This is a genomic window from Actinomadura sp. NAK00032 (genome assembly GCF_013364275.1).
Taxonomy (GTDB): domain Bacteria; phylum Actinomycetota; class Actinomycetes; order Streptosporangiales; family Streptosporangiaceae; genus Spirillospora.
The window spans coordinates 222,026-276,634 of sequence record NZ_CP054932.1 but is presented as its reverse complement, the minus strand read 5'-3'; the positions used below and the strand labels follow the sequence as shown (position 1 = coordinate 276,634).

The 54,609-nt window shown below is 70.1% G+C and carries 61 protein-coding genes (2 of these 61 only partly in view); 33 read left to right on the top strand and 28 right to left on the bottom strand.

Annotated elements, in window-relative coordinates:
* The 4 genes from HUT06_RS01400 to HUT06_RS01385 all read left to right on the top strand — a co-directional run.
* Nucleotides 1-888, top strand: partial view of a hypothetical protein gene (locus HUT06_RS01400; RefSeq protein ID WP_176194021.1) — the 3' portion only. Its footprint begins 105 nt before the window's first position; only the last 888 of its 993 coding nucleotides appear in the window; its start codon lies beyond the left edge, outside the window; the stop codon is at nt 886-888.
* Nucleotides 889-1,033: 145 nt separating this feature from the next.
* Nucleotides 1,034-1,228, top strand: coding sequence for a DUF397 domain-containing protein (locus tag HUT06_RS01395; protein ID WP_176194020.1), 195 nt, complete (start codon nt 1,034-1,036; stop codon nt 1,226-1,228).
* A 467-nt stretch (nt 1,229-1,695) separates the two neighbouring features.
* Nucleotides 1,696-2,268, top strand: coding sequence for an RNA polymerase sigma factor (locus tag HUT06_RS01390; RefSeq protein ID WP_254714914.1), 573 nt, complete (start codon nt 1,696-1,698; stop codon nt 2,266-2,268).
* A gap of 2 nt (nt 2,269-2,270) precedes the next feature.
* Complete coding sequence (locus HUT06_RS01385) at nt 2,271-3,287, top strand: CU044_5270 family protein (RefSeq protein WP_176194018.1); 1,017 nt, start codon at nt 2,271-2,273, stop codon at nt 3,285-3,287.
* A 153-nt stretch (nt 3,288-3,440) separates the two neighbouring features.
* Here HUT06_RS01385 and HUT06_RS01380 read toward each other — a convergent pair whose 3' ends face one another.
* Entirely contained in the window at nt 3,441-3,869 is a 429-nt protein-coding gene (locus HUT06_RS01380; RefSeq protein WP_176194017.1) for a hypothetical protein, read from the bottom strand.
* Nucleotides 3,870-4,029: 160 nt separating this feature from the next.
* Here HUT06_RS01380 and HUT06_RS01375 point away from each other — a divergent pair, with 160 nt between their 5' ends.
* Nucleotides 4,030-4,569: a hypothetical protein gene (locus tag HUT06_RS01375; RefSeq protein ID WP_176194016.1), complete on the top strand. Its 540-nt coding sequence runs from the start codon at nt 4,030-4,032 to the stop codon at nt 4,567-4,569.
* Between the two features lie 63 nt (nt 4,570-4,632).
* On the opposite strand, the gene HUT06_RS01370 is transcribed toward HUT06_RS01375, so the two are convergent.
* Entirely contained in the window at nt 4,633-5,658 is a 1,026-nt protein-coding gene (locus tag HUT06_RS01370; RefSeq protein ID WP_176194015.1) for an aldo/keto reductase, read from the bottom strand.
* Nucleotides 5,659-5,792: 134 nt separating this feature from the next.
* A complete protein-coding gene (locus tag HUT06_RS01365) occupies nt 5,793-7,241 on the bottom strand; it encodes a non-reducing end alpha-L-arabinofuranosidase family hydrolase (protein WP_217711140.1) in 1,449 nt (482 codons plus the stop codon).
* 357 nt (nt 7,242-7,598) lie between these two features.
* On the opposite strand from HUT06_RS01365, the gene HUT06_RS01360 reads away from it, so the two are divergent.
* Both HUT06_RS01360 and HUT06_RS44275 read left to right on the top strand, forming a co-directional pair.
* Nucleotides 7,599-9,017: an endo-1,4-beta-xylanase gene (locus HUT06_RS01360; RefSeq protein WP_176194013.1), complete on the top strand. Its 1,419-nt coding sequence runs from the start codon at nt 7,599-7,601 to the stop codon at nt 9,015-9,017.
* Between the two features lie 125 nt (nt 9,018-9,142).
* A complete protein-coding gene (locus tag HUT06_RS44275) occupies nt 9,143-10,429 on the top strand; it encodes an RICIN domain-containing protein (protein WP_254714913.1) in 1,287 nt (428 codons plus the stop codon).
* Between the two features lie 97 nt (nt 10,430-10,526).
* Here the strand turns inward: HUT06_RS44275 and HUT06_RS01350 are convergent, their stop codons facing one another.
* The 3 genes from HUT06_RS01350 to HUT06_RS01340 form a co-directional block, all read right to left on the bottom strand.
* Nucleotides 10,527-11,450: an NADP-dependent oxidoreductase gene (locus HUT06_RS01350; protein WP_176194011.1), complete on the bottom strand. Its 924-nt coding sequence runs from the start codon at nt 11,448-11,450 to the stop codon at nt 10,527-10,529.
* Nucleotides 11,451-11,556: 106 nt separating this feature from the next.
* Nucleotides 11,557-11,952, bottom strand: a complete 396-nt coding sequence (locus HUT06_RS01345; protein ID WP_176194010.1) for a MerR family transcriptional regulator — start codon at nt 11,950-11,952, stop codon at nt 11,557-11,559.
* A 99-nt stretch (nt 11,953-12,051) separates the two neighbouring features.
* Nucleotides 12,052-12,690: a sulfotransferase family protein gene (locus HUT06_RS01340; RefSeq protein ID WP_176194009.1), complete on the bottom strand. Its 639-nt coding sequence runs from the start codon at nt 12,688-12,690 to the stop codon at nt 12,052-12,054.
* A 223-nt stretch (nt 12,691-12,913) separates the two neighbouring features.
* Here HUT06_RS01340 and HUT06_RS01335 point away from each other — a divergent pair, with 223 nt between their 5' ends.
* The 8 genes from HUT06_RS01335 to HUT06_RS01300 all read left to right on the top strand — a co-directional run bounded on the left by HUT06_RS01335 (nt 12,914) and on the right by HUT06_RS01300 (nt 21,254).
* Nucleotides 12,914-13,936: a hypothetical protein gene (locus tag HUT06_RS01335; protein ID WP_217711139.1), complete on the top strand. Its 1,023-nt coding sequence runs from the start codon at nt 12,914-12,916 to the stop codon at nt 13,934-13,936.
* A 2-nt stretch (nt 13,937-13,938) separates the two neighbouring features.
* Entirely contained in the window at nt 13,939-14,634 is a 696-nt protein-coding gene (locus HUT06_RS01330; protein WP_254714912.1) for a hypothetical protein, read from the top strand.
* A gap of 131 nt (nt 14,635-14,765) precedes the next feature.
* Complete coding sequence (locus tag HUT06_RS01325; protein WP_176194008.1) at nt 14,766-16,946, top strand: hypothetical protein; 2,181 nt, start codon at nt 14,766-14,768, stop codon at nt 16,944-16,946.
* Between the two features lie 9 nt (nt 16,947-16,955).
* On the top strand, nt 16,956-18,155 hold the full coding sequence (locus HUT06_RS01320; protein WP_176194007.1) for a hypothetical protein: 1,200 nt from the start codon (nt 16,956-16,958) through the stop codon (nt 18,153-18,155).
* Between the two features lie 20 nt (nt 18,156-18,175).
* Nucleotides 18,176-18,817: an SIMPL domain-containing protein gene (locus HUT06_RS01315; RefSeq protein ID WP_176194006.1), complete on the top strand. Its 642-nt coding sequence runs from the start codon at nt 18,176-18,178 to the stop codon at nt 18,815-18,817.
* Between the two features lie 57 nt (nt 18,818-18,874).
* Entirely contained in the window at nt 18,875-19,297 is a 423-nt protein-coding gene (locus tag HUT06_RS01310) for a VOC family protein (RefSeq protein WP_176201070.1), read from the top strand.
* A complete protein-coding gene (locus HUT06_RS01305) occupies nt 19,294-20,562 on the top strand; it encodes an SMI1/KNR4 family protein (RefSeq protein WP_176194005.1) in 1,269 nt (422 codons plus the stop codon). Before HUT06_RS01310 ends, HUT06_RS01305 begins: the two co-directional genes overlap by 4 nt.
* 101 nt (nt 20,563-20,663) lie before the next feature.
* The gene (locus HUT06_RS01300) at nt 20,664-21,254 is read left to right on the top strand and encodes a hypothetical protein (RefSeq protein ID WP_176194004.1); all 591 of its coding nucleotides are present in this window, start codon (nt 20,664-20,666) and stop codon (nt 21,252-21,254) included.
* Here the strand turns inward: HUT06_RS01300 and HUT06_RS01295 are convergent.
* Entirely contained in the window at nt 21,251-22,003 is a 753-nt protein-coding gene (locus tag HUT06_RS01295; protein WP_176194003.1) for a class I SAM-dependent methyltransferase, read from the bottom strand. The two genes, HUT06_RS01300 and HUT06_RS01295, sit on opposite strands and share 4 nt — an antisense overlap.
* A 118-nt stretch (nt 22,004-22,121) precedes the next feature.
* On the opposite strand from HUT06_RS01295, the gene HUT06_RS01290 reads away from it, so the two are divergent.
* Nucleotides 22,122-23,057: an AraC family transcriptional regulator gene (locus HUT06_RS01290; RefSeq protein ID WP_176194002.1), complete on the top strand. Its 936-nt coding sequence runs from the start codon at nt 22,122-22,124 to the stop codon at nt 23,055-23,057.
* A 1-nt stretch (nt 23,058) separates the two neighbouring features.
* Here the strand turns inward: HUT06_RS01290 and HUT06_RS01285 are convergent, their stop codons facing one another.
* A complete protein-coding gene (locus HUT06_RS01285) occupies nt 23,059-23,469 on the bottom strand; it encodes an SRPBCC family protein (protein WP_176194001.1) in 411 nt (136 codons plus the stop codon).
* Nucleotides 23,470-23,516: 47 nt separating this feature from the next.
* Nucleotides 23,517-23,879, bottom strand: coding sequence for a VOC family protein (locus HUT06_RS01280; protein WP_176194000.1), 363 nt, complete (start codon nt 23,877-23,879; stop codon nt 23,517-23,519).
* A gap of 106 nt (nt 23,880-23,985) precedes the next feature.
* Between HUT06_RS01280 and HUT06_RS01275 the strand changes: the two genes are divergently transcribed.
* The gene (locus HUT06_RS01275) at nt 23,986-24,792 is read left to right on the top strand and encodes a helix-turn-helix domain-containing protein (protein ID WP_176193999.1); all 807 of its coding nucleotides are present in this window, start codon (nt 23,986-23,988) and stop codon (nt 24,790-24,792) included.
* A gap of 136 nt (nt 24,793-24,928) precedes the next feature.
* Here HUT06_RS01275 and HUT06_RS01270 read toward each other — a convergent pair whose 3' ends face one another.
* Nucleotides 24,929-25,594, bottom strand: coding sequence for a hypothetical protein (locus HUT06_RS01270; protein ID WP_176193998.1), 666 nt, complete (start codon nt 25,592-25,594; stop codon nt 24,929-24,931).
* Between the two features lie 153 nt (nt 25,595-25,747).
* Here HUT06_RS01270 and HUT06_RS01265 point away from each other — a divergent pair, with 153 nt between their 5' ends.
* Together HUT06_RS01265 and HUT06_RS01260 are read left to right on the top strand one after the other, a co-directional pair.
* On the top strand, nt 25,748-27,922 hold the full coding sequence (locus tag HUT06_RS01265) for a DUF6461 domain-containing protein (RefSeq protein ID WP_176193997.1): 2,175 nt from the start codon (nt 25,748-25,750) through the stop codon (nt 27,920-27,922).
* Between the two features lie 61 nt (nt 27,923-27,983).
* The gene (locus tag HUT06_RS01260) at nt 27,984-28,406 is read left to right on the top strand and encodes a hypothetical protein (RefSeq protein ID WP_176193996.1); all 423 of its coding nucleotides are present in this window, start codon (nt 27,984-27,986) and stop codon (nt 28,404-28,406) included.
* 29 nt (nt 28,407-28,435) lie between these two features.
* Here HUT06_RS01260 and HUT06_RS01255 read toward each other — a convergent pair whose 3' ends face one another.
* Nucleotides 28,436-29,458 carry an LLM class flavin-dependent oxidoreductase gene (locus tag HUT06_RS01255; protein ID WP_176193995.1) on the bottom strand — a complete coding sequence of 341 codons (1,023 nt, stop codon included), beginning with the start codon at nt 29,456-29,458 and terminating at the stop codon, nt 28,436-28,438.
* Between HUT06_RS01255 and HUT06_RS01250 the strand changes: the two genes are divergently transcribed.
* Both HUT06_RS01250 and HUT06_RS01245 read left to right on the top strand, forming a co-directional pair.
* Entirely contained in the window at nt 29,426-30,835 is a 1,410-nt protein-coding gene (locus tag HUT06_RS01250; protein ID WP_217711138.1) for a barstar family protein, read from the top strand. The genes HUT06_RS01255 and HUT06_RS01250 overlap by 33 nt on opposite strands.
* 133 nt (nt 30,836-30,968) lie before the next feature.
* Nucleotides 30,969-31,595, top strand: coding sequence for a helix-turn-helix domain-containing protein (locus HUT06_RS01245; protein WP_217711137.1), 627 nt, complete (start codon nt 30,969-30,971; stop codon nt 31,593-31,595).
* On the opposite strand, the gene HUT06_RS01240 is transcribed toward HUT06_RS01245, so the two are convergent.
* The 3 genes from HUT06_RS01240 to HUT06_RS01230 form a co-directional block, all read right to left on the bottom strand.
* Nucleotides 31,577-32,155 (bottom strand): dihydrofolate reductase family protein, encoded by a 579-nt coding sequence (locus HUT06_RS01240; RefSeq protein WP_176193993.1) that lies wholly within the window; start codon nt 32,153-32,155, stop codon nt 31,577-31,579. The two genes, HUT06_RS01245 and HUT06_RS01240, sit on opposite strands and share 19 nt — an antisense overlap.
* Before the next feature lie 128 nt (nt 32,156-32,283).
* A complete protein-coding gene (locus tag HUT06_RS01235; protein WP_176193992.1) occupies nt 32,284-33,546 on the bottom strand; it encodes an ankyrin repeat domain-containing protein in 1,263 nt (420 codons plus the stop codon).
* A 166-nt stretch (nt 33,547-33,712) separates the two neighbouring features.
* Nucleotides 33,713-34,135 (bottom strand): nuclear transport factor 2 family protein, encoded by a 423-nt coding sequence (locus HUT06_RS01230; protein ID WP_217711136.1) that lies wholly within the window; start codon nt 34,133-34,135, stop codon nt 33,713-33,715.
* Nucleotides 34,136-34,392: 257 nt separating this feature from the next.
* Here HUT06_RS01230 and HUT06_RS01225 point away from each other — a divergent pair, with 257 nt between their 5' ends.
* Complete coding sequence (locus HUT06_RS01225) at nt 34,393-35,361, top strand: zinc-binding dehydrogenase (RefSeq protein WP_176193991.1); 969 nt, start codon at nt 34,393-34,395, stop codon at nt 35,359-35,361.
* Nucleotides 35,362-35,468: 107 nt separating this feature from the next.
* Here the strand turns inward: HUT06_RS01225 and HUT06_RS01220 are convergent, their stop codons facing one another.
* Entirely contained in the window at nt 35,469-35,864 is a 396-nt protein-coding gene (locus HUT06_RS01220) for an ATP-binding protein (RefSeq protein WP_176193990.1), read from the bottom strand.
* 134 nt (nt 35,865-35,998) lie between these two features.
* Between HUT06_RS01220 and HUT06_RS01215 the strand changes: the two genes are divergently transcribed.
* From HUT06_RS01215 to HUT06_RS01205, 3 genes are all read left to right on the top strand, one after another.
* The gene (locus HUT06_RS01215; RefSeq protein ID WP_302931769.1) at nt 35,999-36,808 is read left to right on the top strand and encodes a helix-turn-helix transcriptional regulator; all 810 of its coding nucleotides are present in this window, start codon (nt 35,999-36,001) and stop codon (nt 36,806-36,808) included.
* The gene (locus HUT06_RS01210) at nt 36,799-36,993 is read left to right on the top strand and encodes a DUF397 domain-containing protein (protein ID WP_176193988.1); all 195 of its coding nucleotides are present in this window, start codon (nt 36,799-36,801) and stop codon (nt 36,991-36,993) included. The genes HUT06_RS01215 and HUT06_RS01210 overlap by 10 nt, the downstream gene beginning before the upstream one ends.
* A gap of 207 nt (nt 36,994-37,200) precedes the next feature.
* Complete coding sequence (locus tag HUT06_RS01205; RefSeq protein ID WP_176193987.1) at nt 37,201-37,395, top strand: DUF397 domain-containing protein; 195 nt, start codon at nt 37,201-37,203, stop codon at nt 37,393-37,395.
* A gap of 113 nt (nt 37,396-37,508) precedes the next feature.
* On the opposite strand, the gene HUT06_RS01200 is transcribed toward HUT06_RS01205, so the two are convergent.
* The gene (locus HUT06_RS01200; RefSeq protein WP_176193986.1) at nt 37,509-38,288 is read right to left on the bottom strand and encodes a GNAT family N-acetyltransferase; all 780 of its coding nucleotides are present in this window, start codon (nt 38,286-38,288) and stop codon (nt 37,509-37,511) included.
* Between the two features lie 197 nt (nt 38,289-38,485).
* On the opposite strand from HUT06_RS01200, the gene HUT06_RS01195 reads away from it, so the two are divergent.
* Nucleotides 38,486-39,646, top strand: a complete 1,161-nt coding sequence (locus tag HUT06_RS01195; RefSeq protein ID WP_254715715.1) for a methyltransferase domain-containing protein — start codon at nt 38,486-38,488, stop codon at nt 39,644-39,646.
* Nucleotides 39,647-39,791: 145 nt separating this feature from the next.
* Here HUT06_RS01195 and HUT06_RS01190 read toward each other — a convergent pair whose 3' ends face one another.
* Entirely contained in the window at nt 39,792-40,016 is a 225-nt protein-coding gene (locus HUT06_RS01190; RefSeq protein WP_176193985.1) for a hypothetical protein, read from the bottom strand.
* A gap of 29 nt (nt 40,017-40,045) precedes the next feature.
* Between HUT06_RS01190 and HUT06_RS01185 the strand changes: the two genes are divergently transcribed.
* The 3 genes from HUT06_RS01185 (at nt 40,046) to HUT06_RS01175 (ending at nt 41,540) form a co-directional block, all read left to right on the top strand.
* Nucleotides 40,046-40,462 carry an ASCH domain-containing protein gene (locus tag HUT06_RS01185; RefSeq protein WP_254714911.1) on the top strand — a complete coding sequence of 139 codons (417 nt, stop codon included), beginning with the start codon at nt 40,046-40,048 and terminating at the stop codon, nt 40,460-40,462.
* A 27-nt stretch (nt 40,463-40,489) separates the two neighbouring features.
* On the top strand, nt 40,490-40,708 hold the full coding sequence (locus tag HUT06_RS01180) for a hypothetical protein (protein ID WP_176193984.1): 219 nt from the start codon (nt 40,490-40,492) through the stop codon (nt 40,706-40,708).
* 280 nt (nt 40,709-40,988) lie between these two features.
* Nucleotides 40,989-41,540, top strand: a complete 552-nt coding sequence (locus HUT06_RS01175; RefSeq protein WP_176193983.1) for a Uma2 family endonuclease — start codon at nt 40,989-40,991, stop codon at nt 41,538-41,540.
* Nucleotides 41,541-41,581: 41 nt separating this feature from the next.
* Here HUT06_RS01175 and HUT06_RS01170 read toward each other — a convergent pair whose 3' ends face one another.
* The 3 genes from HUT06_RS01170 to HUT06_RS01160 form a co-directional block, all read right to left on the bottom strand.
* A complete protein-coding gene (locus HUT06_RS01170) occupies nt 41,582-42,634 on the bottom strand; it encodes a hypothetical protein (protein WP_176193982.1) in 1,053 nt (350 codons plus the stop codon).
* Nucleotides 42,635-42,707: 73 nt separating this feature from the next.
* A complete protein-coding gene (locus HUT06_RS01165) occupies nt 42,708-43,178 on the bottom strand; it encodes a hypothetical protein (RefSeq protein ID WP_176193981.1) in 471 nt (156 codons plus the stop codon).
* 149 nt (nt 43,179-43,327) lie between these two features.
* A complete protein-coding gene (locus HUT06_RS01160) occupies nt 43,328-43,957 on the bottom strand; it encodes an LUD domain-containing protein (RefSeq protein WP_176193980.1) in 630 nt (209 codons plus the stop codon).
* Nucleotides 43,958-44,107: 150 nt separating this feature from the next.
* Here HUT06_RS01160 and sigJ point away from each other — a divergent pair, with 150 nt between their 5' ends.
* Nucleotides 44,108-45,028, top strand: coding sequence for an RNA polymerase sigma factor SigJ (gene sigJ, locus HUT06_RS01155; protein WP_176193979.1), 921 nt, complete (start codon nt 44,108-44,110; stop codon nt 45,026-45,028).
* Here sigJ and HUT06_RS01150 read toward each other — a convergent pair.
* A complete protein-coding gene (locus HUT06_RS01150) occupies nt 45,025-45,471 on the bottom strand; it encodes a helix-turn-helix domain-containing protein (RefSeq protein ID WP_176193978.1) in 447 nt (148 codons plus the stop codon). The two genes, sigJ and HUT06_RS01150, sit on opposite strands and share 4 nt — an antisense overlap.
* 83 nt (nt 45,472-45,554) lie before the next feature.
* Between HUT06_RS01150 and HUT06_RS01145 the strand changes: the two genes are divergently transcribed.
* The gene (locus tag HUT06_RS01145) at nt 45,555-46,742 is read left to right on the top strand and encodes an MFS transporter (RefSeq protein WP_176193977.1); all 1,188 of its coding nucleotides are present in this window, start codon (nt 45,555-45,557) and stop codon (nt 46,740-46,742) included.
* A 56-nt stretch (nt 46,743-46,798) separates the two neighbouring features.
* On the opposite strand, the gene HUT06_RS01140 is transcribed toward HUT06_RS01145, so the two are convergent.
* The 4 genes from HUT06_RS01140 to HUT06_RS01125 are packed head-to-tail and all read right to left on the bottom strand — an operon-like array spanning nt 46,799 to nt 50,660.
* Nucleotides 46,799-48,211: a cell wall metabolism sensor histidine kinase WalK gene (locus HUT06_RS01140; RefSeq protein WP_176193976.1), complete on the bottom strand. Its 1,413-nt coding sequence runs from the start codon at nt 48,209-48,211 to the stop codon at nt 46,799-46,801.
* The gene (locus HUT06_RS01135; RefSeq protein ID WP_176193975.1) at nt 48,208-48,906 is read right to left on the bottom strand and encodes a response regulator transcription factor; all 699 of its coding nucleotides are present in this window, start codon (nt 48,904-48,906) and stop codon (nt 48,208-48,210) included. Before HUT06_RS01135 ends, HUT06_RS01140 begins: the two co-directional genes overlap by 4 nt.
* 54 nt (nt 48,907-48,960) lie before the next feature.
* Entirely contained in the window at nt 48,961-49,746 is a 786-nt protein-coding gene (locus tag HUT06_RS01130) for an ABC transporter permease (protein ID WP_176193974.1), read from the bottom strand.
* The gene (locus HUT06_RS01125; RefSeq protein WP_176193973.1) at nt 49,746-50,660 is read right to left on the bottom strand and encodes an ABC transporter ATP-binding protein; all 915 of its coding nucleotides are present in this window, start codon (nt 50,658-50,660) and stop codon (nt 49,746-49,748) included. Before HUT06_RS01125 ends, HUT06_RS01130 begins: the two co-directional genes overlap by 1 nt.
* Nucleotides 50,661-50,929: 269 nt before the next feature.
* Between HUT06_RS01125 and HUT06_RS01120 the strand changes: the two genes are divergently transcribed.
* Nucleotides 50,930-51,625 (top strand): TetR/AcrR family transcriptional regulator C-terminal domain-containing protein, encoded by a 696-nt coding sequence (locus HUT06_RS01120; RefSeq protein WP_176193972.1) that lies wholly within the window; start codon nt 50,930-50,932, stop codon nt 51,623-51,625.
* A 125-nt stretch (nt 51,626-51,750) separates the two neighbouring features.
* Nucleotides 51,751-52,752 carry an NAD(P)-dependent alcohol dehydrogenase gene (locus tag HUT06_RS01115; protein ID WP_176193971.1) on the top strand — a complete coding sequence of 334 codons (1,002 nt, stop codon included), beginning with the start codon at nt 51,751-51,753 and terminating at the stop codon, nt 52,750-52,752.
* On the opposite strand, the gene HUT06_RS01110 is transcribed toward HUT06_RS01115, so the two are convergent.
* The 3 genes from HUT06_RS01110 to HUT06_RS01100 form a co-directional block, all read right to left on the bottom strand.
* Entirely contained in the window at nt 52,726-53,076 is a 351-nt protein-coding gene (locus HUT06_RS01110) for a DoxX family protein (RefSeq protein ID WP_176193970.1), read from the bottom strand. The two genes, HUT06_RS01115 and HUT06_RS01110, sit on opposite strands and share 27 nt — an antisense overlap.
* A gap of 2 nt (nt 53,077-53,078) precedes the next feature.
* A complete protein-coding gene (locus HUT06_RS01105; protein ID WP_176193969.1) occupies nt 53,079-53,945 on the bottom strand; it encodes a sigma-70 family RNA polymerase sigma factor in 867 nt (288 codons plus the stop codon).
* Between the two features lie 73 nt (nt 53,946-54,018).
* Nucleotides 54,019-54,609 carry the end of a SpoIIE family protein phosphatase gene (locus tag HUT06_RS01100; protein WP_176193968.1) on the bottom strand. 1,440 nt of this gene lie beyond the right edge of the window, so 591 of the gene's 2,031 nt are visible here — the last part of the coding sequence; its start codon lies off the right edge, out of view; it ends in the stop codon at nt 54,019-54,021.

Below are 54,609 nucleotides of genomic sequence, written 5' to 3'. Positions count from 1 at the left end.
GACGACCCGGGAGCATGGATCGAGAGCGAGCTGGGCGGCGATGTCTACGGCCTCGACTCGATCTTCGATGAGGCCCGGGAACGGAACCTGCCACCGCCGCAGAGCGTGGACGAGTTGCGCGAGTTGCTGCACGAGCATCTGTGGGTTGAGGGGGATGCCGATTTCATCCGGCTCGGCGAGCTTGCCCTGAGAGTGCGCACCGATGACGACGAGGTGGACCTCGCCTACTACTTCATCGCTGATGAGGCCGCAGCCGCTTCACCTGATCGGCTCGCGTTCCTGCTGCACGACACCTGGCCTCTCCCTACAGACTCCGACACGTCCGGTGCGGTCTTCAGCGCCGACGTGCCGGTTCGTACCGTCCGGCTTGCCCCACCGGGGGCCGAGTCGGTCTTCTCAGTCCGCCTGTGCTGGGAATCGCCCGATGCCCATCGAAACCTGGATCTGGCCGGCGCCCTGGCCTTCCCCGGTCTGAGCCTGCCGGATCTCGCCGTCCGATTGCGGGATATTGACGGCCCCGGCACTCACGGATGGCCCCACGACGCGCAGCTGCTGCGGGCGCTGGTCGGTCCCGGGGAGGACGGCATCGGCCCGGCGATGGAGCGTTACGCCCGGCTTCGCGGATACGCACCGTCGCCCCCCAGCATCGGCCAGGCGCTCGCGCATGAGGCGATTCACCGCGAGATGCTCGACATGCTCGGCTCGGCGCGGCCCGCCGAGTCCCTGGTTCGGCTGGACGCGCACATTGCGCAGGTCGCCCGGTACATTGACGGCTTCTTCGGGTTCGATCAGTGGTTCATCTTCGATACCCGGTGGGCGGCGGCCCACCAGGATCTGGCTCACTCACTGCTGCGCTACGCCGCCCACTGGGACCCTTACGCGGTTTAAGCCACCGGCAAAAGCTCACCGGTCAGACCGATCGCCGCCGCGTCACAATCAGATCGTCCGCAACAATGGGCGTCCAGCGGGCACAGGTGGCGAGGGCCCTCCCCAAAGACATGTCCCGGGACATGATGAGAGAGGCATTGGAGAAATGGACCTGAGCAACGCCACCTGGCGCAAGGCAAGCCGCAGTGGCGAAAACGGCGGCAACTGCGTAGAGCTGGCGGACGTGGCCGGTGCGTCGGTGGTGGCGGTGCGGGACAGCAAGAACCCGGACGGGCCCGTCCTCCTGCTGACCCGCGCGGCCCTGCGCACGGCCGTCCAGTCCGCCGCCGACATCCACTGACCACCGGGGCGGCACCACCCGAGCGGACATGCCCGCTGAAAAGCCCAGCCGCGCGTCCGACACCGACCTGATGCCTCTCGAAAACCTCGCCGACGCAAGGCAAGCCGACCCCACAGCAACGGCGGCGAGGGTTACGTCCACGGCCACAGTCGTTTCTGGCCGGCGTCCTACTTCGCGGCCTCATGCGGCGAGTTCCCCCGCCGGGACGCAGTACCGCTGGTTCGTCTCCTCGGACGGCCTGTGGACGGCCGCAGCATGCCCACGGCGTCTAGGGGGGTGGGGGTGCTGATGGTGGGCCCGGGGCGGTGGGGGCGGCGGTCGGGGACGTGGCCTTGTCGATGTCGCGGCCCCTTGGCCGTCTGCGTGAGCGGGGCCGCGTGAAAGTGATTCGGGAAGCGAGCGAAGTACGAAGTGACGACCATCCACCCGGAGGTGCCCATGCCGGATCCAACCGAAAGGGCGGCAGTGTGACCGCCCCGCCCGACACGGCTCCGACGGACGCGGAACTGCTCGCCGCGTCCGTCCGCGACGGCGATCGCTTCGCCGCCGTCTACGACCGGCACTACGCCGACGTCCACCGCTACATCGCCGGACGCCTCGGCCCGCAGGCGGCCGACGACGTCGTGGCCGAGACCTTTCTCGCCGCGTTCCGCAGCCGGGCCGCCTTCGACCCGTCCCGCGGGTCCGTCCGGCCCTGGCTGTTCGGCATCGCGACCAACCTCGTCGCCCGGCACCGCCGCACCGAGACCCGCCGCTACCAGGCGCTCGCGCAGGTCGGTGCGGACCGCGACCCCGGCGGCCACGACGACCGGGTCGCGGCCTCGGTGTCCGCGGCGCGGCTCCAGCCGGCGCTGGCCCGCGCGCTCGCCGCGCTGTCCCGCAAGGACCGCGACGTCGTGCTGCTCAAGGCTCTCGCCCAGCTCACCCACGAGGAGATCGCCGACGTCCTCGGCATCCCGTACGGCACCGTCGGCTCCCGCCTGAACCGGGCGCGCAAGAAGTTGCGCGCCGTACTGCCCGCCCACTCGGAAGGACTGTGACCATGGACGAGTTCCAGATGATCGCCACGATGCTGGACGAACCGCCCACGCCGGAGACCGAGAGCACCGTCCGCCACCGCGTCCTCAACGGGATGCGCGAGCCGGGGCGGCCCGCGCGCCGCGCCTGGCGCCGGCCCGTCCTGTGGAGCGGCTTCGGCCTGGCCGCCACCGCCGCCGCCGTCACGGGGGCGGTCGTCCTGTCGTCCGGGACGGCCCCGCGTGCGCCCGATCCCGGCCATGAGCCGGCCGCCGTGCAGCCGATGTCGGCGAAGACCGTGCTTCTCACCGCCGCCGAGCACGCCGAGGCAGCACCGGCCCGCGGCAAGTACTGGCATGTCCTGAGGATCCAGTCGAACGCCTTCTACGACGAGCAGGGGGACTACTGGGTGCTCGGTCGCCAGCTGATCGGGCAGTGGACCCGCCCGGACGGCCGGTCCTGGACGGGATTCCGGGGACTCGACCCCGTGCCCATGTCCCCCAAGGACGCGGCCCCCTTCCGGCGGGCCGGCTCGCCCGACCCGAACCCGATCTCCCCCATGCTCGACAAGGACACCGGGAGGAAGACCTTCTCGGTCTGCGACAGGGGCATGACGTTCAGGCAGGTCCAGGCGCTGCCGACCGACCCCGGCGAGCTGAGGAGCGCGCTGAAGCGGGCGATCCCGCGCGACCACCCCACCGCGGGGAGGACCCCGGACGAGGTCGTGAAGAACTGCGCGACCGACCTGCTCAGCTTCGTCCCCGCACCCCCGAAGGTTCGCGCCGCCACCTACCGGATGCTCGCCGCCATGCCCGGGGTCACGACCATGGGCGCGGTCACTGACGAGCGCGGACGCAAGGGGGTCGGGCTGCACGTGCGGGTCCTGCGCGAAGTGGCCGACACCCTGGTCATCGATCCGGAGTCCTCCTTCGTGCTGAGCACGTCGCGCACCTCTCCCAATGTCCCCGGCAAGGTCGACAAGGCGCTGTACCTCCAGGCCGGCTGGACCGACAGCGCCCCGAGGATCCCCACCCTTCCCTGACCGTCCACGCGTGTGGCCTAGGAGGACGGGCGTAGGAGCTGGTGAACCGGGTCTGGACGGCCGCGTGATCGCGGCCGTCCAGACAGGACGCGAACTGATCGATCCTCCGGCCCCGTTCAACGGGCGTGCGCAGGCCAGCGGGAGCCGGGTTGGTCAGGCCACCTTGGTGATGCGGCAGTCGATGCCCTTCGGCCCCACGGGGGCCTGCGCCGCTGTCGTGCCGCTGAACGTCGTGGTGTCGCGGACGTCGAACGTCGTCTCGCCGATGCTCTGCCTGCTCGCGGCATCGAGCACCTCGACGGTCACCTTGTAACGGGAGGCGTCACCCGTGATGGTGCCGTTGATGGTGACGGTCCCGACACCGTCGACCGTGTTCACCTGGCATTCGACTTGGGCGTTGTAGGACTTCGGGCCGACCTGGGCTGTTCCCTCCCCGGACAGGCCCGGGAGCAGGAAGGCGAGCACAGCGACCAGGCCGGCGACGCCCATGATGGCCACGGCGATGATGAGCGCCTTCTTGTTCGTGTCCCGCCCGCCCCGACCGTAGGGGTCTGGGGCGAGGGTCCATTCGTGCGTGGGCATCCGACCTCGCTCATTTCGTCCCGGAGGATCATATCCGCCCTGACCGGGAAGAACGGACAGCAGTTCAGGTGCCGGATGGGGAGGGGACACGGCCTGGCGGCCTTCAGCGGTTCACTCTCGCCGGGGCTTCTTTGTCGGTGTCCATCCCTAGGCTCACTCCATGCCGGACGCCTTCACCCTCATGTGGACTCACGACACGTGCCGCGCCCTTCGCAAGCATGGTCGCGAGGGCGAGCAGCCGCCGGTCGCGTTCAGCGGCGGTCACCAGTCGCTGCCGGCGTGGACGGGTGCCCAGCCCGGTGACGACGTGTACGCGCTCCACGTCAACCGCTACGTCGTCCACGTGGTCAGCCGCATGCGCATCATGGATCTCAGTCGCGGTGAGTGCTGCGGACCCACCCCAACACACTGGCAGGACTCGTCCTGCCCGGGTCATGAGGAGTGGGCCATGCTCGGCGCCTACGGCTGCGGAGCCGCGCCGATCCATGTCGACGCCACGCCCATCCGGTTCGACCTTCCGGTGCCCGGCGATCTTCTCTCCCGCCTCACCTGGCGGAACGCGCGAGGCAAGACGCGCACGCTCAAGTACGTCACCGAGGACGGACGTCTCGAACGCTCGGTCAGCTTGCAGGGCTTCTACCGGCTGACCCCAGAATCGGCCGCCGAACTCCACGAACTGGTTTCCGAAGCCTCGGGGTGAGGGGCCTCGACGAGCAGTGCGGATGCGGGCCGTAGTCCGTCCCGTAGCGAGGTCTCGGTTTCTTCATGCCGCCGCCCGTGCGGTCGGTGGGCGGCGGCGCAGGGGTGCGTCCGTCAGGGCCGGGGGCTGGTAGGCCTGGTCGAGGGTGCCGACGTCGGTGCCGGGCGGGACGATCTCGTCGATGCGGTCGAGGATGTCGTCGGTGAGGGTGACGTCCAGGCCGCTGAGCAGGCCGTCGAGGTGCTCCATGGTGCGTACGCCGATCAGTGCGCTGGTGACGCCGGGGTGGGCGATGGTGAACGCCATCGCCAGGTGGGTCATGGGCAGGCCCGCCTCGGCAGCCAGGGGGATGAGCTTTTCGACCGCGTCCAGCCGGGACTCGTCGTTGAGGTGGTGGAACAGGCCGGCACGCCGCAGGGTGTTGTCCTGGCCCTGGCGGACGCGGCCGGTGAGCAGCCCTTGGCCGAGCGGGCCCCAGACCAGGGTGCCCATGCCGAAGTGCTGGGTGACGGGCAGGAGTTCGCGTTCGATGCCCCGGTTGAGGATGGAGTAGGCCGGTTGCTCGGTGTGGAAGCGGGCGAGGCCGCGCCGCTCGGCGGCCCACTGGGCCTCGACGATGCCGGACGCGGGCGTGTGCGACGCGCCGATCGCGCGGACCTTGCCGCTGGCGATCAGGTCCGTGAGCGCGGACAGGGTCTCCTCGATGTCGGTGGACGGGTCGGGGTGGTGGAGTTGGTAAAGGTCGATGTGGTCGGTCCGAAGGCGCCGCAGTGAGTTCTCCACCGCGGTGACGATCCAGCGCCGGGATGCGCCCCGGCGGTTGGGGTCCTGGTCCTTCCCGGTCGGACGGCTGAACTTGGTGGCGAGGACGACGTCGTCCCGGCGCCCCTCCAGGGCCTTGCCGACGACCTCCTCGGAGTCGCCGTAGGCGTCGGCGGTGTCGACGACGTTGATGCCGGCGTCCAGCGCCTTGTGGATGATCCGGGCCGAGTCCTCGGGGGCGTTGCCCATGGCGGTGGCGAACATCAGCGTGCCGAGGGCGTAGGGGCTGACCTGGATGCCGGTCCGGCCGAGGGTGCGGTAGCGCATGTTCTCTCCCTGTGCTGGCGCTCGGGCCGGCCGGCACCGCACGGATGCCGGCCGGCCGCCACGCTAAGCGGAAAAGCTTTCCGGTAACACCGGAGACTATACGGAAAGCCTTTCCGGTTGAGCAAGCCGCGGCGTCAGCGCTGCAGGGTCAGCAGGCCCGGCCGGTAGGGCCAGAGGCCGTAGTCGCCGCCGGAGTTGGGGCTGCGCCCCTGGTAGAGCAGCTGGAGATTGCAGGGATCGACGGTGAAGGTCTGGTCGGCGCCGGCGCGGATCAGTTCGCCGTGGCTGATGTCGTTGGTCCAGGTGGCTCCGCTGTTGGCCTTGCCGGCGAAGGGGTTGCCCTCGGTCGCGGCCTGCGGCGTCCATGAACCGTTCAGGCTGGTGGACGTGAACGAGCGGAAGTAGCGGCCCTGCGAGCCGATCGCCTCGACGAGCATGAGGTAGCGGTTCTGGTCCTTGAGCTTGTAGACCTGCACGGCCTCGAACAGGTTGTTGGTCGAGTCGCTCATGACCACTGTCGAGCTCGCGCCGAAACTGCCCGGGAAGTTCCCGATCGGCATGCTGGCCCGGTAGATCTTGCCGTTGTCACCGGCGAAGAAGAGGTACATGTTCGTGCCGTCGCCGATGAGCGTCTGGTCGATGGGGCCGGTTCCCGAGCCCGAGATACTTCCGGAGAAGAGCGTCTGCTCGGACGACCAGCCGTTCGGGTTGGTGGGGTCGCTGGACGTCCGGTAGGAGAACGCCGTCCCGCCCCACTGGTAGGCGAGCACCCAGATATTCTTCGGCGCGAAGTAGAAGAGGGTGGGCGCGACGGTGCTGTTCGACATCGCGTTCTGACTGGCCGAGGCCATCTGCGACCAGTCGCCGAACAGGCCGAAGTTCATCGAACCCCAGCGCGTGCCCGTGTCGTGGGTCGTCGCGTAGACGAGATGCCGGCCGTTGTAGGGGGCGACGGTGAAGTCCTTGAGCGAGACCCATCCCGACCTGGGTTGCGCCAGCGGGCCCGTTGACGTCCAGCGGTAGGACGACGGCAGATCGCACGCCGGAGCAGGGCCGTCGTCGCCGACCTCGACGAGCTGCCATTGCTGGTTACTGCCGCCCCAGTCGTCGTACTGGACGATGTTCGCGCCGTCGGCGGTGGAGCCGCCCTGCACTTCGAGGGCCTTGTTGCTGTGGCGCGAGATGAACCTGACGTAGCCTCCCGAGCTGTCGGCCAGCCGCCACTGCTGGTTGGTGCCGTTCAGGTCGGTCCACTGGACGATCGAGCCGCCGTTGGCGGTGGAGTAGTTGTAGACGTCCAGCACCTTGCCGGAGTGGCGGGACTTGAGGCGGTAGTAGCCGCCGCCGGAGTCGACGAACTGCCACTGCTGCTGGTTCTGGTCGTTCCTGGTCCACTGGGTGATGCGGGCGCCGTCGTTGGTCGCCAGGTTGTAGACGTCCAGGGCCTTGCCGCTGTTGCGGTTGACCAGGACGTACCACTTGTTCACGTCCACTGTCGCGGCTTGCGCGGCCTGTGTGCCGGTCACGCACAGGAGCACCGACAGCAGGAGCGATGCCAGCACTGCTGCACCGGTCCTCAGCATGGACTTCTTCCCTTTCTGCATTGATGTTAGCGCTAACATTCCTGGTCGGACGAGACCTCTTCTCCATCGGCGATTGGGGGAGGTGGTGGTGCGCCGGAGTAAATAACGAGCCGCGCAACTCGTCAAGCCCCCTCATCCTTCGAAATGTTTCGCGCGTCGCCTTCCTGGCAGATCGCGCACACAGGCCGACGACTGAAAACCCGCCATGAAAGATTTTGAAACCATTGACGAAAGTTGAGCCGGCTCACACACTGAACGCGACGCCCCGGTGGTGTGTGCGTTCCCGTGATGGAACGCGGCGTCTGTCGCACGGCTGTGTCCGTGCTCCCCCTTCCTTTCATTCATGGAGGAACAGACGTGCATACGAACGCCATGTCCAGGCCCGGGATCCGCAAGCGGGCCCTCTTCGCGGGCGCCCTCGGGGTGCTCACCGCTGCCGCCGTTCTGACGGCACCGTCTCCGGCCTCCGCCGCCGAGAGCACGCTGGGCGCCGCGGCGGCGCAGAGCGGCCGCTACTTCGGCACCGCCATCGCCTCGGGCCGGCTCAACGACTCGGCGTACACCACGATCGCGAGCCGCGAGTTCAACATGGTGACCGCCGAGAACGAGATGAAGATCGACGCCACCGAACCCCAGCGCGGCCAGTTCAACTTCTCCGCCGGCGACCGCGTCTACAACTGGGCCGTCCAGAACGGCAAGCAGGTACGCGGCCACACCCTGGCCTGGCACTCCCAGCAGCCCGGCTGGATGCAGAGCCTCAGCGGCAGCAGTCTGCGGCAGGCGATGATCGACCACATCAACGGCGTCATGGCCCACTACAAGGGCAAGATCGTCCAGTGGGACGTCGTGAACGAGGCCTTCGCCGACGGCAACTCGGGAGGCCGCCGCGACTCCAACCTGCAGCGCACCGGCAACGACTGGATCGAGGTCGCGTTCCGCACCGCCCGCGCCGCCGACCCGTCCGCCAAGCTCTGCTACAACGACTACAACATCGAGAACTGGACCTGGGCCAAGACCCAGGGCGTGTACTCCATGGTCCGCGACTTCAAGCAGCGCGGCGTGCCCATCGACTGCGTCGGCTTCCAATCCCACTTCAACAGCGGCAGCCCCTACAACAGCAACTTCCGCACCACGCTGCAGAGCTTCGCCGCGCTCGGCGTCGATGTGGCCATCACGGAACTCGACATCCAGGGCGCCTCGCCCACGACCTACGCCAACGTGACCAACGACTGCCTCGCCGTCTCGCGCTGCCTCGGCATCACCGTTTGGGGCGTGCGCGACACCGACTCCTGGCGCTCGGAGCAAACGCCGCTGCTCTTCGACGGCAACGGCAGCAAGAAGGCCGCCTACTCCTCCGTCCTCAACGCGCTCAACGGCGGCACCTCCGAGCCTCCGACCGACGGTTCCGGGACGATCAAGGGTGTCGGTTCTGGCCGCTGCCTGGACGTGCCCAATGCCGGCACAACTGACGGCACCCAGCTCCAACTGTGGGACTGCCACGGCGGCACCAACCAGCAGTGGACCTACACCGACGCGGGTGAGCTCAGGGTCTACGGCAACAAGTGCCTGGACGCCGCCGGAACCGGCAACGGCACCAAAGTCCAGATCTACAGCTGCTGGGGCGGCGACAACCAGAAATGGCGCCTCAACTCCGACGGATCCATCGTCGGCGTCCAATCCGGCCTCTGCCTCGACGCCGCCGGCTCCGGCAACGGCACCCCGATCCAGCTCTACTCCTGCTGGAACGGCGACAACCAGCGCTGGACGCGCACCTGAACCGGGGTGAATCGATGAAGAGCTACGGCGCGGCTCCGCCCGCTCCTCCTCCGCCAACCCGCACTCCTCCGCCGAGGCGTCGCCTGCGGTCCCGGGTCGCCGCCGCACTGGCCACGGTGCTCACGATGGGCATGCTCGTCGCGGTGAACACGACGCCTGCGGACGCGGCGACGGTGGACACCAACGCCTGGTACGTCCTGGTCAATCGCAACAGCGGCAAGGCGCTGGACGTGTACGGCGCGTCCACCGGTGACGGCGCGCGTGTCACCCAATGGACGCGCCATGACGGAGCCAATCAGCAATGGCAGTTCGTGGACTCCGGCGGCGGCTTCTACCGGCTGAAGGCCAGGCATTCGGGCAAGGTGCTCGACGTGGCCGGCGCCTCGACGGCCGACGGCGCCGCGATCCAGCAGTGGGCCGACCACAACGGGACCAACCAGCAGTTCCGCTTGGCCGACTCCGACGCGGGCCACGTCCGGCTGATCAGCCGGAGCAGTGGCAAGGCCGTGGAGGTGCAGGGCGGCTCGACCGCCGATGGCGGCAACGTCGTCCAGTACACCGACTGGGGTGGCGCCAATCAGCAGTGGGAAATGGTCAAACTGTCGTCCGATGGCGGCGGCGATGGCGGATGCGGGAGCGCTCCGACGCTCACAAGCGGCACGTACACGATCCAGAGCAGCGGCAAGAGCCGCAGCTTCATCCTCCGGGTTCCGTCCAATTACGACAGCGACCACCCCTACCGGCTGATCTTCGCATTCCACTGGCGGGGCGGCACCGCCAACGACGTCGCCTCGGGTGGGACGAGCGGGAGCGCCTGGTCCTATTACGGCCAGCAGGAGCAGTCGAACGACAGCGCGATCCTCGTCGCCCCTCAGGGCCTCGGGAACGGCTGGGCCAATTCGGGCGGTGAGGACGTCACCTTCGTCGACGACATGATCCGGCGAATCGAGGGCGGCCTCTGCGTCAACCCGGCGCAGCGCTTCGCCACGGGCTTCAGCTGGGGCGGCGGCATGAGCTACGCCCTCGCCTGCGCCCGGGCGAACGTCTTCCGGGCCGTCGCGGTCCTCTCGGGCGCGCAGATCAGCGGGTGCAGTGGCGGCACTCAACCCATCGCCTATTTCGGAATCCACGGCATCAGCGACTCCGTCCTCAACATCGCGCAAGGACGGTCGCTGCGCGACAAGTTCGTCGCCAACAACGGCTGCACTCCCCAGAGCCCGCGCGAGCCGGCCCCGGGCAGCCGGACGCACATCACCACCGCCTACGCGGGCTGCCGCGCCGGATACCCCGTCCAATGGGCCGCATTCGACGGAGACCACATACCGGGCCCGGTCGACGGCTCCCCCAACGAGAGCGGCGTCGCCACCTGGACCAAGGGAGAGATCTGGAGGTTCTTCGCACAGTTCCAGTGAGCAAGTTCCAGTGAGCACAGTTCCAGTGACACGAGTGCGCGGCGGAGTGGAGCCGGGACGTCCCGGCTCCACTCCGCCGGTCGGGGATGACGGCTTTTCAGGACACCTTGATGACGACCTTGCCTGCGGCGTGGCCGTTCTCGACGGTGGCGAGGGCGGCCGGGGCCTCGGCGAGCGGATGGATCGCGCTGATCACGGGTGCGAGGGTTCCGGCGAGGGCCAGCCGGGCGGACCGCTCCAGGTTCTCGCGGTCGAGGCGGCGCTCGACGAACCGGCCGCCGAGATCGTGCACGGACGCGTCGCCCACGGCGATGACGTCGCGGGGGCGCCGGGCCAGGGGCGCGACCGCCCGCAGCGAGGCGCCTCCGACCAGGTCGACGATCCCGTCGAAGCCGTCCGGGACCCGCTCGCGGGCCCCGGCGGCGACGTCCTCGGCGGCGTAGTCGATGAACCGCACCCCGATGGCCTCGGCGTGGTCGCGCTTCGCGGCGCTCCCGGTGCCGGTCACGTGCAGGCCGCGTTCGGCGGCCAGGCGGGCGACGGCGAGGCCGACCCCGCCCCCGACCCCGTTGACCAGGATCGCTGCACCGGACGGGAGATCGAGCTGGTCGAGCACGTCCACCGCGGTCGTCCCCGCCACGGGCAGTGTCGCCGCCACGGTCGCGGACAGCCCCGCCGGGATGCGCGCGGTGTTCGACGCGGACAGAACCGTCGTCTCGGCGTAGGTGCCGCCGCCGGTGAGCGCGAAGCCGAAGACCGCGTCACCGACATCGAGGCCGTCGACGTCCGCGCCCAGGGCGAGGACGGTTCCCGCCGCCTCCATGCCCAGCACGCGGGGAAACGGACGTCCTCCGTCGAGTCCGGGGACCAGGCCCGAGCGCAGGAGGTGATCGAGGGGGTTCACGCCGGCGACGCCGACCCGGATCAGCACCTCACCGCGCTCGGGGACGGGGTTGGGACGCTCGAAGAGCTCCTGCACCTCGGGCCCGCCATGCCCGCCGAATCCCCATGCCTGCCCCATGCTCCGTCGCCTCCCGTGTGACCGGCCCGGTGGTTCCGGGCTCCGCGGCCATCGTCACCCCTCACATCGATGTCAGGGGCAACCGGTTGAGACGCAGGTCACGGGATCAGGCCGGCCGTGCCACCGGTTCCCGGGCGCTGGACAGCTCCGCCTGATGCCTGCTGTTCGCCGTGATCAGCTCGTCGAGCGCGTCCCGGGTCTCGATCAGGCGCGCGATGTCGGCGTCGATCCGGTCGCGCTCGCGCGTCATCACGGCGAAGGCCCGTTCGACGACGTCCTGGTCGCCGGGGGTCTCCACGCACGGGAGCACGGTCGTGATCACCCGGCTGGACATGCCCGCGTCGAACAGTCGCCGGATGAGGGCCACGCGCTCGACTTCGGCATCGGAGTAGTGGCGCTGCCCGGCTTCGGAGCGCGAGCTGGCCAGGAGGCCCTGCTCTTCGTAGTACCGCAGTGAGCGCGGACTTACGCCGGTACGTCTGGACAGTTCACCGATCCGCATTTCTGCGAGCCTACGCGCGCGGCAAGGCGAATCGTCTGGGGAGCGGCCTCCGGCGTCCAGGATGCGCCGCCGCCGGTACAGGTCACCGTCGTTGCCCGGCTAGGTGAGGTCTTGGGCACGTCGGTGGAGTTGGGCGGGGAAATCGGCGCGGTCGTTGAGACGCGGGAAGGGCTCGGCGGGAACGGGGACCTGGAGAAAGGCGCAGAGCGGCTCCCAGCCTTGGCCGACGTCGAACTCCAGCAGCCGGTCGGACGGCAGGCGGCGGCGGACCTCGTCGTTGTGCTCGGTGAAGGCCGCGATCGCGTGATCCTTGTCGGCGAAGCGGCCGCCGAGCACCCCCTTCCAGACGATCTGGTCGGCGGCCCGCCGCATCCGGGCGGCCGCCGGCGGCAAGCTGTCCAGAGGGCTCAGGTGGGATTGGTAGATGCTGTCGTGGGCGCTGCGGTACCAGCGTTCGGGGTCGCGGACGGTGAGGACCACCTTGGCGTGCGGGTAGCGGTCGGTCAGCTGTCGCCAGAACGCGGCGCCCGGCCAGTCGACGGTGGAACGGTAGCCCCGGTACACGGCGTCCCAGTCCGCGCTGCCGTTCTCGGCGGCCTGTTCCCACAGCGGGACCTGCTCGGGACGTTCCAGCAGGGCGAACATGTGGTGGCAGGGCCCGAACCCGAGGCGCTCCAGTGCGGCGCGCAGCGACAGCGTCCCGGTGCGGCCGAACCCGGCGCCGATGACCTCAAGCAACAGTGCCCTCCAGGGCTGACCTGTTCACTGACTGAAGTTAGGTACTCCGTAGCGTAACCGTAAGACCGCGGGCATTCCCCTGTGCACGCGCACCTGTGGCGCGACCGCCGCCTGATGGGACGCGACGCGGCTACCAAAGCGTGTCCAAGTAGCGACCTTTGAGCGGCCGATGGTCGCCTTTGGACGACTGTCGGCGCGGAGGCGGGCCTCTAGCTTCGAGATCATGAACGTGGAAGTCCCCGGCCCGCCGCCTCCGCTCCCGCGCCGGATCGCCCTGGTGGTGGCGCTGCTCCTGCTGTCGCCGATCTGCGCCGAATACCTCATCGGCTACGACCAGATCATCGGGCGTCCGCTGGAGCTGCTCGGCGGGCTGCTCATCCTCGCCCCGCTGTACGGGACCGTCGCGGTACTGATCCGCGAGGCCGCCCGCCGCACCGGGCGGGGGTGGCCGACGATCGTGCTGCTGAGCGCGGCGTTCGGGCTCGTCCAGGCGGGGCTGATCGACCAGAGCCTGTTCAATCCGGACTTCGTGGACGAGCCGTCCTGGGACCGCGACCGGCTGCCGACCCACATCCCGGACCTGGGCCTCAGCGCCAAATACCTGCTGAGCTTCGTCGCCGGCCACGTGATCTGGAGTTTCGGCGCGCCCATCGCGGTCATCGAGGCGTGCACGCCGCGCTACGCGAAACGCCCATGGCTGGGACGGGCCGGCATCACGACGATGGTCGTCCTGTACGCGCTGGGCGCGGCGATCATCTTCAACGAGCACACCAAGGACTTCATGGCGAGCCCGGCGCAACTGGGCACCACCGCGGCGATCGCCGTACTGCTGGTAATCGCCGCCTTCGTCCTTCCCCGCCGGCGCGCGCGCGTACCGGGACGGGTTCCGCCGCCGTGGTCGGTGGGGTGCGGCGCCGTGGTGCTGTGGGGCACCCACCAGTTGGCACCCGCGTCCTGGACGGGAGTGGCGATGGCGGCGCTCGCCCTCACTCTCGCGGCAGGATGCCTGCTGCGGTTCTCCGGTCGCCGCGACTGGAACCACCGGCACGTCCTGGCGGCCAGTGGAGCAGCGCTCGTGGTCAACTCGGCGCTGGCCTTCGTCGTCGAGCCGCTCGGCGAGACGTCGTATCCGGTCAAGTACACCGTGAACGCCGTCCTGCTGCTGAGTGTGCTGCTCCTCCTGGCCTTCATCGACCATCGGCTACGCCGTTCCGACCAGACCCTCGTGCAGGTAGGGAGTTCCTGAGCATGCGATCGCACCCGGATGTCTCCACCACGCTGGCCCGGTCCGCTTGGGCCCAGGGGGCGCTGTACGCGGCGGCGGCCGTGCTGCTGGCCGGGGTCGGCTGGCTGCTCGATCCGCTCGCGAACTGGCTGGTGGGCCTGAAGTGGGCACCGATGCAGGGCCCCGCCGAGCTGCTCACCTCCGTCCCCGAGCCGTGGCTCACCATCGGGCTGATCGCCCTGGGGGCGCTCGCGGGGGCCGCCCTGATCTTCTTCGACTCACTGGAGCAGGTCTCGGTCACCCTTTCCGGCGAGCGGGTGATCCTCAAGCGGGCGGGCCGCGTCCAGGAGATCGCCCGCGAACAGATCGGCCACGTCTTCCGGGAGAAGGACCGGCTGGTGCTGCTCGGGCCCCAGGGCGAGGAGATCGCCCGGGAGAAGTGCGATCTCAACGCCCGGCGGCTGGCCGCGGCCTTCGGCCGGCACGGCTACGCCTGGGTGGACGGCGACCCGTACGAGGACGAGTTCCGGATCTGGGCTCCCCAGACCCCGGAACTGCCCGACCTGGCGAACGCGCTGCTCGCGGCCCGCGCGGCGGCCATGAAGTCCTCGGATTCCGACGACTCCGTCAAGGAACTGCGCCGCGAGCTGGCCCGGATCGGCATCGTCGTCCGCGACAAGGGCAAGCAGCAGTACTGGCGCGGCCCCGGCCGGCGATGACCGGCGATGACCGGCGATGACGCGCAGCGGCGTCGTCCGCGCATTCGATCTACCTGTCCCGCCATGTGATCCTTGGTTCCGCGAAGGTGCCGTCCGGCTCGGGCCCCGGCGGCGGTCTGGACGGGACGGTGATGAGCGGAGAACGCGAGGTCGAGCGGGCCTCGAAGAGGTACGGCCCCACCAACCTCGGGCGCTTTGCCTTCACCCGGCTCCTGCTGGGCGTCGGGCTGCTGATGATCTGGCCCTTCGTCTTCGGTGCCATCGTGGAAGAGACCACGGCCACCAGGCACGCCGCGAGAGGCGAGGGGATTCCGGGCACGTTCACGGCGGAATCGCAGTCGTGCGGACGAGGCGGATGCACCTGGTACGGCACGTTCACGACCGGCGACTTCTTCGAGTTCTCCCTCGGGAGAGTCGCGCTGAGAGGGGACGGCGGCCGTTCCATTCACGTCGGGGAAGCGATTCCCGCCCTCGACGTCGGCTCAGGGGAGTTCGTCCATATGAAGGGCGGGTCGCCGGAGTGGGGAGAGGCGATCGCCGCCGGATTCATCGGCGCCATTACCGGCGGCCTCGGGATATGGCTGAACGGCATGGTGCTGTGGGGCGTCTACTGGACACGAGCCTCCCCCGCGTCGCGCAAACGGGCGGCGAGGGAACACGGGGAATCCTCCGCACTGCGCCGCCTCGCCGACCGCGACCGGTGGGTCTGGTCGGCGCGGCCAGGCTCGTCCGCGATGAGGATGAAGATCGCCAGGTCTGGGGAGCGGACTCTGGCCGGGGTGACCGGCCTGCTCACGCTGGTGGCGTTGCTGCTGCTGTTCGGCCTGTTCTGGGCCGAGTTCAACAAGCAGACCACCGTGGCCGAGTTGGTCGCGGCCTCGTGGGCGCCGCTCTTCGCGATCGCCGTTGCGGGCGTCGTGGTCCAGACGTTCAGGCTGGTGCTGGCCCGGCCGCGGATGTGGGTGACCGACGACGAACTCGTCATCTGGGACGCATTGCTGCTGTGGAAGGTGCTGCGGATCCCGCGCACCGAGATTGCGGCGATTCACTACGGTGACGAGCCGCGGCGGGGCCGGGACGAGGAGCACGTGACCCGGTTGACGCCCTTTAGGGAAGAACTCAATCTCGTCCTGCGGATGCGGGACGAGATCTCCCTCCCCTCGCGACGGCTGCGGTGGGGGAACTGGTTTTGGGTCATGTTGACCATGCGGAATATGAATCCGCAGACGAGCATGCCTCAGCGGGGATATCTGGTCCGCTGGTTGTGCCTTCGCGTGAAGGATCCGCGGCGGGTGGCCGCCGACCTCGACCGCTGGCTGGCAGAGGGCCGGACGGCCCAGCCGCCTGAGGCGGCGCCGATCGGTCACGCCCACGACGGGACGGTACGGACACACCGTGGCGTCGGCGGTGCGCGCATCAAGATCAAGGGACGGCTGCCCCGGCCGGTGCTGGCCGAGTTCGGGAACGAGGGTTCCGGAACGCTGCGGGCCTGGCTTCGACGCACCGAGTTCGGCCGGGGGACGCCGGTCGTGGAGTGCGGCCCCGGAGCCCCATCCGCCACGACCGCCCCGCCCGCTATGACCGTCCCGCCCGCCACGACCGTCCTGGACGACCGGCTGGTATCCGGCAAAGCGCTCACGAAGAGGTTCCTGCACGTCGAGTCCGAGGGCCGGTGGACGGTCACGATCAGCGGACCGGAACGCGCACGCGGCTTCACCCGCTCGACCACGGGCAGCGGCCCCGAAGTGCTCAACTACCAGGGCCCGGCCGGAATCGCCGTCGTGACGTGCCCGGACGGGCAAGCCATTCAGGTTTACCTGCGCGGGCCGGATCTCGCCGTACTGCATGGCTGCGATCCAGTCGTATCCACCGCCGCCATGCCCAGCCCGTCACCGGGGGACGAACCAGTGCCGAGCCGAAGCACATTCGCCGTCCCGGCACAGGCAATACTCCAGGTGAAAACCGCCGGGGCGGCGGAATGGCGAATCGACGTGACGCCCTTGGAACAGGCCGACGACAGCACTGCGCCGCCCACCGGCCACGTCCGTCCGTTCGAGCACTCTCTAACAGGGAACCAGCCCGCAGTAGTGCGCTACCTGGGCCCGCCGGGGCCAGTGCTTTTCCGCAGCGGGGACGCCTTCGGCCTCCTGCACCTCAATGCCGATCTGACGCCTGTTCGCACACTCGCCCTCCCAGACGGCGACACAAAAATCCACCTCCACTCCCACACCCTCCTCCAAGTCACCGGCGGCCACGGCACCTGGTCATTGGAAGAGATGCACCCCGCCGCCGGCCTTACGCGTAGACGGTAGGTTGGCCAGGTGAATCGAGACGTGTTCGCCGCACGGTTCGCCGCGTCAGCCCGGGCCGCGCGGCAGCTCGCCCAGTCGCTGGTCTCCGAGAGATTGCCTGAGCCGTTGGTTTTCCGGGTGCGGCTCAACCAGTCCTATGACGGGCACGCTCCACAACCCGGCGAGTTGAGATTCCCCGAGGACAGCGCCTACGGCACGGCTGTCGCACTGAGCAGATGCGACGCGGAGACCGTCGTGGCCGCGTTGTGGCGCGACGGCCACGTCCCCGAATGGATAAACATCGCGGCGATCAGCGAGACAGGGACAGAAACGGTCATCGAACTGATCTGCTGCGGGCGCTTCACGAGCGACGATTCTCATCTCTACCATCCCGAAGAGGGGTGGCCGCCATTTCACGTCCTCAGCCCGGCCCAACCGCCTCAATATGACGGCACCCCGTTCAGCATTCACACGCGGGCCGAATGCTGGAATCGTTCCGATCTCGAACAGCTGGCGACCGCCTGTGGGAAGGTGTGGTCGTTCACCCTCATGACCGACGAGTTCGATGACGACCTGCTCTCCGCGCTGCCGGATCTGCCGGGCGTCGAGATTCTCGAACATCGGGTGTGCACACTCGGAGCCGAAGCCATGTCGGCCTTCTCCCGGTTCCCCGAACTACGGGTTTTGCGCCTGCATCTCAGCGCACCGAGCGAGCCGAGCGCCTTCCACACCGGCGCAGGCGGCGGGCGGCTCAACGCCCTGACGGATCTCACGATCACCGGTCTTCCGCCCTGTCCGTGGGGCCAGGAAATGCTGGACGAAGTCGCCCCCCGCCTTACGAACGTGGACCTCGGCGCGACGGAAACCCTCTGGCTGGACGCCGCCTTCCCGTCGTCCGTGAGCAGCGTGAGCCTTACGGCGGCCGACGTCGCCGGCCCGGCGAGGCTGCCGGAAGAGCTCGATCGTCTGTCGATCCACCTCACCGCCGCGACCGATGAGGACGTGGCAACTCTGCTCGACGGCGTCACGCGGATCAGATCGCTGAGCCTTCGCGGCACGCCGGTCAGCGATGCGATCCTCCCAGTGATCGAGCCGTACGACCTCGACTACCTCGACCTCGTCGGTACCGAGGTGACGGACACGGCACTTTCCAGGATCCGTGCCGACCGCCCCGGGATCAGGATGTTTCCGCGCCTCGCCTTCCAGAACAATGGGAACCCGGCCTCCTGATAACTGCTTAGATCATCGGCATGCAGATGATGGAACGGCCGTGGGGCGTGGCCACCTACGGCGCGGCAAGTGTGAAGGCGATGCCCGACCTTGTGCGGGCCCGGTTCAAGGTGATCCGCGTGGAGCAGACGCCGTCTCAGGCGTTCGCCGCCGCCAGTGACGCCGTACAAGAGGTACGGCAGACGCTACGACGGCACGGGATATCGGACGCGGCCGTCGAACGCTCACGGCTCGGCCTGAAGAGTTCGTGGAGCTACGGCGGGTCGGAACGCAAGTTCGTCGGCTACGAGTGCCAGGCCTCGTTCTCCGTTGAGTCCGGTGCGCTCGACGATGTCCAGCCCCTGCTCGTCGATCTTGTCGCGGCGGGCGCCAATGAGATAGAAGGCGTCGACTTCGATGTCACCGGCAAGGGGGAGATGCGCGCCGAAGCCCGCCGGCAGGCGGTCGGTGCGGCTCGACGCAAGGCGGAACTGTACACCGAGGCCGCAGGGGTGCGGCTGGGGGCCGTCGTGCACATCGACGACGTCGATCCCGAGCAGGCCGGAATCGAGCGGTATCGCGGGCACGGCTCGGGTGGCGCCGCGAGCGCGGAGGATCTGGCGCCCGGACATGTCGTCGTGTCCGCCGCGGTCATCTTGGGCTTTTCCATCAACCACGACTGACGGCAGGAGATCACCATGAACGACACCGACCATCCTGCGCGCGGGACGGTCCAGCGGATGGACAATGTCGCCATCGTCGTCGACGACCTAGCCGCCGCCGTGGCGTTCTTCGTCGAACTCGGACTGGAACTGGAAGGCGAGGCGACGGTCGAGGGCAGCGCGGTGGATCGCCTCATCGGCCTGGAGGGCGTCCGATCCGACATCGCGATGATGCGCACCCCGGACGGCCACGGACGGCTCGAACTGACCAAGTACCAAACGCCACCGACCCGAGAGGGCGACCCGCGCGCTCCGGCGAACACGCTGGGCGCACATCGCATCATGTTCGCCGTCGACGACATGGACGACATCATCGATCGCCTGCGGCCGCACGGAGCCGAACTCCTCGGCGAGTTGGTGCAGTACGAGAACAGCTACCGGCTCTGCTACCTTCGCGGCCCCGCGGGCATCCTCATCGCGCTCGCCGAGCAGACCAAATGACCGATGACCCGAGCTCGGCACGGATAGCGGAAAAGCTCGCCGAGGTGGCGAGCGCACCCGACCGGTTCCCCTCGTTCGGCGCCGAAAAGCATGGTTACCGGCTGAAGCCACCGCTGCCAGAATCGACCGTGGCCGCCTTTGAAGCCGAACACGACATCGTCCTGCCGGACACCTACCGCAGGTTCATCACGGAACTCGGCGATGGAGGCGCAGGCCCGAGCTACGGACTGCTGACACTGGCCGATGCCTACGCAGAGGTGTCCGACTCCTTTCCCGGTCACCTGGTCGAACCGAGCCCGTTCGTCCCCGGCATGCACTACGCCCAAGACTGGTGGGACCGGTTCTGGGGCCCGGACGACCGCCCGGATCCGCTTCAAGGCACACTGGCGATCGTCCACCACGGCTGCACGAGCTACACCCAACTCGTCGTCTCCGGCCCCGGCCGCGGACGCCTCGTCAACGTCGATCTCAACGGCGTTCCAGCACCGTACGTACTGGAAGACAACGACTTTCTGTCGTGGTACGAGCGCTGGCTCGACGAATTGCTCGCCGGCTACGACGTGACCTGGTTCGGCGAGAAGATCCCAGGCGACGCCCCGAAACTGCTCGACGTCCTCGCAGACGACCCATCTCCGCAAAGACGCGCGCGGGCGGCTCGTTCACTCAGCGCCCTGCCCGCCATTTCCCCAACCGCAGCGGACGCCCTCGCCAGAGCGGCCACAGACCTCGATCCGCTGGTGCGAGAAGCGGTCATGAACGTCGCGCGGCATTCCAAGGTCGCGGCGGTCGAACCCGCCGCGCGGGCAGCTCTGTCCGACCCGGAAGCACCCGTGCGGGCCGGCGCGATCAGCGTGCTGCGCGCGCTCGGCGCCACGGACGTCCCCGACAAGGCCCGGCAACTACTCACCGACCCGGACCGGGAGGTGCGCTGGCAGGCCATGCAGGCACTGGCCGACAGCAACCGAATGGTCGTGGCCGATCTGGCGCCCCTCATCACCGGCCAGGACGCCAAGACACGGGAATCGGCGACGTACTTCCTCATCGGAGCGCAGGGCAAGGCGGACGACCTACTCGCCCAAGCCCTCGCCGACAATGATCCTGCGGTACGCCGTCAGGCCGTACAGACAGCGGAACAGCGCGACGAGCGAACACTCCTGCCCGACATGGAGCGCATGCTGGAAACCGAAACCGACGGCTACGTCCGCACCAATCTCGACCGCGTCGTCACCGCATGGTCTGCCGACCGGCCGCACCACCCCGGGTGACACAGACAAACGCCCGGACGAGGCAGCCGTCCGAGCTGCCGTTCCCGCGACTCGCCTAGCATGACCAATTGGGTGGCCTTCGAATCACCCGGGAGGAAACGATGCTGTTCAGGCGGGAGGTCCTTGAGGGGATCGCGGGCGGGCGGATCGACCGGGTGTTCCGCGTGTGGGGCAAGCCCCCGGTCCGCGCGGGCAGCACTCAGCGCACCTGGGCCGGGATCATCGTCATCGACTCGGTCACGGCCGTCACCCCTGAGGAGATCACCGAGGAGGACGCCCTCCAGTCGGGCTTCAATGACCGCGCGGCCCTGCTCACCGCCCTGTCCAAGAGCACCAAGCAGGGCGGCTACCACCGCGTCATGCTCCACCTGGGCGGCCCCGACCCCCGAGCCGAACTGGCCGCGAACGACGACCTGACCGACAACGAACTGGCCGACCTCAAAGCCGCCCTCGACGCCATCGACGCCCGCAGCCGCCGCACGCCCTGGACCCGCGAGGTCCTCCGCCTCATCGAGGAGCATCCCGGCCTGCGCGCCCTGGACCTCGCCGAACAACTGGGCCGCGACAGGCTCCCCTTCAAAGCCGATGTCCGCCGCCTCAAAGCCCTGGGCCTCACCCAAAGCCTCGAAACCGGCTACCAACTCTCCCCACGCGGCAAGGCCCTCATGACCTACCTACGCTCCCAGCGCTAATCAAGACGAGGGCGGGTGGCCTGCACGAAGGCAACTCGTCCGAACCGGTGGTCGGTGTGCGCGACCTCGCGGGCGTCAGCGAATCCGGCGTCGGCGAGCAGCGCGATGATGCCGTCGTCATGGGCGCCGTCCCCGACCGGGCCGTGCGCCGCCCCGGAGCGCCGAAGCCAGGGCAGGTGCCGGAGGGCGTGGACCCGACCATGGCCGTGCGTGGAGTGGCCACCGTCCTCGTCCTCGGACGAGTGGGCGCCGAAGTCGGCGATCGTGACCGTCCCGCCCGGCCGGAGGACGCGCAGCGCCTCGCGCGCGAACGCGCTCCGGCCGTCGTCATCGAGGTGGTGCACGGCCAGCGACGAGACCACATGGTCGAACGACGCGTCCGGGGCGGGGATCCGGTCGGCGTATCCCTGCATGAGCCTGAGAGCGACGCCGCGCCTGCGCGCCTTGCGCGCGGCCCTGCGCAGGGCGTCGCCGTCGGGGTCGAGGCCGGTCACCCGCGCGCTCGGCTGGGCGGCGAGGACGGTGAACGACAGGTTGCCCGTCCCGCAGCCGACGTCGGCCACCGCCTGGCCGGGCTGGACGCTGGCGAGCCCGGCCGCACGCTCATGCAGTGCGCGGACGCCGCCCATCCGGGTGAAGACGTCGTAGAACGGCAGCAGCCAGTTCTTGCCCGCTCCGGGCAGGAACGGACGGTCCCGCTCCTCCGGAGTCCGCTGGTCGAGGATGCGTACCTGCGTGGAAGCCGCCATGGATACCCCTTGTGCGATCGGTGGCGGGGGTCTGCCCGCAGTTGCCCATGGCAGACCTTGTCGTCCTCTCCAGTCTTGGACATTCCACGGTTGGTGAGCAGGACATACCTTGGACGTCATGGGACATTCTTCGGTCGGTGCCCCGCCGGGGTCCGGGTCGGCCCTGCGCACGGTGCGGCTCGACGGGACGCCCGTGTACCGCTACCGGGAACGCCCCGGCGTACCCGCCGTCTCGGTGACCCGCTTCGACACCGAGAACGCCCACTCCGGACTTCCGCCGAACCACCGGCACGCCCACGACTTCCTCGTCCTGGTCTACGTCGAGGAAGGCACGGGCTCGGTCACCATCGACGGAGTTGAACGGGCGGTCCGCACGGGCGAGGTCCTCGCCCTGTCACCCGGGCAGGTCATCGGCGTCACCACCGTCACCGAACTGGCGCGCGGCGAGGCGTGGTCGGTCGCGTTCACGCCGGACGCCGTCCCCGCCCTGGCCTCGGTCCCCCCGCTGGCCTGGGCGCACCACCCCCTCCTCGCCCTGTTCGCCCCCGCCGCGGGCCACGGCCGGGTCGCCGAGGCCGACCGGGCGACCTGGTCCGCGTGGCTGGGGGACCTGGCCGGGGAACTCGCCGACCCGGGCCGTCTCGGGGCTCGCGAGGCCGTCGCCGCCGCGCTCACCCGGCTCCTGGTCGCGGCGGCGCGACTGGCGCCCGCCGCTCCGGGCACGCCGGACGCTCTCGTCGAGCAGGTCTTCGCCGAGATCGAGGCGACGTTCCGCGAACCCGTCTCCGCCGCGGACATCGCCCGCACGCTCGGCTACACCCCCGGGCACCTCACGACCGTGCTCCGCAGGCGCACCGGTCGCCCGCTGCTCGAATGGATCACCGAACGGCGCATGATCGAAGTCCGGCGGATGCTCCGCGAGACCGACCTGCCGCTCGATGCCGTGGCCGCCCGAACCGGCCTGCGCGACGCCGCCTACCTCGTCCGCCGCTTCCGCAACCGCTACGGCATCACCCCGCAGCGCTGGCGCCGCGCCGAACGCGCATGGCCGTGAATCAAGAACCGTGGGTGGGGCCGAGAGTCTTCTGGATGACCGCCAGCCCGTGTGTCATGGCCGTGCCGATGGGCGTGGCGAGGTCATCGGGGAGCACGTCGTGGACCCATACCAGCCGGCATTGCGCCTCGCCGTCGGCGACGACCTGCATCGAAGCGTTGTCGTGGTCGGGCTGCATGCTCTCCCCGACGACCGCGTAGACGATCCGGCGCGTCTCATGGTCGATCGAGACGAACCGCTCCCGGGCCACCGTCCCGTCGGCAAAGGTGACGACCCGGCTGTCGCCGTCGACGCGGGTGTCCACGACGAAGCCGGGAGCCATGCGCGACGGTCCCGCGCCGAAGTCGCCGATCACCTCCCATACCTCCTCGGCGCTGGACCTGATCGAGATTTCCTTGCGGATGGACGCCATTTCCCCTACCTGTGATCGACATATCGCGGGACGAGACGGATGAGTGGTCAGTCGGCGGCGGCCAGGCACAGCAAATGCCCCTCGGGGTCGGCCAGCACCACCCACTCCTCACCGCCGGGCTGGAACTCGGGCTTGGTGGCGCCCAACGCGAGCAGTTCGGTGACGGCCTGCTCGACATCGGCGACCGCGAAGTCCAGATGTGCCTGCTTGAGCGGGCTCGGCCAACTCGGCGGCTGGTAGCCCGCCACACGCTGGAAATTGAGTTGGAACGTGCCGCCATCGCTCAGGCACACACAATCCGCGTCACTGGAGGTCACTTCCCAGCCAGTGAGCGTGCGGTAGAACTCGGCGAGCGGGCCAGGGGCGGTGCAGTCGACGACGATCGCGGACGACCGGGCCAATGCGGACATGGTGCTGACTCCTTCGGATTCGGGTGTCCCACAGCCTGCCCGCGGCATCCGCGATCGTCTTGAAGATCCTTGCGGCACCGTCACACCCGCCGCGTAGCCTGCGCGGGTGCTCTCCTTCGTCGACCTCGCCACCCGTCCCGAGTTCACCGTCACGTCGGTGACCTGCCGGGACGACCATCGGAACTGGTCGGCGGAGGACCCTCGCGACGACGTCCGCATCGTGCTCGCGCGCCGAGGCGGATTCCGCAGACGCACGCGCGGCGTCTGCACGGACATCGACCACACCGTCGGCTACCTCGGGATGCCCGCCGAGGAAGAGCACTTCGCCCACCCCGCCGGCGGCGACGTGTGCACCTCCATCAGCCTGGCACCCGCGCTGTGGCGCGCCCTGGCCGGCGACTCCCCGCGGCTGAACGACTCGGTCCTGTACGTCGACGGGCGCCTCGACCTCGCCCACCGGCGGCTCCTCGCCGCCGTCCGCACCGCCGACATCGACCACGCCGGCGCGGAGCGGCTGGTCGACCTGCTCACCAGGGTCATCCGGCAGGCCGTGGCCACCACCGTCCCGGACCACGCCTCGACCACCAGCGGCGACCGGGCCCTGGCGGCCGCCGCCCGCGCCGTCCTCCGCGACGGACACCCCGCCGGGGCCGGCCTGCTCCCCCTCGCCGATCTCCTCGGCGTCTCCCCCTACCGGCTGAGCCGGGCGTTCAGCCGCGCACTGGGCGTCTCCCTCACCCGCTACCGCAACCGGATCCGGGTGACCCGCGCGCTGGACCGCCTCGAAGCCGGCGAACCCAGCCTGGCGATCCTCGCCGCCGACCTCGGCTTCGCCGACCAAGCCCACCTCTGCCGAACCATGCGCGACCACCTGGGCCACACCCCCACCGCACTACGCCGCCTACTGACCTGACGCCCGGCCGGGCCCGACCGCCGGACGCGACAGGAATCGGCAGGCGGACGGCCCCGCCGACGTCACGGAGCGGCTTGTGCAAGCACTTTCGGCACCAATGATGGCCGCGCGACGAAAAGCGCCTTTTGTTCGTAGGTCAGCGTCGCCGGTGGCGTGGGCTTGGTAGTTCAGCGGCGATCTCGGCTAATCCATCGAGCACCTTGGGGTCGAAGCCGCCCTTGACGGCCTCGGCCTCGGCGACGGTGAGCCGTGCACGTTTGGGGATCGAATGGTAATAGCGGCCGGTGAACCGAACGTGTGCCAGGCCGAGCCGGCCCGCGCCCAGCGGTCTGATGTCGCCGGTGCCGTATACATCGATCACGTCCTGAAACCGCCTCCGGGCGTCGCTGGTGCGAAACCTCACCCAGGCAACCGAGACAAGGGCGATGTTCCCCCGCCGGTCGGCGATGGCGAACAGCCTCCGGTCGAGCGACGTGCACGGATCGCGAAGGAGGGATCGCCGCACCTCACCCCACGTGACGCGCACACATCCCCGGTTCCGCTTGCTGACCGACCGTTTCAACCGCCGCATTCCCATACGCCGCCAGGCATCGTCGGCCTTGCCTTTGCGCGCGGAACGTTTCGCGTCCGCCTTCCGGACGCTGACGGTCTCCACGCCCACCGAGGAGCCTCCCGCAGCACCGGTTACTCCACCACCTCCGAAGATCATGACCGCGGCCACTCCCGCCGCGACGGCCTTCCCACCGCCACCGTCAACGATCGGAATCCGTCGACCATTCTTCGTGATCCAGCGCTCCGCCATATCGGCCCAGGCTAGAAGAGACCTCCGACAGTTCCCGGTCATTCCTCACTGGGACGTCCGGCTCCGGACATGGCGCGCCGGATTCGGCACCTGTTGCGGTAGCCGGCGGTTATGGTTTTTGTCGATCTTGTGCATGCTGTGACTGGAGGTGCTGTGGTCGACGTTCCCGACGCGCTACTGGAGGAGATCGCCGGGCCGGTAGCGGCGGCGATCCCGCGGGTCGTCGCCCGCATCCCGAAAGAACCGGCGGCCGCACTCGGCCGGCTGCGGGCCACCGCCGACGGCACGTGGCCGATCCGTGAATCGATCCCCGGGCACCAGACCGGGGGGTGGTCAAGTTCCGGGCCAGGGAATTCCCCGGTGCGGAACGCGCTCGGCTCGCTGCCACCGTTGCTGGTCGAACGCCTGCTCGGTGCGCTGGAACTGACCGAGCCGGAACTGGACCTGGCCGGCGTCCCGGACCTGAGCGGCCTCCTCGGGGAGCCCTTCAGCGGCCAATTCGGTATGGGCATTACGGATGGGACGAGCGAGGCGGTCCACGGGGCGGCGATGCTGGACCAGATCCGGCCGGGTGCGGTGCCGCTGGTCGCCACGCTGGCCCGTCGGCTGGCCGCCCACCAGCGCGTGGCCGTCCTCCTGGCGGTAGAGCCTGAGGTCACGGACGAACTGGAGGTGGCCGCGTCGCATGGCGCGGCGCACCTTGCGCTGGCCGTGTCCACTGCCGCCGCCGTCCTGCACCGGGTGGGCGTTCATCCCCAGGTGACCCGGCCACCGGCGGTACTCGGCGTCGCGATCGGCACCGCAGGTCTACTGCTGCGAGAGACCTCGATGCCCTCCGGATACGCCGCCGCAGTACTCGCCAGGTTTCGCGCGGAGTACCGGCTGCCCCTCGGGTCCAGTGGCCGGGCACCGGTGTCGGGGCACCGGTTCGCGATGCTGGAGGAAGGCACTGCCCCGGAAGTCGATTTCAGCGGCAACGGGCTGGTCGCGGTCGTTCCGGGCGGGGCGGTGATCCGCACCGGCATCGAGAACGGACATGTCGGGTTCGTGTTGCACGTCCTGGACGGGCCGCCGCCGGACGTCGCGACCGGCTGGGAGGAGATCGTCGAGGTCAGCTGGCGGGCGGCCGTCGGCGGCGCCTCGGTGGCCGGGCTCCAGGCGAACGGGCCGCGCGTGCGCGGGGTCACCCCGCCCTGGCCGGGCGACTACCGGCTGCGCGTGCACGCCCGTGGCCGGGACTGCGCCGACGAGACCGAGTACTACGAACTGGTGGTGTGGCAGGCACCCGCCGCGCCCGACATCGTCCACGCCTGGAGCGATCGGCTCGGCCACCGGCTGCGCGGTGAGCCGGAACCGGTGCGTCCCGAGTCGCCCGAGGCCGCCTACCGGTGGCTGCGCCGCAGCTCCTTGTCCGACGCGGCGACGGTCACGGTGGTGACCGGAGCGGACGTCGCGGACGTGCTGCGCGCCTTCAACGCGGACCCGGCCCAACCGGAGTCACTGCGAACCATCGTTGCGGAACTGCTGGAGCGGCAGTCGATCGATCCATGGGTCGCGGTGCTGGACGTCGGCGGCGCCGTGCTCGCCGTCGAGTACAACGGCTGGCAGGGCTCGACCGAGCCCGTGCTGGCCCGGGCGTCCGCCGACGGGCGGGCCGCAAGCATGTACTGGAACATCGACGCGGTGACACGGCTGTCGTTCGCCGAGCACGGCGAAGTGCTGCTGTCGGAGGAACCTTTCGGTGCTCTGGACGCGCCACCACCGGTCGCCGGGGCGCTCGCCGATCTCGACTTCGCCGACTACCGCCGCAGCACGGACATGATGGGCCTGGTCGCGGTGCAGCGGTTCACCGGCCATGGCATCACCGCCGACGACCTGGCCCGCATCGAAGCCGCCGACATCGCCTTCCGGATCGTGCCCGACCTGCCCACGCTGCACCCCCACCGCCCGCACCGCCCGCAACCCGGCACCCCGCTCGCACCCGCTGCCGAGGCGCTGACCGGGCAACCCGAACCGACCCTGCGAGCCCTGGCCTGGTGGGCCGCCGCACAGGCGGCCAACTACGCGGGGCTCGGCAAAGACGCCGACATCGCCGCCAGCATCACCGCCCGCGCCCTGACGCCCGACGCGCACATGCGCGCCCGCCGCTCCCAGCTCAGCGACGGCGAACACCGGTGGGTCTGGCTCGCCCTGCACCACGCGACCAACCCCGACCCGCTCGCCGCGGCCCTTGAGACCCTCGACGCTGCCCGCTACGCCGCCGGCCCGCACGCAGCGGACCTGCTCACCAACTTCCAGAGCAGGATCAGCACACCAGAGCCGCCGTAACGGCCCAACCGTCACCGACGGCCGCGAGGGGGTGGTTCGGTGGTGGGGTTCCGTGGTAGCGGTGGCGGACCTGAGCGAGACGCCTATTCCTTATGCCGGCGGCCACAGCGGTCCCATGCGGGTTCTGCTGCTCCACACGCGGCGCGGGGTAATTGCCAAGGCCGGTGTCACCATCGGTATCGACGGGGCCCATTACCACCAGCGTTGGGGGAGGGCGGCCTTCGAGATTCCGGCGGACAAGCCCGTGCACGTTGCCGTGTCGCAGGGAAGCGGCCAGATCGGTGTCGCCTCCACGGTTCTCAGCCCTGAGCAGCCAGCTGAGCTGGAGTACCGGGGCCCCGCGGCCCTTTATCTCGCAGGCAGCATCGGGGCTCCCGGCACTGTGAAACAGCGCGGCTGCCTACTCCAACTCGCGATCTTCGCTCTCGCACCCCTCATGGCGCTGGCGCTCGTCATCGTGCTCGGCGTCCTTCTGTCCCGATGACCACCCCGGCGCGGCCCTGACGCCAGACCTCAGCGCCAGCCGAGTTCGGGTGCGACGTGGGTCAGGATGCTCTCCAGGACGTGGGCGTTGTAGTCCACGCCGAGCTGGTTGGGGACCGTGAGCAGCAGCGTGTCGGCGGCCTGGATGGCCTCGTCGCCGGCGAGTTGCTTGACCAGCACGTCCGGCTCGGCGGCGTAGGAGCGTCCGAAGACGGCCCTGGTCTTCTCGTCGATCATTCCGATGTGGTCGCCCGAGTCGGCGCTCCGGCCGAAATACGCGCGGTCCAGATCGCTGGTCAGCGCGAAGATGCTGCGGCTGACCGACACGCGCGGCTCGCGTTGGTGTCCGGCGTCCTTCCACGCCTGCCGGTAGGCCTCGATCTGCTTGCGCTGCTGGACGTGCAGCGGCTCGCCGGTCTCGTCGTCCTTGAGCGTGGAGCTCTGCAGGTTCATGCCCAGCTTGGCCGCCCACACGCCGGTGGCGTTGGAGCCGGAGCCCCACCAGATGCGGTCGCGCAGGCCCTCGGAATGCGGCTCGGGACGCAGCAGCCCCGGCGGATTGGGGAACATCGGCCGCGGATTCGGCTCGGCGAAGCCCTTGCCCTGCAGCACCGTGAGCAGGACCTCGGTGTGCTTACGCGCTATGTCGGCATCGGTCTCGCCCTCGGACGGCTCATACCCGAAGTACCGCCACCCGTCGATGACCTGCTCCGGTGACCCCCGGCTGATGCCCAGCTGCAGCCGCCCGCCGGAGATCAGGTCGGCGGCCCCGGCGTCCTCGGCGAAGTACATCGGGTTCTCGTAGCGCATGTCGATCACGCCGGTGCCGATCTCGATGCGCGAGGTCTTCGCGCCGATCGCGGACAGCAGCGGGAAGGGCGATGCCAGCTGCCTGGCGAAATGGTGCACCCGGAAGTAGGCGCCGTCGACGCCGAGTTCCTCCGCCGCCACGGCGAGGTCGATCGACTGCAGCAGCGCGTCCGCGGCCGACCGGGTCTGCGAGCCCGCGCCGTCACTCCAGTGACCGAACGAGAGAAAACCGATGTTCTTCACACCCGCAACAACCCCCTCAGCGCCTGCGAGATTCCGGCGGTCGAGCACACGATGCACGGCAGCCGGCCAAGCCGTCCACAAGGTCCCGGGGTGGGTGGATTCTCGGACGCCAGTACGGTCTGGAGGGTGGTGACCGACCGTCCGGACCGAGCCGACGATCCATGGCGGCGGCGGTGGACGTGGGATCGGCGGTTTCTGCCGCGCTGGCTGCTCGTCGGGCACACTGGCACACCGCAGTTTCCCGACGAGGACGCCGTGGCGTTGTGCGCCGACATAGACGGGGTGTTCGTCGATCTGCCGCCCCGGTCGCGGGAGCGCTTCACGCTTGTGGGCTGCGTGCCTGACGGTGCGCTCGCCTCGGTGCTCAACGGCAGGCCCTCCGACACCACGTGGCTCGGCGACCTCTGGTTGTCGGCCGGGCCCGATGACCCCGTGACACGGCGCGGCTGGATCGGCGAGCAGCTGCTGGACGTGACCGTCCTGGACCACCGGCCGTCGCAGACCCCCGGACGCATCGACATCGTTGTGGAGGGTCTAGTCGACGTCCATGACCGTACCGATGGAGTCGCCCGTCCCGATGGCGTCACCGGTTTCGTGTTGAGCGACCCAGACGACGCGCCATGCGGTGTCTGCGCCGACGTCACCGGCCTTTTCCGCGAACCCGCCGAGCCGCCCGTGCCGCACGTCACCCTGGTCGGTTGCCGGCCCGAGCCGCCGCTGCTGGCCGCCATCGCGGCGGCGCACGAGACGACGAAGGCCGGCCTGCGCCGCCGCCGAGTGTCGGCGGACGTGGGAGCCGTCGCCGCCGACGGCTCTGCGGTGCCCGTGGTCACCGGTGCCGTGTCCGGCACCCTCCTGTCGAGCGTCCCGTCCCGGCTCGGCGCCGGCCTCCTCGACGTCACCATCGCCAGCGACCCACGTGAACCACGTCCTGCCGGGACCCGCGACATCCTGGACCTGTGGTTCACCGGTCGGCCCGGCACCCGCGACCTGTGGGCGCCCTATGACCGGACACTGCGACACGAATGGGTCGGCGTGGCACTGGCCCATCACCGCCTGACCCCCGACCAGCCAGCCGGAAGCGTCTTTCACCTCGCCGGCCGCTTCGTCACCGACGTCGAGGGCTTCTACTGCGCCATCGGGGAGGCGATCAACGGCCCGGGCGGCTACTTCGGCGGAAACCTGGGTGCCCTCGACGACTGCCTGAGCGGGACCTGGGGCGCCGCGGCCCCATTTCGGCTGGTCTGGCACAACTCGGCGGTGGCCCGCCAACACCTCGTCCCCAGATACGGCCGGCATCGACACGCACCGGCGGTCACCCTCGACACTCTCTTGGAGATGCTCACCGCTCACGGCATCGAGGTCGACTTGCGCTGAAGGCTCCGCCTTGGCGCCGGTGCGCCGCTGGGCGGCTTATTGTCTCTTTGTGGAGTTGCGTTTTGGGACGCGCCAGTCTGATTCGCCGTGGGTTGACGCCGTTTGGACCTGCACGAGTGAGCAGGTCACGGAGATGACGTCCGTGGCGGGGGTGCGCTGGGGGTTGGTGTTCTGGGAGCAGGACGGCCAGGCCTACGCGAGCGTCACCGGGCCCGAGACAAGGACCGGCACGGCGCCGGTGCCGGAGGGCGCCAGCTTCACGGGTATCGAGTTCGCGGTGGGCACCTCGTTGCGGGTCGTGCCCACGCCGGCGCTGGTCGACGGGGGCGTCGACCTTCCTGACACCACGCGCCGGACGTTCCGGCTGGACGGCGCGCGCTGGGAGACGCCCGGCCCCGACGACGCTGAGGCCCTGGTCGAGCGTCTCGTCCAGGCCGGGATCGTGGTCGGTGACCCGCTCGTCGCCGAGGTGCTGCGGGGTCACCGCCCGGACGTCTCGGGGCGGACGGTCGAGCGCCGGTTCCGCGCCGCGACCGGGTTGACCCGGGGCGCCATCAGGCAGATCGAACGGGCTCGCACGGCGGCGGGGCTGCTGGCGGCCGGCGAGCCGACCGGTGCCGTCGTCGCCAAGCTCGACTACTTCGATGAGCCGCACCTGGCGCGGGCGCTGCGCTCCTATGTCGGACGGACCGTCGGGCAGTTGCGCGAGGGCGCCGGCGGCGCGATCGGCCTCGACCTGGATCAGCGCTTGACGTCGTAGACCAGCTTCAGGATCCCGTTCGGGTAGCTCTCCGACTCGCGGAGCTTCAGCATCTGCTTGTCGCGGTCGGCCCGTCCGAACAGGCTCTTCCCGGCGCCGAGCAGGACGGGGAAGACGAGCAGGTTGTACTGGTCGATCATGCCCTCGTCGCCCAGCCGGCGGGCCAGTTCCGCGCTCCCGTGGATGAAGATCGCACCGCCGTCGCCCTCCTTGAGCGCGGCGATGTCCTCGGTCGAGCGCAGGATGGTCGTCGGCCCCCACCCGTCGACGAGGGCGTCGTCGTTCAGCGTGGTCGACACGACGTACTTGGGCAGCTCCTTGTAGTCGGCGTGGTCCGCCGAGCCGGGCCAGATCGGCGCGAACGCCTCGTAGCTGCGGCGGCCGAACATCAGCGCCGTCGTGTCGGCGAGTTCCTCGCCCTTCAGCGACCAGGCTTCCGGGACGAACTCGAGGTCCTTGAACACCCAGCCGCCGCTGCGGTGCTCCTCCCCCGGCCCTCCGCCGGGCGAGTCCACAACGCCGTCGAGCGACATGAAACCGGTGTAGACGAGGTCACGCATGGCTGTTCTCCTCAGGTATCGGCGTGCTGTGGAGTTCACGGTAAGCCGCGGACGCCGCGTCGTCTTGGACGGAAACGACACCGGGTTCGGCGCGCCCGGAGCCGCCTTCCCGGCTGGGCGAATGGTGGTCAGGAGCGGTGGCCGGGATCGAATCGGTCCGCGACCTCTGTCAGCGCCGAAGACCGGCGCCGCTTGAGCTCGGCGGCCGTCGCGTCGGATTCCTCCGTCAGACGGTCGGCGGCGTGCGCGGCCTCGGCGGCCAGTGTCCGCAGGCGCGGCACGAGCCGGGCGAGCTCCGCGTCCGGCTGCACCGCGCGGGCGAGCAGACGGACGACCTCCACGTCGTCGTTGTCCAAGGCCTGCCCCACCACTCGCACGTCGACCGACGCGCCCCGGTCCAGAAGGGTCCGGGCAAGTTCCAGATCGACGGCGTGTGCGCCGAGCCATAGAGAGTTCTCGACCGGCACATCGTGTTCGAGGAGCCATGGGACGACTGCAAAGGCCCGATGCATCAGGGCCACATCGAGCGGGGTCAGGCCGCTGCCGATCTCCTCCGCCGGATCACAGCCCGCCGCCGCCAGTCGCGCGAGCAGTTCCACATCGTCGTCGGACGCCGCCCGCTCCAGGGCCAGCTGCCGGAGCCGGCGCTGCGCGGCGAGCGTGCCGTCGTCCAGCGCGGCGCGCCAGTCGAGCACGGTCGCCTGGACGATCCGGCGCAGCTTCGCGGCGGCCGACCGGGCGGTCGGGTCGCCGCTCTCTCCCAGTTCGTCAATGGCGTCGCGCATCTTCTCGCCTGTGGCGTCCGCCGTCTCCCAGGGGTTCTGGTCCAGGACGAGCTGGCCGAACAGCGCATGCAGGTCGTCCGCGAGCCGTCCGACACGGTCGCCGGTGGTCAGCTCCCATCCGGGTGGGAGTCCCTGCCGCCAGCAATCGACAGCGCCGTAGTCGGGGCCAGCGGCCGTGTGCACGTAGACGCGCTCCAGATACTCGAAACCGCCGATCGGCAGGTGGACGAGCCGTCCAGACCAGTCCGGCCAGGTTTCCTGGGCCAGCATGCCCTCGTGATCGATCCAGCCCCACAGGTCGTGGTAGCCGTTGCTGTCCGGATAGAACAGCTCCGTGAACGACAACGGGACGTTCTGGCCATCGAGATCGGCGGACAGGTTGTAGTCGAGCCGTCCGCCGAAGGTGGTGCGCCACAGCGCGATGAGCGGATCGGGCAGTGGTCCGGCGCAGCGCTCGGCCACCGCGTCGAGTAGCGCGTCATCGATGGGCGGCTGCGCGTCCAGGACGAGCCGTCCGGCGAACAGCGCCAAGCTGGCTTCGCCGAGAATGCGGTGTTCCCGGTCGGAAAGGGAGTCGGGCAGCGTGTTGTCCGGTACGGCCGTCATTCAGCGCAGCCTAAAGGTCGGACGCAGTGCCTCTCCACTTGGTCTGAGGGGCCCGCATCCTGCGGCCGCGCCGGTTGGTCAGCGGCGCGCCGCAAGATCGCATCTCGAAGCAACAGGAGTTGTCGTGCGGCGGGGGGCGCGAGTGCGTCGGCCCACCGCCGCCTCGCTACGGCACCACGAGCGGCGGACGGTCCGCGACCCGGAGCCACGACCCGTCCGGCTGACGACGTGCGATCTCGGCGGTCACCTCGCCGTTGGTCAGCGTGGTCGCCGTCAGTGCCAGGTCGCCGCTCACCAGCGCAGGCTGCTGCCTGCCCGGCGAGATCACCGTCCCGGCCGCGACCATCTGCTCGAACACCTTGCGGATCTCCGCGTGTCCGGTCGCGAGATTGCCCGGCGGAAACGCCAGCACGGCGTCCGGCTCGTACAACGCCACCAGCCCATCGACATCGCCCGCGTTGGCGCGCTCGATGAAAAACTTGCCCAGGTCGTTCGGCTCAGTGGCCGCTGTCTTGCTCGTCATGTGATCAGGTTTCCAACGAATCACGACATCCTGTGTCATGTATTCCGGACCTTTCGCGACGATCACAGGTGACCTCGGACGCGGCGCGCTCCACCATGAGGTGCGGAATCGCGGTGTATCGGTAACGCTCGGGCGCGGTTTTCACGTCACTGATCCCTTCGAGAAGCTCTTGCCAGCGCACCGTAGAACCTCAACTAAAGCTGAGGTCAAGCGAGTGCGATCCCCGTCATACCCCTGCTCGGCGCATTCGCCGCATGTTGACCTCAAGTTTGATTGAGGTCGCATGCTTGGTTCCACGTCGTTGCACGAAGGGGGAGATCGGTATGCGGGTGATTCAGATGACGCGGTTCGGCGGGCCGGAGGTGCTGGTGCCGGCTGAGGCGCCGGATCCGGTGGCCGCTGCGGGCCAGGTCGTCGTCGATGTGGCGGTCGCGGGGATCACGTTCGTGGAAACGCAGATCCGGCGGGGCGTCGATCAGTGGCATGCCAAGCCGCCGCTGCCGCATGTGCCGGGCGGTTTGGTGGCGGGACGGGTGAGTTCGGTCGGCGCGCAGGTGGATCCGGACTGGCTCGGTCGGCGGGTCATCGCCACTACCGGGGATGGGGGCTTCGCCGAGCGGGCTGCGGCGCCGGTCGGGGGGCTGTTCCGGGTGCCGGACGGACTTGGCCTACCGGAGGCCATCGCCCTGCACAGTGATGGCAGCACCGCGCAAGGGCTGGTTGAGAACGCCGAGATCGGCGCTGGTGAGTGGGTGCTGGTCGAAGCGGCGGCCGGTGGAGTCGGCAGCCTGCTGGTGCAACTCGCCCGTGCCGCGGGCGCCCGGGTGGTCGGCGCCGCACGCGGGGCGCGCAAACTCGACCTGATCCGCGAACTGGGCGCCGAAGCGGCGGTCGACTACTCCGAACCTGACTGGACGGAGCGGGTGCTCAAGGCGACCGGCGGCGCTGGCCCGGACGTGGTGTTCGACGGAGTCGGCGGCGGGATCGGGCGGGCCGCGTTCGAGGTGACCGCGCCCGGCGGCCGCTTCTCCGTGCATGGCGCGTCCAGCGGAGAGGTCACGGTCATCGACCCTGCGGAGGCGCAGGCGAAGCAGGTGGACGTGATCGGTATCGAGCAGCTCTTCGAGTTTCGCCCGAACGTGGTCCGGTGGGCCGAGCAGATGATGTCGCAGGCCGCCGCCGGGCTCGTGCGGCCGATCATCGGGCAGACGTTTCCGCTGGAACGCGCCGCCGACGCGCATGCCGCGATCGAGCAGCGCACCGCCGTGGGGAAGACGCTCCTGGTGACGTAGCGGCACCCGCACAAGGCGTCCACCGAGGGACCTCGGCGCACGATGAGCAACCGGACGGCGATGGGGAGCGGAGGGGCGGACGGGAGGGAACGCCCCTCCGCTGGTCTTCAGGTGCGGTCGATGACCGCGAAGACGACCTTGCCGACGTCGCCGGCCAGGGCGCGGATACCCCAGCAGCGGGCGTACTGATCGACGATGAACAGCCCCCGGCCCGTCTCGCTGGACGAGTCGGCCTCCAGCATCTGCGGAAGGCCGCAGGCCGCGTCCTGCACCTCCATCCACAGCGCGTCGTCCTCGGTCCGGCTCAACCGCAGGACCACGTCCGCATCCGTGTCGGACGCCGCGTGCTGAAGGGCGTTGGTGACCAGTTCACTCGCCACCAGGCACGGCACGAAGTCGTCCATCCCGTACTCCCCGGTCACCAGCCGCACGAACTCCCGCACCTCCGCGACGACCTTGAGGTCCTGCTTCACCACCATCTCGTTTCCCGCCGCCAGGCCCATGACCTCTCCTCACTGTGTGTGGTGTACAGCACACAGTGCGCCATTTTCGGGCTACGATGTAGATGCCAAGAATGACTGGTAGTCCTTGGTAAGCGCGTGATCGTTGTTGGCAGCTTCCATCGAGAGGTAGGGCCATGCCCCCACGGCGTCAGCGCCCCCGCGAGTCCCCAGCCCTTGTCGCCTTTGGCCGTCAGATGCGCCGGATGCGAGAGGCCAAAGGGGTCAAACAGGAGACCATCGCGCAACTGACCATGATGAGCGGCGCCCAGATCAGTCGGATCGAGAACGGGAAGAGGCGAGCCACCCGATCCTTCGTAGAGATCGTGGACGACCACCTACAGACGGGTGGTGCACTCGTCAGCCTCTGGGAAGACCTCAACAAGGACGGCCACCCCGTACCGATCTGGTTCGACTGGCCCCAACTCGAAGCAGACGCAGCGATCCTGATCTGCTACGAGCACTCGGTCATTCCCGGTCTCGCCCAGACCCCGGGCTACGCGCTGGCGATCTTGCGCGGCAACAAGGAGGCCGCCGAAGCGCGAATCCAGCGTCAGGCCATCCTCAGCAGGGACGACGGCAAGGCTCCTCCCGCTCTACTGCTGCTCATCGACGAGCAGGTGCTCACCCGTCTCGTGGGCGCCCCCGAGACGATGGTGGAACAACTGGAGCACCTGATCGCCATCAGCTCGTTGCCGAATGTCACGGTTCAAGTAGTCTTGGGAAGCGGCGAGCATGACGGCAACATGGGGGCCTTCGTGGTCGCGACAATGGAGGATCGCAGCGAGGTCGCCTACATCGAGACCGCAGTCCGTGGCATCACAACGGACAATCCAGCAGAACTCTCCATCCTGGCGCGCACCCTGATTGACCTCCGTTCCCGGGCACTCACGCAAGAAATGTCCTGCGAACTGATCCGAAAGGTCATCCGAGAAAAATGGACCTGACAGACACCAAGTGGCGCAGAAGCAGCTACAGCGGCTCCAACGGCGGCAACTGTGTCGAGCTGGCGGATGTGGCCGGTGCGTCGGTAGTGGCGGTGCGGGACAGCAAGGACCCGAACGGCCCCGTCCTCCTACTGACCCGCACAGCCCTGCGCACGGCCATCCGATCCGCCACCGACACCCACTGACCCCCTGGAACCACCCACCCCGCCGACCCCCTTAAGTAGCGGCGAGTCGTCCCACCCCCGCCCCGGACGACCCGCCGCACCCAGCCGTTCCCACAGCTGCCGCCCCGCAGATCTCACGGAACTCTCACGCGTCCTGGTTGAACTGCGGAGCAGAGCGCTTCCGGCAGACATGTCGCGAGACTTCATCAGGAAGGTGGCCGAAGAGCGATGGACCTGAACAAGGCCAAGTGGCGTAAGGCCAAGCGAAGCCTGAGCAACGGCGGTGAATGCGTCGAGTTGGCGGACGTGGCCGGTGCGTCGGTGGTGGCGGTGCGGGACAGCAAGGACCCGAACGGCCCCGTCCTCCTACTGACCCGCGCAGCCCTGCGCACGGCCGTCCAGTCCGCCGCCGACACCCACTGACGCCCAGCACCGACCACCCTGGCGGCCCCGACCCGCCGAGCAGCGGCGAGTCGTCCCGTCCCCCCGACCCCGACAACCCAGTGCCAGGCGGCAGGGTCACCGCCATTTGGGCGCTACGCCTGACAGACGTATCCGTGTGTCTCCAGCCCCTCGGAGACGTAGAGTCCTTCGGCGGCGCTGCCCCGCGACGCCTGGAGCACCTTGACCTCGGCGCCCCGCGCACGCCCCCAGGCCATCGACGCCCGCCAGAGGCGCCGGCCGTGGCCACGCCCCCGGTACGACGGGTGGACGGCGAAGTAGGCGGGCTGCTGAATCGTGCGGCCGTCGGGCCCCGCAATGGTCGTGAGTGGACCGACCGCTCCGACGATCCGATCGTCGGTGACGGTGACGAGGGTCGGGCCGTCCTGGTGCCCGGCCTTCATCCGCTGGTGAAGGAACTGGAAGCCCTCTGGCCCGATCTCGTCGGCGAATGCGCCGAAGGTGTCGGCGGCCGGGCAGTCGGTGAGGGGCTGGACGTTGCGCGCCGGTCGCTCCTCATCGGCGGAGAAGCGCTTGACCATCACCCTGCCGCGTGCCCCGTCCCGACGATCGGAGAACCAAATCACCCTGCTGCCGACGCCGTGGGACTTCGCCAACCCCTCGCCCAAGCGCACCAGCGCGGAGAGGCCGGGCTCGGAGGCGCTGTAATAGTAGACCTTCACCAAACCGCCGCCGCGCGTGCTCAGCGCGGGGACGATCGTCTCCGCGGGCGTGTGGACGATGTCGCCGACGAGGACCCGTTCATCCTTCGTGGACGTCCACCGGCGGTCCTTGTCGAAGGGCAGGAACCGGCCGGTGTGCGCGACGTCGAGAACGGCGTTGAACAGGTCGGCGCCGACGGTCTCAGGGGGCATCGGGCCAAGCGTCGGAACGTACGGGACGCGTATCACGGGCTCAAGCCAGTCACAGCGGAATCCCACGTCCCGAAGGTTAGCGAGCGCCCCACATGGCAGGCCCCGCAGAACCGAAACCGGTCCGGGGCCTCCTCGAAGGCGGGCACGGGCTAGGACCGACTGTCGTCCGCCCACACAGAAGCAGATTATTGGGCATTGTGCAGCTAGAGCGGGGCGAGAATGACGTCCCCAATGACGACGGACTGATGGGAGACGTCATGTGGCGCGTCGAGGCGCTGATCGAGCGGCTGGCCGCTGCCGGGTGGCTGACGCAGAACACCGTCAAGGCGGCGCTGCATGACGTCCCCCGGCACGTGTTCGCGCCGCCGGTGGCCTGGACCGGTGACAGCGACCGGGTGAGCGAGCAGGCCGACCCCGAGGGGTGGCTTGATCTGGTCTACGGCGACAGCGCGATCATCACCCAGCTCGACGACGGCGCGACCGATGTCGCGACCGGTGCGGGCCGGTTCACCTCGTCGCTGTCCGCCTCCAGCACCGTTGTGTCCCTTCTGGAGTTGCTGGACGTCGAGCCGGGGCATCGCGTGCTGGACGTGGGCACCGGTACCGGTTGGACAGCCGCGCTGCTGTCGCGCCTGGTCGGCTCGACGAACGTCACCAGCGTGGAGGTCGATCCCGCTGTGTCGGCGCAGGCCGCCGCCAACCTCAAGCGCGCGGGCCACGCGCCTCGGCTGATCGTGGGGGACGGCGGTCACGGTTGGGCGCAGGGAGCGCCCTACGACCGGGTGCACGCCACATGCGCGGTCGCCCGCGTTCCGTATGCGTGGGTAGAGCAGACCCGACCCGGCGGGGTGATCGTGACGCCCTACGCCCCGGGGTTCGGGTCCAGCCACGAACTGCGGCTCGTAGTGATGCCGGACGGTACCGCCGTGGGGCGCTTCACTGGTTATGCCTCGTACATGATGATGCGGGCGCAGCGTCACCCCGAATGGGACGCCTCCGATCGGCACGGGGACCGGTCCACGACCGACATCGACCCCCGAACCATCGGCTACGCCCCAGCGGGCGCCGACCTGGCGATGGGCGCTGCGCTACCGGGCGTATGCGCCAGAGGTGCACACGACGGCGACGCCTACACGCTGCGCCTGTGGAGTGCGGACGCGTGGGCCGAAGCCCACTACGAGCCCGGCCGTGACTCTTTCGACGTCCGGCAGGGCGGAGACCGGCCTCTGTGGGATCTGGCGGTGTCGGCCTACTTCGACTGGATCACCCACCGCAGCCCCGGCCGCGACCGCTTCGGCCTGACCGTGTCACCCACCGGCGACCACGTCTGGCTAGACCATCCCGGCGACATCGCCTGACTTCAAACCCGTGAGCAGTTCTCTCACGGGCGTGGCCGGTTTGGTTCCGCCGCCGACGCCCACTGACCACCCCGTCCACGATCCTCTGGAGCCACGCGGTGACGACGACGCACAGCGCCTCGGCCGCTCTCGGGGAGCCGCGAGACTACGGTCGGGCGTCCGTGATGCCGTGGATTTTCCAGGTGCCGTGCTCGTTGATCACGGTGACCTTGAGCGCGCATGCGCCGCCCTCGGGGAAGAGTGCGTTCCCCGAGCGTTGCGGTGTGGGCAGGCGCAGCGTGCGGTACGAGCCGTCGGCGTTGGGGACCACGACCGAGGCGGCGGCAGGGGGCTTGGGGGCCTTGACGTCGACGGTGTGCCCCGCCTTCACCCGCGACTGCGTCCTGTGAGGATGGCTAGTTGGCAAGCTACTTCACCCACGAACTGGACCGTGCCATGACAATCCGTCCCCTGGCCCCGCTGGGCGTGCGAACCCGCGAGATGAATCTCTACCGCCGTTACTTCGATCTGGTCGCAGCCGGCCGCAAGACCATCGAGGTCCGCGTACAGTACCCCAATCTGCGCAAACTGACGGCGGGTGACCACATCCGATTCATATGCGGCCGGGACGACGTCCTGACCCAGGTAAAAAGAGTCGCCCGCTACTCCTCATTTGATGAGATGCTCGACGCGGAAGGACCGTCCAACGTCAACCCCGACAGCCCACGCGACCAGCAACTCGCCAACATCCGCCGCATCTACGGCCCCGAAAAAGAAGCCCTCGGTGTGCTGGCCATCGAAATCACCCTCGTGACCCCCGCAGAGCCGGGCGTTTGATCCGAAGATCACGAGCGTTCGAGCAGCTTGTGGGGCGAGGATGACGTCGCCGATGACGACGGACTGATGGGAGACATCATGCGGCGCGTTGAGGCGCTGAGCGGGCGGCTGGCTGCTGCCGGGTGGCTGACGCAGAATCGCGTCAAGGCGGCGCTGCATGACGTTCCCCGGCACGTGTTCGCGCCGCCGGTGGCCTGGACCGGCGACGGCGACCGGGTGAGCAAGCAGGCCGACCCCGAGGAGTGACTTGATCTGGTCTGCGGGGACGACGCGATCATCACCCAACTCGACGACGGCACGACCGATCTCGCGACCGGCGCGGGACGGCAAGGACTCGGGCGGCCCCGTCCTCCTGCTGACCCGCCCGGCCCTGCACACAGCTGTCCGATCCGCCACCGCCGCGCACTGACCACTAGGCACCACTTCCGAGCGGCGGCGTTGTGCGGCGGCACGGTCTTCATGAGGAGTGGGGCGCTACGTTGGGTGTTACGGCGCCACGACCGCTGGCACCACGAGGAGAACTCCGATGACGGCAATGCCCGAAGAGCCGTCGATCGTCCGTGACAATGTGCGCGAGGCGTTCGCCGCACTTGAAGTGATGCCGGGCTTCCGCGCCGAACTCGTGGATGAAGAGATCATCGTGACGCCGCCCCCCGACGGGCGGCACGAGACCGTCGTCGTAGCGGTCGATGACTGGGTACGGGACGTCCACGGTCTGCGGCTGCACCGCAACCTGACACTGATCAGCCCGGAGGGCGAGTACGTCCCAGATGGGATCGCCGCCCCCAAGGGCGCTTTCGCCGGGCGCGAATGGCACAGCAAGCCAGATGGTGTGCTGATGGTCCTGGAGGTGACCTCGGGCCGCAAGGGCGCTGAACGCGACCGCGGGTCGAAGCGCCGGGGCTACGCCGCCGCCGACATTCCGCTGTACCTGCTGATTGACCGGCTGGACGGCAAGGCCACAATCTACTCGGAGCCGCGCGGCGGCGACTACGCACACAGCACCTCGGCCGCTCTCGGCGACGACCTGGCCATTCCCGAGCCGCTCGAAGGCGTCCTCCCAACCTGCGGTTTCTGACCCGCTGAACGTCACCGAGCCGTTCTTCCGCGAGACTGCGGTCAGGCGTCTGCGATTTGGTGGATTTTCCAGGTGTCGTGGTCGTTGAGCACGGTTACCTTGAGTGCGCATGCGCCGCCTTCGGGGAAGAGGGCGTTTCCCGAGCGTTTCCGTGTGGGCGGGCCCAGTGTCCGGTACGAGCCGTCGGCGTTGGTGATCACGACCGAGGCGGTGGGGGGCTCGGGGTCCTTGACGTTGACGAACATCAGTAGTTCGGCGGAGCGCCGGTCGCGCCGGATGATCGCTGTGTCGTTGACGCGGCCGTCGATCTGGTCGGCGCGGATTCCGATGCGGGCCAGCCAGGCGGCGTACTGGCGGCGACCCTCGGCGGTCAGGCGGCGGCGGCGCTCGTCTCGGGTCGGGCGCTCGGCCGTCGGATGGGGCCGTGCCCCGAGGACCACGCGCATGGTCTTCTCGATCTCGTCCACGAACAGGGTCTCTTCCGTTGGCTCGCCGGAGCGGGCGGTGAGCTGCATGACGGTCGAGTCCGGGCTCAGGAGCAAGTAGGCGAAACGCCAGCCCTGTGGTGAGAGCGTCAATTTCGCGTTGTAGCGGCGTGCGGTCGGGACCGGGGCACCGTCCGGGCCGGTGGTCGTGCCGCGGACCACGGCGAGCGCGTGTGCCCAGCCGTTGTCGTCGCCGCGGTCGGTGTCGTTCGGACCCTCGCGTCCGCGTCCGCTGGACGTGAGGAGGAGCGTGGAAACCCGTGCTCCCGTCAGTCTGCTCCGCGGATGCACCCTCGGGCCCTTGCCGTCGGCCAGGCTGTGGCGCAGGGCGCCGGTGGCCGTCGAGTCCGCGATGCGGCGGCGCTCGCCGGGGCGGGTGAGGTCCGCAGTGTTCAGGGCGAGGAGTGCGCGCGTGGTGAAGTCGGCGATCCGCGCGCGTTCGGCGGTGCCGAGCTGGTGCTGCGGGCCCTTGGAGACGGTGAACTCCTGGCGGGGGCTGCCGAGATCAGGGGCGAGCACCGACAAGGCGATCGAGGCGGCCGACGTCGCGGAGACCGCGACCATGGCGGCCTGTTCCCACTCCGCCAGTTTCTTCCAACGCACGCGCACGTGGTCGTCCTCCCGAGTGCCTGCGGGGGACGCAATTTCCCATACGGCGGCATGATCCACAACTTCGCGGCATTTATCGGCGGCGGCGCGGGGTCAGGGAGACTCTGTGGGCGCGTTGTGGGGGGAGTTGTTGTGGTTCCTCTTCGGTGGGTGGGCCGGTGAGGATCACTGGGTCTGGTGCGGGGAGGGTGCAGCGGCCGTCGGCGTGCATGCTGCCGTAGACGATGTAGGGGCAGCGGTCCGGTGATTGGTAGTCGTGGCCGCGCGGGTTCACTTCGACGACCGCGCCGCACCACTGGCAGCGGCACCACCATTCCCAGTGGACTGACAGGTCGAAGGGTTCCAGAGGGATGAATCCGACTCGGCGGACTGCGGCGGCCACGTCGGCGGGGACCGACGGGTCGGACAGGTAGCGCTGGCCGCGCTCCCATTCCGCTCGGACGGCGGTGGCCGCGGTCATGTAGGCCTCGCCGGTGACGGCCTGGCGGCGGCGGATGCGGCGTTGCAGGTTGCGGGACGGGCGGCGATGGGGGTCTGTGGTCACGACGTCCTCCCGGCGGAGTCCTACGCGCAGTGCTCAGACGGGCAGGCGTGCCTTGCCCGAGCAGGATGATATCGCCCTGTGATGCCTCGGCGCTGGAGAGTAACCAAAACCGGTCCCTCTCGCTGCGGCGGGAGGGGCCGGCCGTGGCGTCAGAAGCCGATGGCCTCGCGGAGCAGCAGGACGATGCCGCGCCCGGCCTCGGGTTCCGCGTTGAGGACGAGGACACGGTTCAGCGCACTGGGCTGTCCGTAGGCGCCCATGGCGCGCTCGTTCTCCAGCGGGAGGCAGTGGTCTTCGACACGGCGCAGCGCGGTCTCCAGGTCGGGCACCACCTTCTGCGCTCCGACGATCCAGATCGCGCGGGCGGCGGCGCCCGCGTAGCCGGCCAGCTGGCTTCCGGTGGCCGAGGCGGCGACGAGGGATCCGGTCTCGGTGACCGCCGCGACGCTGCCCACGATGACGTCGGGGCAGGCGACCATCCGCCACATCTCGGCGAGCTGGGTGGCACGGTCCAAGGTCCAGCTGCGCGCCTTGACGGACCGGTACCTCCCGCTCTCGTTGATGTCCTCATCGATCCCGGACAGGCGGAGGGTCTCGCTGGCCCCGGTGAAGACCTCGGCGTCCTCGGGGATCAGCTCCTTGACGCGGCTGCGCGCGGCGGCGGCGTTGTCGAGGATCTCGACCGTGAAACCGTGCGCGGCCAGCGCGGCGGCGGTCCGCTCCAGGCGCTCCGCGGGTGCCGGGACGGTGAACGGTGCTTCCGGCGTTGAGGTGGTCATGGTCTTCCTGAGCCTCCTGGTGATGTGCTGGTCTCGGTGGTCCGACAACGCAGCCGTCCGGAATGTGAGGTGATGGGCCGGCCTCACATTCCGGTGCCCTGTCTTGTCGAACCCGTGAGGACGGAAGCGACCGAGGGAGCAGCCGGCACCATGACCACCCGAGGACGGGACCGGCCCGATCCGGGCCTGGACGCGATCATGAGAGAGCGGCGGCAGCTGATCAATCTCGCGTACCGGCTGCTCGGGTCGGTGACCGAGGCCGAGGACGCCGTCCAGGAGACCTACGCCCGCTGGTACGCCATGTCGCGGCGGGAGCAGGACGCCATCGAGTCGCCGGGCGCGTGGCTGACGACGGTCGCCGGCCGCATCTGCCTCAACCTGCTCCGCTCGGCGCGCGCGCGGCGCGAGACCTACGTGGGCGAGTGGATCCCCGAGCCGCTCCCCGAGCGCGCGGAGTGGGGCGGCGGCACCCCCGCCGACCCGGCCGACCGGATCACCCTGGACGAGTCGGTCAACCTGGCCTTTCTGGTCGTGCTCGAATCGATGACCCCGGCGGAGCGCGTCGCGTTCATCCTGCACGACGTCTTCTGCCACTCCTTCGCCGAAGTCGCCGAGATCGTCGGCCGCTCGCCGGCGGCGTGCCGCCAGCTGGCCTCGTCGGCGCGCCGCCGCATCCGCGGAGCACAGGCCCCCGCGAGGACGACCGCCCGGCGGGCCGACGTCGTCAAGGAATTCAAGCGGGCGTGGGAGGCCAAGGACATCGACGCCCTCATCGGCCTGCTCGACCCCGACGCCACGGCGATCGCCGACGGCGGCGGCCTCGCCATCACCTTCCTGCACCCCATCGAAGGCGGCGAGCCGATCGCACGTGCCTGGGTCACGCTGGCCGACCGGAGGCCCCGCAACATGGCGCTCTTGGAACGCACGGTCAACGGTCAGCCCGGGCTAGTGGCCCAACAGGACGGCGTCACCGTGACGGTGTTCGCGTTCGAGGTCGTCGGCGACCGCATCAAGCACATCTGGGTAATGCGCAACCCCGAAAAGCTCCGCCACTGGGCGGCGGCCGGCTAGACGGGTTTCTGGACGTGGGTGGTGTCGGGGGCTAGGCGGGTGCCGTCGGTGCTGGTCGGGGCGAATTCCGGTACGGGGTCGCCGTGCTGGTCCAGGAGAGTCGAGCGGGGCTCGCCGGTGGCGAAGGCGTGGCGCTCGCCCCACTGGCGCAGGGTGAGGACGACGGGGAAGAGGTCGCGGCCTGCGTCGGTGAGGACGTACTCCTGGCGGCGGCCGGACGGCGCGGTGCGCTGGTCGAGCAGCCCGTGAGCGGTGAGCTTGCGCAGGCGGTCGGTGAGGATGTTGCGGGCGATGCCGGTGCGTCGCTGGAACTCGGTGAACGAGCGGGCCCCGTCCATCGCGTCGCGGACGATGAGCAGGCTCCACTTGTCGCCGACCAGGTCGAGCGTGCGGGCGACAGGGCAGGTGGGGTCGGTCCAGTCGACGTCCTGTGCGCGCGGCATGACACCTCCCGATCAGTTGCAGATTGAAACCATCATGCCGTACGGTCCGATTGGTTGCAATTTGCTACTGATCGGGAGGGGCGATGGGTATGGGGCGGCGGTTGCTGCTTGCGGTGGTGTGCGGTGTCGCTGTGGCGAGCATCTATGCCGCGCAGCCGGTCCTGGAGCCGATGGGACGCGATCTCGGCGTGCCGGCGCAGCTCACCGGGTGGATCGTCGCGGTCGGGCAGGTCGGCTACCTGGCGGGGCTGGTGCTGCTGGTGCCGCTCGGCGACGTGGTCGACAGGCGCCGGCTCATCGCCGTGCACCTGGTGCTCACCGCGCTCGGCATGGTCGTCACGGCCTCGGCGTCGGCCGCGTGGGTCGCGTTCGTGGGGCTCGCGGTGGCCGGGGCGTTCGCGGTCGTGGTGCAGACGGCGGTGGCCTACGCCGCGTCCGTCTCACCGCCCGGCGAGCGCGGACGGAACATCGGTGTCGTGACCTCGGGCGTCGTGGTCGGCATCCTGGGTGCGCGGGTCGTCACCGGCGTGGTCGCCGAGGTGTGGAACTGGCGGAGTGTCTATGCCGTGCTCGCGGTGCTGTCGCTCGGGCTCGCGGGCCTGGTTCTTGCCGTTCTGCCAGCGGAAGAGCGTCGGGATCGGGCCGGGTACGGGCAGGCCGTCCTCTCGCTCGGCGGGTTGTTCGGGCAGCGCGTTTTTCTGACGCGCGGGCTCATCGCGTTCTTCCTGTTCGCCTCGTTCGGAAGCCTTTGGAGCGGGCTGTCCCTGCCGCTGGCGGGCGGGCCGTGGCATCTGAGCGAGAGCCAGATCGGCCTGTTCGGCGTCGCCGGGCTCGCCGGCGCGCTCGGCGCGGCGCGTGCGGGCAGGTGGGCCGACGCGGGACGAGCGGCGCCGGTCACCGGCCTGGCGCTCGTCCTGCTCATCTTGTCGTGGGCGGCGATCGGGCAGCTGCCGTGGTCGCTGTGGCTCCTCGCCGTCGGGATCGTGGTCCTCGACTTCGCGGTCCAGGCCGTGCATGTCAGCAACCAGCACGTGCTGACCGCCGCGCATCCGGATCGCACCAGCAGCGCCATCGGCGGCTACATGGTCTTCTACTCGCTGGGCTCTGCCTTGGGTGCGGCCGCGACCACCGCCACCTTCACCGCCCACGGCTGGACGGGCTCCAGCCTTCTCGGGGCCGGGTTCGCGGCGTGCGCGCTGGCCGCCTGGGCTCCTGAGCGCGCGGGGCTTCGCCGTCGAGCAGGACGGCGGCCTGCTGCATCTCGCCCATGAGATCGGGTCGCCCGCCGCGCACAGCCGGGTCGCTGCGCAACGGCCGGGTGGCCGTGTCATGGATGCGGGGGTAGCAGGACGCGGAAGCTCGTGCCGGCGCCCGGTGCCGTCTCGATCTCCACGTGGCCGCCGTGCGCTCGGACCAGGGAGTCGACGATGGCGAGGCCCAGGCCCGCTCCGCCGCCTCTGGTGGCGCGGGCGCGGGCCTCGTCCGCGCGGTAGAAGCGGTCGAAGGCCCGTTCTGCCTGCTCCGGGGTCATGCCGGGGCCCTCGTCGCGGAGTTCGAGGACGGCGAAGCCGTCGCGGGTGCCGACCCCGATGCGGACCGGCGTGCCGGACGGGGTGTGCGCGACCGCGTTGCCGACGAGGTTCGCGACGACCTGGCGGAGCCTGGCCTCGTCGCCGAGGACCGGTGCCGGCGCGGGCGGCCCGCCTTCGGGGCCGGTGAGGGACACCGGGCGGCCCGGGTCGAGGGCGCGCAGGTCGTGGAGCGCGTCGGCGGCGAGCGTGCGCAGGTCCATGGGGGTCGGCTGCAGCGTCTGCGCGGTGGCGGCGGCGCCGTCCTCGTCCAGCCGGGCGAGCAGCAGGAGCTCCTCGACGAGGTCGACCAGGCGGGCGGCCTCGCGCTCGATGCGGCCCATCGAGGCGTCGACGTCGGCGCGCTCCGGCATGCCGCCCATCCGGTACAGCTCGGTGAAGCCCTTGATGCCGGCGAGCGGGGTGCGGAGCTCGTGGCTGACGTCGGCGATGAAGCGGCGCATCCGCCGCGCTGAGTCGGCGCGGGCGGCGTCGCCCGCCTCGATCCGGTCGAGCATGCCGTTGAGGGACGCGGAGAGCCGGCCCAGCTCGGTGCGCCGCGCGGCCAGGTCCGGGACGCGGCTGGAGAGGTCGCCGGAGGCGATCGCGGCGGCGGTCGTCTCGATCCGGCGCAGCGGCCTCAGCCCGGCCCGCACCGCGAACCATCCGGCGAAGCCGAGCAGCACCAGGACCATCGCGTCGATGAGGAGCACCCGGCGGGTGAGCCGTCCCATGTCGGCGTCGACGTCGCCGAGCGCGCCCGCGACCAGGACGCTGCCTCCGGCCCCGGTCGGCACGGCGACGGCCCGCCACTCCCGGTCGCCGTCCCGGGACCCGGCGGTGAAGGGGGCGCCGTTGCGCGCGGCGACCGCCGCGCGGTCGAGGCGGGGCAGGTCGGGCGGGGGTTTCGGCGCGGGTTGCAGGACGCGTTCGACGCGGCCGGCCGGGTCCAGGTAGGCGGTGTAGACGGTGTCGGACCCCTGCTGGGCGCTCCCGTTGCGGGCGGTCGCGGTGGCGATGCCGCGGATCCGTTCGTCCAGCTGGCCGACCAGGGCGCCCTGGAACTGGCGGAGGAGCAGGCCCGTGCTGCCCAGCAGCGCGGCGACCAGCAGCAGGAGGGTGATCGCCAGCAGCCGCCCGCGCAGGGAGAGGCCGCGGGACCGGGCGGTCACCGCTGCGGCCTGCGCAGCACGTAGCCGGTGCCCCGGACCGTGTGGATCAGCTTGGGCTCGACGGTGTCGACCTTGCGCCGCAGGTAGCTGACGTACGAGGCGACGATGCTGTCGTCGCCCCCGAAGTCGTAGTGCCAGACGAGGTCCAGCAGCTGCTCCTTCGACAGGACCTGGCCGGCGTGCTCCATCAGGACCTTCAGCAGGTTGAACTCGGTCGGGGAGAGCGCGACCGCCCAGCCGGCGCGGGTCACCTGGCGGCTGTCGGGGTCCAGGGCGAGGTCGCCGACGACCAGCCGCCCGTCCGGCTGCCGGCCGGCGGCCCGGCGCAGGATGGCCCGGATGCGCAGGATCAGCTCCTCCAGGTTGAACGGCTTGGTGACGTAGTCGTCCCCGCCGGCCGCCAGCCCGCCGATCCGGTCCTCGGCGGCGTCGCGCGCGGTGAGGAACAGGACCGGCGGCGGGCCGGACGGCGACGGCGCCGCCTCCGCGCGCAGCCGCCGGACGACCTCGAAGCCGTCGAAGTCCGGCAGCATCACGTCGAGGACGATCAGGTCCGGCCGCCCCCGCCGCACCGCTTCGAGGGCCTGCGAACCGGTCGTGACGGGCGAGACGGTGAAGCCGGCCAGCCGCAGGCTCGCGGCGAGCAGCTCGCGCAGCGTGGTGTCGTCCTCCACCACCAGGAGGTGTTCTGTCATGGCCGTTCCGTCCCGTCCCTCGCCGACGTCTTCCATCCTCCGCGACGGCCCCGCCTACGCGTCCCGCTTGTGGAAGGTCAGGAACGCCGCGCCCAGCAGGACCGCCGCGCACCCGGCCATCACCGCCAGGCCGGGCCCCGGATCCAGCAGGGCCGGATCGCGGTAGGCGGTCGTGACCTGCCCGCCGGCGGAGGGCGGCCAGTACTCCGCCGTCCAGTCCGCGAGCCGGCCGGGGAGCGCCGGGCCGAACGCCGGAACGATCAGCAGCGCCCCGAAGAGCGTCGTCACCGTGGCGGTGGTGCTGCGGATCAGCGTGCCCAGGGCGAGCCCGAGCAGTCCGGCGAGCGCGAGGAAGGCGGCGCCGCCGAGGACGCCGCGCGCCGCGCCGGGGTCCGACAGCGCCAGGTGCGGGGCGCCCGCGCCCTTGAGCGCCGCCTGGCCGGCGACGAACCCGGTGAAGGTCGTCAGCAGCCCGGCGGCGAACGCGATCACGCTGAGCACGGCGGCCTTGGCCGCGAGGACCCGGGACCGGTGCGGGACGGCGGTCAGCGTGCCGACGACGGTCCGGCTGCCGTATTCGGCGGTGATGACCAGGCCGCCCAGGAGCGCGATGGTGACCTGGGCCAGGATGTAGCCCTTCAGGCTGGTGGCCAGCGGGTCGAAGGCGAGCTTGTCGGCGGCCGTCAGCGTGGCGTACTCGTCGCCGGCGGACGACCCGTTGAGCGTGCCGAGGCCCGCGCCGATGACGAGCGTGCCGAGGACGACGTACAGGGTCGACCGCATCGTCCGGATCTTGATCCACTCGGCGTGGAGGGCGTGCCGGAACGTCGCCCTGCTCATCAGGCGGCTCCCTTCTCGGACGAGTACTCGACGCTGTCCTGGGTCAGGTCCATGAACGCCTGCTCCAGGGACGCCTGCCGGACGGTCAGCTCATGCAGTTCGATGCAGGCGGCGGCGGCCAGCGCGCCGACATCGGCGGAGTCGAGCCCGGTCACGGTCAGGCCGTCCTCGCCTCGCGCCCGGACGGTGGCGCCCGCCGCCGTGAGCCGGCGGCCGAGGACGTCCGCGTACGGGCTGCGCACGACCACCTGCCGGTCGGAGTGGGCGGCGATGAACTCGGCCATCCCGGTGTCGGCGATCAGCCGTCCCCGGCCGATGACGATCAGGTGGTCGACGGTGAGCTCGATCTCGCCCATCAGGTGGCTGGACATCATCACGGCCCGCCCCTCGGCGGCCATGCGCCGCATCAGCTTGCGGATCCAGACGATGCCCTCGGGGTCGAGGCCGTTGAGGGGCTCGTCCAGCACGAGCACGGGCGGGTCCCCGAGGAGGGCGGCGGCGATGCCGAGCCGCTGCTTCATCCCGAGCGAGTACGTCCCGGCGGCGCGGCGCGCGACGCTCTTCAGGCCCACCTCGTCCAGGACGGCCTCGACGCGGCGGCGCCCGATGCCGTTGCCCGCCGCAAGGGCCAGCAGGTGGTGGTAGGCGCTGCGGCCGGGCAGGACGGCCCCCGCGTCCAGCAGCGCACCGACGGCCTTCAGCGGCACGGGGTGGGCGGCGACCGGCCGTCCGCCGACGGTGGCCGTGCCCGAGGTGGGGGCGTCCAGGCCGAGGATCATGCGCATGGTCGTCGACTTGCCGGCGCCGTTCGGGCCCAGAAAGCCGGTGACCTCTCCCGGGCGGACGGTGAAGTCCAGCCCGTCGACCGCCGGCACCTCGCCGTAGCGTTTGGTGAGCCCCCGAACTTCGATCATCGGAATTCCTCCAGGTGGGTTGCTGCGAAATGGCGCACTGACGCGGTGCGGCCGTGACCCAGGCTGGGCGGGGATTCTGGGACGAGGTGGAGGATTATGTGAGCCGGATGTGAACGGCGGCGCGCAACCGGCCGGATATGCCCAGGTCAGCGGCCGGTGCCCGGTGCTCGGTCGGCCGCGTGCCGGTGAGACTCACACACGACTCACAGACAGCGCGGCACCCTGGAGCCTTACGGGGTACGGATAGGGTGCGTCCGGAGGACCGATCCATGACCCAGCCGAGCGACACCGACGACCTGCCCCGCATTCCGCTGAGCCGCAGGCGGGTGCTGCGCGGTGCGGTGCGGCTGGCCGACCGGGACGGCGTCGACTCGCTGACCATGCGCAAGCTGGCGCAGGAGGTCGGGGCGGAGGCGATGTCGCTCTACCACCACGTCGCCAACAAGGAGGCCGTGTTCGACGGCCTGGCGGAGATGGTCCTCGAAGAGGTCATGGAGGCCGTGGGCAAGGTCGACGGGCCTGACCCGGCGGAGGACTGGCGTGCGGTGCTGCGGGCGCGGGTCCTTGCGGCCCGGGAGGTTCTGCTGCGCCACCGGTGGGCTCCGCAGTTGCTCGTGACCCGCACGAACCCGATCGTCGTCGCCTACTACGACCAGGTGGTCGGCATTCTGCGGGCGGGCGGGTTCTCCTTCGATCTGGCGCACCGGGCGCTGCACGTCCTGGGCAGCCGCGCCCTGGGCTTCACCCAGGAGCTGTTCCAGCCCGGCGCCGCCCAAGGCGTGGACGCCGAGGCCGCCATGGCGGAGATGGGCGACCGGTTCCCGAACATCGTCGGGATGCTGGCGGACGCCGTCCACGACGACCCGGACGGCACGCTGGGCTTCTGCGACGACCAGTTCGAGTTCGAGTTCGCGCTGGACCTGATCCTGGACGGGCTGGAGCGGCGCCGAGCCGCCGGTTCGTAAGGCCCACCGCACGACCGCCATCGGGTGACTCCTTTCTTCGACGGACCCCTTGACTCTCTTACGGCGTACGTTAGCCTTACACAGTACGAGAACCTTACGGCGTACGACGAGGAAGGGAACCCGCCATGAAGGCCTGGAGCTGGAACCGCTACGGCCCGCCGTCCGAAGTCCTGACCCTCGTGGACGCCGACGAGCCCGGCGTCGGCCCGGACGACGTGCTCGTGCGGGTGCGGGCCGCGTCCGCCAACCCCTACGACTGGCGCCACGCCATGGCCGACCCGAAGCTCGCGCGGCTCAGCTCCGGGCTGCGGCGGCCGAAGCCGGGGCTGGTCCTCGGCGCCGACCTCGCCGGCGTCGTCGAGCGGGTCGGCGGCGCGGTGACCCGGTTCCGGCCCGGCGACGCGGTGTTCGGGGAGGTCAAGCTGGGCTCGTTCGCCGAGGCCGCCGCCGTCCCGCAGGGCAGGCTGGCCGCCAAGCCCGCGCGCCTCACCTTCGAGCAGGCGGCGTCGGTGTCGATGGCCGCGCACACCGCGCTGCAGGGGCTGCGCGACTACGGCCGGATCGCCGCCGGGCAGCGGGTCCTCGTGAACGGGGCGTCCGGCGGGATCGGCACGTTCGCCGTCCAGCTCGCCAAGGCGCTCGGGGCCGAGGTCACCGGCGTGTGCAGCACCCGGAACGTCGAACTGGTCCGCTCCCTGGGCGCGGACGACGTCGTCGACTACACCCGCGAGGACTTCACCGCACGGGACGGGCGCTACGACCTCGTCATGGACATCGTGGGCGACCGGCCGCTCGCGCAGCTGCGGCGTCCGCTGGTCGCGCGCGGCACGCTCGTGATCGTGGGCGGCATCGCCTCGGCTCGCGGCAGGCTCCTCGGCCCGGCCGCACTGGGTCTCCGGGGCGTCCTGCTCTCCCCCTTCATCGGCCAGCGCATCGCCAACGTCAGCTGGAAGCCCAACTCGTCCGACCTGGAGTTCCTGGCGGAGCTCATGGAGAGCGGGAAGGTCACGCCCGTCATCGACCGGACCTATCCGTTCGCCGAGATCCCCGAGGCGCTGCGGTACATCGAGCGCGGCCACGCCCGGGGGAAGGTCGCCATCTCAGTTGGCGACCGCCAGGGTGAGTGAGGCGGCGGCCAACGCCAGGTAGGCGCCGGGGAAGGCGATGTTGTAGAAGACCCTCGCCCGGACGTGCGCGGCCACCGCGATGACGAAGAACGCGACGAGGCCGGCGGCCGCCGCGATGCCGATGACGTCCAGGCCGAGCAGGCCGAGGACGAGCCCGGCGGCGCCGGCGCCCTTGAGCGCGGCGAGCAGCGGCAGCATCGAGCGCGGCACCCCGACCTCGGCCGAGTTCGCCAGGACGAACCGGGCCTTCGCCAGGTCGGCGACGACGATCGCGGCGTTGATCGCGACCGTGATGAGCGTGACGGCGATGTAGGTGGTGGACATGGTCAGTCCTCGATGTGGAGCAGCGCCAGCCGCCGGGGGTCGGCGACGACGTCGTAGCGGACGATGAGGCCGCCGGCGATGTGGAAGACGAGCGCGGCGCGCGGCCGGCCCGGGCCGACGGCGATGCCGGGCCGCCCGTCGATGCGGGCGAGGCGCGCCCGGCGGGCGGCGGAGCGCATCGCGCGGGTCTCCTCGACCACGGCCTCGATCCCGTGCACCCGCTGCGGGGCGCCGGGGCGCAGCACCTGCGGGTCGGCGGTCCTGACCACGTCGGGATGCAGAACCTCGACCAGGCCGTCGATGTCGCCCTGCTGGGCCGCCTTCATGAAGGCGGTGACCACGCGGTCGGCCTCGCGTGACTCCGCGTCCGGCCATCCGGTGCGGCGGACGCGGCCCCGGGCGCGGCTGGCCAGCTTCTTCGCCGAGCCCGGAGTCGTGTCCAGGATGTGGGCGATCTCGTCGAAGGGCGCGCCGAACACGTCGTGGAGGATGAGCGCGACGCGCTGCGGAGGCGTCAGCTCCTCGACCACCACCGTGAAGGCCGCGGTCAACTCGGCGGCGAGCAGCGCGACGTCCTCCGGGTTCTCACCGGCGGCGGGGCTCTCACCGGTGGCGGGCGTCGGGAGTTCCTCGGGACGGCGCGGGGTCTCGTGGGAGCGGCGCAGGACGTCCAGGCAGAGGCGGGTCACCACGGTGGTCAGCCACGCCTGCGTGTTGCGGATGTCGGCTGGATCGGCGCGGGCGTACCTGGTCCACGCGTCCTGGACGACGTCCTGGGCGTCGGCGTCCGACCCGAGGATGCGGAACGCCACCGCCAGCAGATGCGGTCGCTCGCGGTCGAAGGCCACCGCCGCCTGGTCGGAACTCACGTTCCCTCCTGTCCTTCGTTGGTCGTCTACACACCAGACGCACCAGTGGCGCCAAAGGTGACCCGCCCCCTGGCTAGATGCGGCGGGTTCGCGCGACGAGAAGGGCGATGTCGTCTTCGACCCGCCTGTCCCCGGTCATGAGCCGGATGACGCTGGTGCAGAAGTCGTCCAGGGGCGGCTCGGCCCGGGTCAGCGCCGCGCCCAGGCGGTCGATGCCCGTCTCGATGTCGGCGTCGCGGGTCTCGATCAGGCCGTCGGTGTAGAGGGTGATGAGGCTGCCTTCGGCGAGATCGAGGGTGAGCGGCTCGTAGTCGCCGATCCCCAGCCCGATCGGCAGGCCGCTCGGCGGGCGCGGGAAGGCGACCTCGCCGTCCGGATGGACGATCGCGGGCGGCGGGTGCCCGGCGGCGGCGACGGTGCAGCGCCCGGACGCCGGGTCGTACACGGCGTAGACGCAGGTGGCGCCCGCGGGGTCGAACGGGGTGCGCTCCTCCTCGGCCTGCCGGACGACCAGCCGGTCCAGCTGGACGAGCACCCGGTGCGGCGCCAGGTCCAGGTAGGCGAGCGTGCGGACGGCGGTGCGCAGCCGCCCCATCGTCGCCGCCGCGTTGATGCCGTGGCCGGTCACGTCCCCGACGACCAGGGCGATCCGGCCGCCGTCCAG

Bases quoted from the DNA above. Each gene is read 5' to 3' on its own strand.
- HUT06_RS01330 (WP_254714912.1), top strand. From the start codon at position 13,939: ATGCGATCGCACCCGGATGTCTCCACCACGCTGGCCCGGTCCGCTTGG.
- HUT06_RS01375 (WP_176194016.1), top strand. From the start codon at position 4,030: ATGCCGGACGCCTTCACCCTCATGTGGACTCACGACACGTGCCGCGCC.
- HUT06_RS01200 (WP_176193986.1), bottom strand. From the start codon at position 38,288: ATGCCCCCTGAGACCGTCGGCGCCGACCTGTTCAACGCCGTTCTCGAC.
- HUT06_RS01370 (WP_176194015.1), bottom strand. From the start codon at position 5,658: ATGCGCTACCGCACCCTCGGCCGGACCGGCATCCAGGTCAGCCCCTAC.
- HUT06_RS01175 (WP_176193983.1), top strand. From the start codon at position 40,989: ATGACGGCAATGCCCGAAGAGCCGTCGATCGTCCGTGACAATGTGCGC.
- HUT06_RS01285 (WP_176194001.1), bottom strand. From the start codon at position 23,469: ATGGCGTCCATCCGCAAGGAAATCTCGATCAGGTCCAGCGCCGAGGAG.
- HUT06_RS01220 (WP_176193990.1), bottom strand. From the start codon at position 35,864: ATGGGCCTGGCGGCGGGAAACGAGATGGTGGTGAAGCAGGACCTCAAG.
- HUT06_RS01310 (WP_176201070.1), top strand. From the start codon at position 18,875: ATGGACAATGTCGCCATCGTCGTCGACGACCTAGCCGCCGCCGTGGCG.
- HUT06_RS01120 (WP_176193972.1), top strand. From the start codon at position 50,930: ATGACCCAGCCGAGCGACACCGACGACCTGCCCCGCATTCCGCTGAGC.
- HUT06_RS01315 (WP_176194006.1), top strand. From the start codon at position 18,176: ATGCAGATGATGGAACGGCCGTGGGGCGTGGCCACCTACGGCGCGGCA.
- HUT06_RS01350 (WP_176194011.1), bottom strand. From the start codon at position 11,450: ATGGGGCAGGCATGGGGATTCGGCGGGCATGGCGGGCCCGAGGTGCAG.
- sigJ (WP_176193979.1), top strand. From the start codon at position 44,108: ATGACCACCCGAGGACGGGACCGGCCCGATCCGGGCCTGGACGCGATC.
- HUT06_RS01130 (WP_176193974.1), bottom strand. From the start codon at position 49,746: ATGAGCAGGGCGACGTTCCGGCACGCCCTCCACGCCGAGTGGATCAAG.
- HUT06_RS01125 (WP_176193973.1), bottom strand. From the start codon at position 50,660: ATGATCGAAGTTCGGGGGCTCACCAAACGCTACGGCGAGGTGCCGGCG.
- HUT06_RS01380 (WP_176194017.1), bottom strand. From the start codon at position 3,869: ATGCCCACGCACGAATGGACCCTCGCCCCAGACCCCTACGGTCGGGGC.
- HUT06_RS01295 (WP_176194003.1), bottom strand. From the start codon at position 22,003: ATGGCGGCTTCCACGCAGGTACGCATCCTCGACCAGCGGACTCCGGAG.
- HUT06_RS01270 (WP_176193998.1), bottom strand. From the start codon at position 25,594: ATGGCGGAGCGCTGGATCACGAAGAATGGTCGACGGATTCCGATCGTT.
- HUT06_RS01365 (WP_217711140.1), bottom strand. From the start codon at position 7,241: ATGCTGAGGACCGGTGCAGCAGTGCTGGCATCGCTCCTGCTGTCGGTG.
- HUT06_RS01145 (WP_176193977.1), top strand. From the start codon at position 45,555: ATGGGTATGGGGCGGCGGTTGCTGCTTGCGGTGGTGTGCGGTGTCGCT.
- HUT06_RS44275 (WP_254714913.1), top strand. From the start codon at position 9,143: ATGGGCATGCTCGTCGCGGTGAACACGACGCCTGCGGACGCGGCGACG.
- HUT06_RS01135 (WP_176193975.1), bottom strand. From the start codon at position 48,906: ATGACAGAACACCTCCTGGTGGTGGAGGACGACACCACGCTGCGCGAG.
- HUT06_RS01305 (WP_176194005.1), top strand. From the start codon at position 19,294: ATGACCGATGACCCGAGCTCGGCACGGATAGCGGAAAAGCTCGCCGAG.
- HUT06_RS01245 (WP_217711137.1), top strand. From the start codon at position 30,969: ATGACGTCCGTGGCGGGGGTGCGCTGGGGGTTGGTGTTCTGGGAGCAG.
- HUT06_RS01335 (WP_217711139.1), top strand. From the start codon at position 12,914: ATGAACGTGGAAGTCCCCGGCCCGCCGCCTCCGCTCCCGCGCCGGATC.
- HUT06_RS01210 (WP_176193988.1), top strand. From the start codon at position 36,799: ATGGACCTGACAGACACCAAGTGGCGCAGAAGCAGCTACAGCGGCTCC.
- HUT06_RS01225 (WP_176193991.1), top strand. From the start codon at position 34,393: ATGCGGGTGATTCAGATGACGCGGTTCGGCGGGCCGGAGGTGCTGGTG.
- HUT06_RS01300 (WP_176194004.1), top strand. From the start codon at position 20,664: ATGCTGTTCAGGCGGGAGGTCCTTGAGGGGATCGCGGGCGGGCGGATC.
- HUT06_RS01325 (WP_176194008.1), top strand. From the start codon at position 14,766: ATGAGCGGAGAACGCGAGGTCGAGCGGGCCTCGAAGAGGTACGGCCCC.
- HUT06_RS01280 (WP_176194000.1), bottom strand. From the start codon at position 23,879: ATGTCCGCATTGGCCCGGTCGTCCGCGATCGTCGTCGACTGCACCGCC.
- HUT06_RS01110 (WP_176193970.1), bottom strand. From the start codon at position 53,076: ATGTCCACCACCTACATCGCCGTCACGCTCATCACGGTCGCGATCAAC.
- HUT06_RS01160 (WP_176193980.1), bottom strand. From the start codon at position 43,957: ATGACCACCTCAACGCCGGAAGCACCGTTCACCGTCCCGGCACCCGCG.
- HUT06_RS01150 (WP_176193978.1), bottom strand. From the start codon at position 45,471: ATGCCGCGCGCACAGGACGTCGACTGGACCGACCCCACCTGCCCTGTC.
- HUT06_RS01395 (WP_176194020.1), top strand. From the start codon at position 1,034: ATGGACCTGAGCAACGCCACCTGGCGCAAGGCAAGCCGCAGTGGCGAA.
- HUT06_RS01290 (WP_176194002.1), top strand. From the start codon at position 22,122: ATGGGACATTCTTCGGTCGGTGCCCCGCCGGGGTCCGGGTCGGCCCTG.
- HUT06_RS01345 (WP_176194010.1), bottom strand. From the start codon at position 11,952: ATGCGGATCGGTGAACTGTCCAGACGTACCGGCGTAAGTCCGCGCTCA.
- HUT06_RS01240 (WP_176193993.1), bottom strand. From the start codon at position 32,155: ATGCGTGACCTCGTCTACACCGGTTTCATGTCGCTCGACGGCGTTGTG.
- HUT06_RS01385 (WP_176194018.1), top strand. From the start codon at position 2,271: ATGGACGAGTTCCAGATGATCGCCACGATGCTGGACGAACCGCCCACG.
- HUT06_RS01235 (WP_176193992.1), bottom strand. From the start codon at position 33,546: ATGACGGCCGTACCGGACAACACGCTGCCCGACTCCCTTTCCGACCGG.
- HUT06_RS01115 (WP_176193971.1), top strand. From the start codon at position 51,751: ATGAAGGCCTGGAGCTGGAACCGCTACGGCCCGCCGTCCGAAGTCCTG.
- HUT06_RS01215 (WP_302931769.1), top strand. From the start codon at position 35,999: ATGCCCCCACGGCGTCAGCGCCCCCGCGAGTCCCCAGCCCTTGTCGCC.
- HUT06_RS01205 (WP_176193987.1), top strand. From the start codon at position 37,201: ATGGACCTGAACAAGGCCAAGTGGCGTAAGGCCAAGCGAAGCCTGAGC.